This window comes from Treponema bryantii (assembly GCF_900113965.1).
Classification (GTDB): domain Bacteria; phylum Spirochaetota; class Spirochaetia; order Treponematales; family Treponemataceae; genus Treponema_D; species Treponema_D bryantii_A.
Map to the genome: position 1 here is coordinate 57672 of NZ_FORI01000011.1, position 48598 is coordinate 106269.

Sequence of the window (48598 nt, forward strand, 5' to 3'; positions counted from 1 at the left end):
AAAAACTTTTATGGAAAATTTGAAACAAAATCTGGAAAGGGCAGTGCTTCTGTAACTCCTTCCGGATTAGTGCTTTCTATAAATTTTTAATAAAAAACATCTGTAAAATGCCCGTTAAACTGTTGACAAGATTTTAAAAAATCTTTATATTATTAAAACATTCGCAAGAATGGATGGGCTACTAGCTCAGTAGGTAGAGCAACGCCCTTTTAAGGCGTGGGTCACTGGTTCGAATCCAGTGTAGCTCAGTAAAAGGATTCTGGTTGTTCCAGAGTCCTTTTTTTTTGCCTATCCATCTCGCGAAATAAACATTTGTAATCGAGAGGTACCTTATGGCAGATGTTAAAGATACTTGCCGTGCAATTATTGCAGCGGCTTTGAATGAGTTTATCAAAGAAAAAGATCCTGCGGCTGAAGCAATCAGCGCGGATAAAATTGTAGTTCAGAACGCTCCGAATCCGGAAATGGGAGACCTTGGTGCACCTATGTTTGTTTTTGCAAAGGCACTTCGTATGGCTCCACCTCAGATTGCTTCCGGCGTTGTTGCAAAAATCACGGACAAATCTCTTGGAGAGTTCCTTGCTGTTGGTCCTTATGTAAACGTAAAGCTGGATAAGAGCGGTGCTGCTGCTCCTATTCTCAAGGCTGTAAAAGAGCAGGGCGATAATTACGGTTCTTTCAACAGCGATGGAAAAAAGCCTCTCGAAGGCCGCCGCGTAATGATTGAGTTTTCTTCTCCAAATACAAATAAACCTCTTCACCTTGGTCACGTTCGTAACGACGCTCTTGGTGAATCAGTTAGCCGCATTCTTAAGGCAGCCGGTGCAGAAGTATACAAGGTAGACCTTATCAATAACCGCGGTGTTCATATCTGTAAATCTATGCTCGCATATAAGCTCTTTCACGAGGCAAACGGTGATACACCGGAAAGCCTTGGCATGAAGGGCGACCACTTTGTTGGTCAGTGCTATGTTGAGTTTGACAAATACCTCAAGGGCGAAAAAGATAAGCCTGAAACTGCACATCCTGAAGCAAATCAGATGGCAGAAGATATGCTGATTAAGTGGGAAGCAGGCGATGCAGAAGTTCGTGCCCTCTGGGAAAAAATGAACGGCTGGACTTTCGACGGTGTAAAGGAAACCTATGAGCGCACTGGTATCAGCTTTGATAAATACTACTTTGAAAGCGAAACTTACCTTAAGGGAAAAGACGAAATTATGAAGGGCCTTGAAAAGGGCGTTTTCTTTAAGGCCGAAGACGGCTCTGTCCGCATTGACGTAACTGATGTAGTAGGTAAGGGTAAAGACGAAGATAATCACGAAAAGGTTCTTCTCCGAAAGGACGGAACTTCAGTTTATATTACTCAGGATATTGGAACTGCAATCAGCCGCCACAACGACTGGGCTTTTAATCAGCTGGTTTACGTTGTTGCAAGCGAGCAGAATTATCACTTTAAGATTCTTTTCCATATTCTAAAGAAGCTTGGTTTTGACTGGGCTGATAAGCTTTACCACCTCAGCTATGGTCTTGTAAATCTTCCTAGCGGTCGTATGAAGAGCCGCGAAGGTACTGTAGTTGATGCAGATGATCTTATAGACTCGCTTCATGCAGACGCCCTCGCTGCAATCAAGGAGCGAGGCCGCGACGGTGAAGTAGGAGATGCTGACGAGGTTGCAGAAAAGGTTGCTCTTGGTGCCCTTCATTATTACATGCTTCAGGCAACTCCAATTAAGGATATGCTTTTTAATCCTGCAGAGTCTTTGAGCTTCAACGGAAACACTGGTCCATACCTTCAGTATATGGGTGCACGTATCAACTCAATTCTTGCAAAGGCAGCTGAGGCTGGTGTTTCAGAAGATGGTTCAGAAGAAGCAGTTGCACTTCTTTCAAGCGAAGATGAATGGGCTTTGATTAAGCAGCTTGGAGATTATCCGAACGTAATTGCAAAGGCAGCAGAAAATCTTGACCCAAGTGAAGTTGCCGCTTATGTTTACGAGGCTGCAAAGCTGTTCAGCAAGTTCTATCAGAACTGTCCTATTGTAACTGCTGAGAACAAGCAGCTCGCTGGAGCACGTCTCTATCTTGCAAGCTGTACTTTGCAGGTAATCAAGAACGCAATGAAGCTCGTGCTTGTACCTTACCTCGAAAAGATGTAATCTGAAGTTATGAACTTCATTATTTTCAAAGGACTCTTAATTCCATTTTTAGGAACTGCTTTAGGTGCGTCTCTCGTTTTTTTTATGAAGCGAGAGTTGAATGTAAAGTTGCAGAATATGCTTTCGGGCTTTGCTGCAGGCGTTATGGTTGCGGCCTCTGTATGGAGTCTTTTGATTCCTTCTATGAACATGGTCAGTGACCGCGGAAAACTTGCTTTTGTTCCTGCGGCTGTTGGCTTTTGTGTCGGAATGATTTTCCTTCTGCTTCTGGATAAGGTTGTTCCGCACATGCATCTTGATGAAAGTCAGGAAGGGCCAAAAAGTAATCTCCAGAAAACGACAATGATGGTGCTTGCCGTCACTCTTCATAATATTCCTGAAGGAATGGCTGTTGGTATTTTGTACGCGGGATGGGCATCCGGCTCTGCTCAGATTACTGAGGCTGGCGCTCTTACTCTTGCACTCGGAATTGCAATTCAAAACTTTCCGGAGGGCGCAATCATTTCTATGCCACTTCACTCAAAAGGACTTTCTAAAGCAAAGGCCTGCTGGTATGGAATTCTTTCTGGAATAGTTGAACCTGTTGCGGGCTTCCTTACAATCCTGCTTGCAAGCCATGTAATGTCTATTCTTCCATATTTCTTAAGCTTTGCCGCCGGTGCAATGATTTTTGTTGTTGTGGAAGAACTTGTCCCAGAAATGGCAGAAGGCGAACATTCGAATCTCGGAACCATCATGTTTATGCTTGGTTTTGTTTTGATGATGATCCTTGATGTAGCGCTGGGTTAAAACTCCAAATTGCAATTTATACTCCATTCTGCAATTCCTATTGATGTTAGAGGTGTATAACAATATAATGACTCTTGAATTATAGTTAGTAAAAACTAACATAAAAGGGAGTTATTAATGTCTCAAAACAAATCAAAAGTTCGTAAGCCTGCGAAGAAAAGTCTTGTTGCATGGATCTTTGAATTTGCAGGTGAGAAAAAAGGGCAGTATATCACAAGTGTGTTCTTTGCCCTTCTTAGTGTGGCGTGCTGTATTGCGCCTTATTTTATGATTGCACGAATTGTTCAGCAGCTTCTAGCGGGCGTTCGTGACTGGTCTTTGTTCCTGCGTGAGTCTGGAATTGTTGCGCTCTTCTGGCTTGGAAATGTTATCTTCCATATGATTTCAACTTCCATGAGCCATATTGCAACTTTTAATCTTCTTGGAAACATCAGAAAAAAGATGTGTGACAAGCTGACTCGTCTTCCACTTGGAACTGTTCTTGATATGCCTTCGGGCTCTCTTAAAAATATTATGATTGAGCGAATCGACAGTATGGAAACAACTCTCGCTCATATCGTTCCTGAATATACTTCGAACATTATTCTGTCGGCTGTGCTGGTTGTTTATCTTTTTGTGATTGACTGGCGGCTTGCTCTTGCCTGTATGGCTGTGTTACCGATCGGCCTTATTGCGATGTGCTTTATGCTGAAGGATGGGCCGGCACGTTTTCAGTATGCTTTGGATAAGACTAAGGCTTTAAACGATACTGCGGTTGAATATATTAATGGTATTGAAGTTATTAAGGCTTTCGGAAAATCTAAATCTTCATATGAGCGATTTGTTGTTGCGGCTCAGGAAGGTTCTGCCTGCTACGTTGAGTGGATGCGAGACTGTATCTGGCCGCATGCGGTGGCTACTGTTGTAACTCCGTCGTTGTTGTTTTCACTGCTTCCGATTGGCGGTTACATGTTCTATAAGGGAACTGTGGATGCGTCAACATTTATTACAATGATTATTCTTGCTGTAAGTGCGATTCAGCCTTTTTTGATTGCCTTTACTTATCATGATGATATTGCCAAAGCCGGTGCTATTTTTGGTGAGGTTGGTTCGATTATGACTCTTGAGGAGTTGGATCGCCCTTCAGTTGATAAGCGGGTGCCGGATGACAATTCAATTGCTTTGAAGGATGTTCACTTCAGTTATCACAAAAATATTGAAGGTGAAGAGAAGAAAGAAATCCTGCACGGTATATCAATGAATTTACCTCAGGGCTCATATACCGCCTTTGTAGGACCAAGCGGCAGCGGTAAATCTACCATTGCCCGTCTCATCGCATCTTTGTGGGATGTCGATTCCGGTTCTGTTGAAATTGGTGGTGTGAATATCAAAGACTTGTCGCTCGAAGAATACAATCGTCGTGTTGCATACGTAAGTCAGGATAACTTTCTGTTCGATTTGAGCGTTCGAGAAAACATTCGTCTTGGACGCGAGGGCGCTACTGATGCTGAAGTAGAAGAGGTTGCCCGCAAGTCCGGCTGTTATGATTTTATCATGTCGCTTGAAAACGGCTTTGACACAATTGTTGGTGGAAGCGGTGCGCACTTGAGTGGAGGTGAACGTCAGAGAATTGCAATTGCCCGTGCCATGATGAAGGATGCTCCTATTGTAATTCTTGATGAAGCAACGGCTTATACCGATCCGGAAAACGAAGCAATCATTCAGCAGAGTGTTGCAAAGCTCGTTGCAGGAAAAACTCTGATTGTTATTGCGCATCGTCTTTCAACTGTAAAGGATGCAGACAAACTTTATGTAATCAAAGATGGTTTGATTGATTCGTGTGGAACTCATGAAGAACTGCTCGCTCAGGGCGGTTTGTACAAGAGTATGTGGGAAGCTCATATTGATTCACGCGATGAGTAACCGGAGGTAAGAAAAATGTTTGAAACGTTATTAAAATTCTTTAAGTTTTGCGATGTCGAGAACCGCAGAAAATTTACCGGTTCAATTATAGTTGGAATCTTCAATTCACTTTTTATGGCGCTCAGAATTGGTGCAGTGGCCGTAATGCTTCGTGGCGTAATTACCACAGCAATTGAAGGTGCTGCCTTTGAAATGAAAACAGTCTGGATTTCGTTTGCAATTATGTGCGTAAGTATCATCGGTGGAATCATTACCCGCAAAGTTACTGCAATGTGGCAGTGTGAGGGTGGTTACCGTACCTGCGCTAAGAAACGTATCGAGATTGCTGAGCATCTTCGCTACCTGCCAATGGGTTATTTCAACGAAAACAGTCTCGGCGAAATCACTTCTGTTACAACAAATACAATGGAGTCGGTTGGTGATGTTGCCACCCGTGCTGTAATGATGGTCTTCCAGGGGCTGCTAGATACTTCGCTTATTATTGTAATGCTCTTCTTTTTTGACTGGAGAATTGCGCTTGTTGCACTTGCAGGCTTCGGACTCTTTGAATTTGTAAATCTTTTTATGCGTGTAGCAGTACGAGATGTTTCTGCAGAAAAGATTAAGGCTGATGCTGCCGAAATTGGAAAGGTTCTTGAATATATTCAGGGTATTTCTGAAGTAAAGGCTTACAATCTGGTTGGTAAGCGTCGCCGTGAACTTAATTCAGTTATCGAAAAACGACTTAAGATTCTTATCAAAATGGAAATGCGCTGTATTCCTGTTTCAAACTTACAGTCGTTAGTTGCAAAGCTTAGTGGTGTTGCCATGATGCTTGCGTCATTACATTTTTATCTGGCCGGAACAATGGACCTTGCAAACTGCAGCACAATGCTTGTGTGTTCATTCATGTTGTTTAATGCTCTTGAAGCCGGTGGGAACTATTCAGCACTTTTGAGAGTTATTGATATTGGTGTAACTAAGGCAAGTAAGATTCTCGCGCTTCCGACTATGAATATTGAGGGTAAACAAAATACGGTGGTTGGAGCAGAAAGTACGGTGGTTGAGCCTGTCGAAACCACCGCAGATATCGAAGCACAGAACATCGACTTTGCATATGATAAGAGGAAGATTATCGACAATATCTCCCTTAAAATTCCAGCCAACACCACAACCGCTATCGTTGGGCCAAGTGGTGGTGGTAAGACAACCTTCTGTCATTTGCTTGCGCGTTTCTGGGATGTAGACAAGGGAAGAGTAACTCTTGGAGATAAAGATGTCCGCGATTATAACATGGACGACCTGATGAAAAACTACAGCTTTGTTTTCCAGCATGTATATTTGTTCCACGATACAATTGCAAACAACATCCGCTTTGGAGAACCTGATGCTCCAATGGAAAAGGTTATTGCGGCAGCTAAAAAAGCCTGCTGTCATGAGTTTATATCAGCTTTACCAAACGGCTACGACACAGTAATCGGCGAGGGTGGTGCAAGTCTTTCGGGTGGTGAAAAGCAGCGTATTTCAATAGCACGCGCAATCATGAAGGATGCGCCAATAATCATTCTTGATGAAGCCACAGCAAATGTAGACCCTGAAAATGAACGTGAGCTTATGAATGCAGTTGCAGAACTTACAAAAGAGAAAACTGTAATCATGATTGCTCATCGCTTAAAGACAGTTCGTAATGCAGACCAGATTATCGTAATCGACAAGGGTCGCATTGCAGAACAGGGAAAACACGAAGAGCTTATCGCTAAAGGCGGAATCTACGCAAGATTTATTGATTCACGAAAGCAGGCTGTGAGTTGGAAAATTTAATTTAAATAGAGCAGCTCTCGTTTTCTTTATGAAGCGAGAGTTGAATCTCAGACTTCAGAATCTGCTTTCTGGATGTTGCACTGGGTTAAAATCTGACAGAATATAAACTTCAATCTTTTTAATGCCATCAAGAATCGCTTGTTTCTTTTGTGGAGTATAGAATCTGATTTTTGGTTCTATTTCCAGAAGCAGAGGAACAAGCGATTTTAGTTTTTCAATATTAATTGAGTTTGCCGGATAGATTGCAAGTATTCCGGAAGTTTTTTCTGTGTAGGTAATTTCTGCCTGCGGACAGATTTTTTTGAGTACAGCGATTGCGGCATTGCGGATTTCTTCATCGCGTAGAACGTGATCACGAAAACGTAAACGGCCGGGAAAGTAGCGGTATTCCATTAGTCTTCTCCAAGCAGAGGCTGCATTGACTTTACGCTGAAGGCAATTGTTGAAGCATTATGAAGCAGAGCCGCAAGAGAAGGGGATATAAATCCGAAAAGTCCTAAGAACATAAGACTTGTATTTACTGCAACAATCTTTCTGTTGTTTGAATCGATTTTATCCATAAGAAGTGAACCGAGTACACGTGTTTTATAAAGTCCTAAAAGGCCGTCTTCTGCAGAAAGCACAATATCAGCAGTTTCGCCTGTAATATCTGCACAGTCTCCCATTGCAATTCCTGTATCAGCGGCGGCAAGAGCAGGGGCATCGTTTATTCCGTCTCCAATCATAATTACTTTGTGACCAAGCTTTTTCTGTTCTTCTATATAACGAACTTTGTCTTCTGGCAGGGCACGTGAAATGTAATGCTCAACTTTTGTGAGGCGGGCGGCATTTTTGGCTGCGCCTTCATCATCACCGGTAATCATTACACAGTTTTTAATTCCTGAATCATGAAGGGCCTTTATAACCTTTACCGCATTTTTGCGTACAGGGTCGTTAATGGCGAATATTCCAATCAGTTTTTTTTCTTCTGCAAGATATAAAAGAGACATTCCATTTTCGAGTGCTTCTTTCTGTACCTGTTTCAGATCTGACGGCTGTTCGCAATTTTCATCTTCAAAAATAAAATGACGGCTGCCGATTAGCAGTTTCTTGTCATGAAGTTCTGTTGCTATTCCATGTGCTACTATATATTCAACCTTGGCGTGTTCTTCCGGATGCAGAATACCTCGTTCCGTTGCAGCCTTTACAATTGCTGTGGCAATAGGATGGGCGAAGTGTTCTTCAAGGCAGGCTGCAATTGCAAGAACTTCATCTTCAGTTCGGCCACAGTAGGTATGAATCTCAGCAAGCTTAGGACTTGCATGTGTAAGTGTTCCTGTCTTATCAAAAACGACAGTGTCGGCAACGGATGCATTTTCAAGGAACTTTCCTCCTTTCACTATTATTCCGTGTCCTGCGGCTTCCTTCATCGCACTCAAAACAGCAATAGGAGCAGCCAGCTTCATTGCGCATGAATAGTCTACCATCAAGGTTGCCATCACCTTTGTCATATTTCCTGTAATAAGGAAGGTCGCAAGCGAAAGCAGAAAGTTATATTTTACAAGTTGATTTGCAAGATTCTCAGAACGAACCTGGGAAGAAACTTTTAAGCTTTGAGAATTATCAATCATCTGAAGGATATTCTGAACTTTTGTCTGATTGCCTGTTTCGCGGGCTTCAACAAAAATCTCTCCTTCCTGAACAATTGTTCCTGCAAAAACAGAGCTTCCTTTGCGCTTTTCTACGGCAAGAGGCTCTCCTGTGATTGTTGCCTGGTTTACCAGGGCTTCTCCGTTCAAAATCTCACCGTCTACAGGAATTATACTTCCTGTTCTTACAGCTACAATGTCTCCTTTTTTAATCATGCTGAGAGGAACGGCCTTTTCAGTCTGTTCGCCGTTTGAACCACGGCCGATAAGTTGTACCTGATCATTCTGAGAAATCAGTCTGTCTGCAAGGTCGCTGTAGGATTTTTTCTTTGTAAACTCTTCTATCGTGTCTCCGATGTTCAGCAGAAAGTTTATGTTTGAAGCTGTTTTTGTATCTCCGGTAAGAAGCGCCATGGAAATCGCTGTTGCATCCAGAACTTCAGAATGGAAAACCTCACCATTTGCAAGGTGTTCGATTCCGTTCAGAATACGCGGTCCCAGCGACCATACTCGAAGAATCATCCGAACTGGCAGCGGCAGAATCATCTTGAAGTAGTGCATGGCCGTCATCAACGCAAGGTCGAAAAGCAGGCTCTCCTGTTCTTGTGGTTCTTCTACAGCCTCCAGCATTTCCTGGTTGTTCAGATACTTGTCGGAAAGAGCCATAAAATAGGCTTTGATATGTTTTTCTGATAATTGTTTTGTGTCGTAATAAATCAGGAATGAACCGGTGGTGTAATTTACAGACACGTCGGTCATTCCATCTTGTACAGAAAGCAGACTGTAGGCAAGGGCAGCCTGTCGCTTAGATATTTTTTTCTTGTTATAGCAGATTCGAATCCGCCCAGGTAGAGAATGCTTTACTGTAAAATCCATTGTTGGCCTCGTTAAGCGTTCTTTGCGTCGTTTTCAGCTTTTACGTCTTCTGCGTCTTCTTTGATTGTTTCAAAGTATTCTTTTGCATCATCCTTAAGCTGAAGTCCGCCTGCGACTACTTTTGCGGCACCTTTTTTGAATGTATCAGTTTTAATAAATGCGGCTGCTGCAAGACCTGCAACTACGCCCCACAGAAATTTTTTAGATCCATCTGTCAATTTTGTATCCTCCTATTAGTAATAACTAACATGATTATTATATCGCGTTTAGTCTAGACTAACAAGTAGTTAGGGTGGTATAACAAGATATAAGGAAATCAAAATGAGTAAATCAATCTGGGACAGGTTTGCACCAATCTATTCACTTGCGATGAAGTCGCAGAAAAATATTTATGATTATATGTATTCGCATATCCGTGATAAAGTTCAGGGAAAAGATGTTCTTGAACTTGCAACGGGCCCTGGGCTTATTGCAAAAAATGTTGCAGAGGTAACTCACCGCATGGTTGCAACAGATTTTTCCCCGGATATGATTAAGCAGGCAGAGAAGGGGAACAATCCTGTAAATCTTACTTTTGAAATTGCAGATGCTTCAAACCTTCAGTATGAAGATCATTTTTTTGATGTCGTGATTATTGCAAACTGTCTGCACATTGTTCCGAATCCGGAAAAGGTTTTAAGTGAGATAGAGCGTGTTATGAAAAAAGGCGGGCTTCTTATAGCACCAAATTTCATTGAACGCAAAATTGCCAGCCCTAATCTTTGGCAGAAGCTTCTTTATAAACTTGGCGTAAAATTCGAACACCAGTGGACTTCAGAACAATATAAAAACTTCATTGAATCTAACGGCTGGAAAATCACTGCATCTGAAGTAGTTCCTGGCCGTATAGATTTGATGTATGTGGAGTGTGTAAAAAAATAGGACATTAGAGAAGGAGTTTTTTATGGCAGATTTAAATACAAAATTTCATATAGAAAAAAACACTGTGCAGGAAACACTTATTATTCCGTTGTTTGCACGCAAGGTCTGCACGGAGCATTTTCCGAATCTCTTTAATGATAATCAGGCAGAACGAATATGTAGTATGGTTGATTATGATTTTTCTGCTAAATCAAAAAAAATGGAAAGCACGATGGGGTTATTCGGTGCTCTTGAAGTCGCACAAAGACAATATGATCTTGCGTATGAGGTAAAGGAATATCTTAAAACACATCCCAAAGCCGCCGTTGTTAATCTTGGTTGTGGACTTGATGACACGTTTAGAAAATGTGACAACGGTAAATGTCTGGGTTTTAATATTGATATGGAAGATGTCATTAAAATCAGAAATGAAATTCTTCCTGTCGGCGATCGCGAGAAAAACCTTGCGTATAATCTCAATAATGAAAAATGTTTTGACGAAATCCCTGCTGAAAATGGAGCCATCTTTTTTGCTTCCGGCGTTTTTTATTATTTTACGCGTGAAGAAGTAAAAAGCCTTCTTTCTAAAATAGCAGCAAGATTTCCTGGTTCAATAATAGTCTTTGATGCCTGCAACAAACGTGGTGCAAAAATGATGACAAAAACTTGGCTCAAGGAAGCTGGAATTTCAGATGTAAAAGCATATTTTTCACTTGAAGATGAAAATGAACTTTGTAATTGGAGCAATAATTTTTCGAAAGTTTCATCAAAAAGTTATATGCGCGGCTATAGGGATATTTATAAAGAGCTTGGTTTTATTCATAAGCTGATGATCCAATTCTGCGAGAAGCTTGTAAAAATGAAAATTATTAAAATTGCATGTTGAGCGAATCTATCCTAGATAGATTCCAGAAGGAGATAAATAATTATGAATAAATTATATTTTATCTTTTCATGTTTAGGACTTGCTGGTGGCTTGCTTTGCTGTACCGGTGACATTCTTTTTGACTTGAAGGGACCTGGAAACAAAAAGCTCGGTACATCAAAAAATATAGACAGCAACTGGATCAAAATGTCAGACTGGAGGTTTGGCTTGTCTATTGCACTGGCCTTGCTTGGCGATGCCCTTGTGTGTCTTGGCTTTTATTCGCTTAGTATGCAGATTGCTGCAACGCACCCAATCCTTGGTTATCTTACTCTTGGCTTCGGATATTTTGGCTGCTTTGCCGGAATTCTGATACACAGTCTCTGCTGTCTTCAGGCTTTGATTTACAAGGGGGCGATGAAGCGAGGAAGTCTTGAAATTGCAGATGACATTTTAGAAAAGATTTACAAACAGGTAATGATTCCTTTTTTTGCAGGATATATAAGTCTTCTTGCTCCAACAGTTACTGTGATTATTGCAATTTGTAACGGGGCTCTTGATGTTCCAAAAATTTGTGTACTTTTGAATCCGCTAATATTTTTGATTTTCGGTTTGACTTGCCGTAAGATAAATCCCGTGAAGTTCCAGGATCTGCCTGGAATCATAATGCCAAGCCTTGGACTTGGAATGTTCGGACTAATTGGCATGTTGAACTTGATGTAGAAGGAACGAAAAAATGAAAGATGCAGATGAAATACTAAATGGAAAAAAGTTCATAAGAAATGAAATTGAAAAACGTTTCGATGCAGAAACAAGCCTTGAAGTGTGGCTGCTGGCTAAGAAAAAACTAGAAGATATGCTGAATAAATATAATGGCCTTCCGGAGGGAGTACAGGCTCATACCCATGGTTTTATTTTTCCCGCAGCAGCAATTTATCTTTCATTAAAAGATAAAGCTCCTAAACAGGCTTTCGACATCATGCAGTACACAATGAAAGAAAAATCATCGAAGACAGGACGAGTTATTGCAAGAATGACTTATATTCCGGGTTTTAAAAAGTACTTTCTGGGTATGTGGGATTCTTTGAGCCACAAAATGTTTGGAGAAACAGCAGGCTTTCAGAATATCTTTTATGAATGTCCTAAAGGCGAGTTCCGTATGGATATTACACAGTGTCCTTACAATAAATACCTTACAGAAGTTGGTTGCCCGGAACTTACAAAGCTCTTCTGCGAAAACGACATTTACAGCTACGGTAATCTTCCCGGCCTTAAGTTTACCAGAACAAAAACAATCGGAACCGGTGGCGACTGCTGCGATTTTAAGATGGAGCTGATCCGTAAATAAAAAGAGTACCCGCCGTTAAAAGGTATTAATTTTTGAGACTTTCATAAATTCCTTCTGTGGAATATGAGTTTATTCACGCCAGTTTTTCGGAAGAATGCCTTCGTTGCGTTTGAAGACTTCGGAAAATTTGCTGGCGTTTGTGTAGCCGCAGCGGCCTGCAATTTCTGTGATTGAAAGGTCTGTTGATGCAAGAAGATTTTTTGCAAGCTGTATACGGGATTTTGTGCGGTACTCGTTTATTGTGAGTCCGTACATTTCTTTAAAGATTTTTTGAAGGGTAGTGCGGTTCAGATTTACTTTTTCGGAAAGTTCTTCGATAGAGATTTCCTGTTCAAGATTTGAGTTTATTATTCGGCGGACATTCTGTACCTTACGACCGGTAGTTCCGCTGAAATATAAATCAGTTGAATCGCGTTTGTCTTTTCTCTGCATTAAAATCAAAATTGTCTGAACTACGGCAAGCTTAAGATTGTATGCAGAAAATTCCCCGGGTAATTTCATCATTTCAAGAAAGAGCTTCTCCAGCAAGTCGCTGCCAGGATACGACACTGCCGAAGTGCTCTTTCGAATTTCACTAAAGAAATTGGAATCATTAAAATCACTAGTGTCAAAAAACTCATTCAAAAAAGCAATTGTATCTTCGCAAAAAATGATAAGGCTTATGCAGTTCATACCGCTTTTGCCAAGACTACATTTTCTGACTGCAGTTTTACTGTTGAAAATCATGACATCACCTTTGTCGCCGCTTACAAACTGTCTGTTCTGCAGTTCAAATTCGCCGTGACCGTCTGCAATGTACATAATCTCAAGTCCGTCAACCCCGCTTTTTTCATCCTGATAATTCGGATTATAGGATTCCAGCTCCGAATAAACGAGTTCAATTCCTTTGGCAATATGAGTATGTTTCATAATACCTTCGCCTACCGGTCCAATCAGGCGGTAAACTTCTTCACCCTCGCATTTACTGATGAGATTCATGTAGGTTTTGAAAAGAACTTCGTTATTCATAATTTCTCCGTCATCCTGAACTTGTTTCAGCGCGAAATAACTGAAGAAGAACCGACACCAATCAGGGTTGCAATACCGTTAACTAACATTTCGCGGGTGTCCTGCTTATCACTCATACTAACCTCCATTAATAAATAATCATGTTAGTAAGTACTAACAAGATTATAATATAAATCGCATAAAAAAATCACTACTCCAAATAACAAAAAATACTCCATTCTGCAATTTTGTTTTCCTGTGTAATCTTGACCTGATATGCACGCTTGTGTCATAATCTAAAAACAATTTCAAATCTCTTCCATGGGGGAGTAGCTGGCGTTTCTGTCCTTTCAGATGCGTTACAAGTCAACATACTGGAATCTGAATTACCGACGGGCACTTCGATCCTGGCTTGCCTTAAATAGCGAGACTCATGATTAAGGACTCTTACTATGGAATGGAATCTTATCTTTTTTGTAAACAGCGTTCTGCTTGGCGTTGGACTTGCCATGGACGCATTTTCAGTTTCAATTGCAAATGCCCTTAGTGAATCTCAGATGAAAAAAAGCCGCATGTGTTTTATTGCGGGAGTTTATGCTTTTTTCCAGTTTGCAATGCCAATGATTGGCTGGATTTGTGTTCACACGATTGTTGAATATTTTTCTAAGTTTGAAGTTTTGATTCCCTGGATTGCCCTGGCCCTGTTGCTATGGATTGGTGGCAAGATGATTTGGGAAGCGGTGCATGGGGGAGAAGAATGTGATGAGGTTGGGGAACTTGAAATCTCAGCGGCTAGACTTACATTCGCAACCTTGATGATTCAGGGAGTTGCAACCTCGATTGATGCACTTTCTGTTGGCTTTACAATTGCAGATTATGGATTGCTGATGGCCCTGGTTGCCTCGCTTATTATCGCCGGCGTGACTTTCGCAATCTGCATGACTGGACTTTTGATTGGCAAAAAGGCAGGAGATAAACTCGGTGCAAAAGCAACCCTGGCGGGTGGTCTAATCCTCGTAGGAATCGGAATTGAGATTTTTGTAAAAGGGATATTCTTTTAATTTGCTGTTTTTTTTGTAAACCAGCCCATCAGCTTTTGGGCAATAAAAATATTTACAAAAACAAGGATTGCCCCGAGTGCCATAAATGCTCCTGTAAAGATTGCAGAATCTTCAATACACAAAAGACACTTGCAGATAATCAGAGTGTTTACAGGAAGGCAGATCAAACTTGTGATGCAGGCCGGAATGTAGCGGCGGTAAATGCTTACCTGAATCAAATGAATAAAAAAGTGAAGGTCACAGCCCAGAAAGGCTCCCAGCCAGATGTACCAGAGAAAATTGCTGTCTATAAAATATGCGATGGTCGAAATTGCAATGCACAAAATAAGTTCTTCGTAAACGGCAAGTGCAAAACCTTCTGTGGAAAAATCTTTGTAACGGCGGAGGATAAAAGGAAATCGCTGCTGGAGTTCAACGGTATTCTGTCGTAAAAAGAATTTGAAGCCGATAATTTCTTCCATGTCATGAAACATAAAAATAATTGGAAAAAGCCAGACGTATTCTTTCATAGAACCTCCATAAAAAAACCTCGTCATTGCGAGCGCAGCGAAGCAATCTATTGTAATATGGATTGCCACGTCGCTACGCTCCTCGCAATGACGTAGTAGATTTAATTTTGTCAATATTATATACTTTTTGCAAAAGTTAGTCAAAACTAACCAAATTAATTAAGAGGTACTACAATGTTAAACAAAGTTGCAATTGCAGATGTAATTGGCCGCGAAATAATTGATTCCCGCGGAAATCCTACTGTTGAAGTAGATGTAATTCTTGAAAACGGAGTACTTGGTCGTGCCGCAGTTCCAAGCGGAGCCAGTACAGGTGAAAACGAAGCTCTTGAACTTCGCGATGGTGATAAGGACCGCTACGGTGGAAAAGGTGTTCTCAAGGCTGTAGAAAATGTAAACAAGATTATCGCTCCAGCCCTCAAAGGATACAACGTTTTTGAACAGCGCAAAATCGATATGAAGATGCTCAAGCTCGACGGCACTCCTACAAAGAGCAAGCTTGGTGCAAACGCTATTCTCGGCGTTTCTCTTGCAACAGCTCAGGCTGCAGCAAAGGCTCTCAACATCCCACTCTACCGCTACATTGGCGGTGCAAATGCACATGTTCTTCCTGTTCCAATGATGAACATTATCAACGGTGGTGCTCACTCTGATGCTCCAATCGCCTTCCAGGAATTTATGATTCGTCCGGTTGGTGCTAAAACTGAAAAGGAAGCAATCCGTATGGGAGCAGAAGTTTTCCACGCCCTTGCAAAGCTTTTGAAGAAGCGCGGACTTTCAACTGCCGTAGGTGACGAAGGTGGTTTTGCTCCTAAGTTTGATGGAATTGATGACGCACTTGATTCTATCGTTAAGGCAATTAAAGATGCCGGCTACAAGCCTGGTAAGGATGTTAAGATTGCCATGGACTGTGCCTCAAGCGAGTTCAGCGTTGAGCGCGACGGTAAGTTCTTCTACAACTACAAGCAGCTTTCAAACGGAACTCCAAAAGATCCAAACGGAAAGGAACTTTCAGACGACGAGCAGATTGCATACCTTGAAGAGCTTATCACAAAATATCCAATCGATTCGATCGAAGACGGTCTTGATGAAAATGACTGGGAAGGCTGGAAAAAGCTTACAGCCCGAATTGGTGACCGCTGTCAGCTTGTAGGCGATGACCTCTTTGTAACTAACGTTAAGTTCCTTGAAAAAGGAATTAAGATGGGAGCAGGTAACTCTATTCTTATCAAGGTAAATCAGATTGGTTCTCTTACAGAAACTCTCGAAGCAATTGAGATGGCACACCGCCACGGCTACACAACAGTAACAAGTCACCGCTCTGGCGAAACTGAGGACACAACAATTGCAGATATCGCAGTTGCAACAAACTCAGGTCAGATTAAGACTGGATCTATGAGCCGTACAGACCGTATGGCTAAATATAATCAGCTGATTCGCATTGAAGAAGAGCTGGGGGAGGCTGCTACCTACGGGTATAAAAAGTTAAGATAATACAGTCTAAAGATTTTTAAGTCCTATTATAATGTACGCCCGGGCTCCTTGAGTTCGGGCGTTTTTTTTAGGCTACAGTTTTTAAGATTTGATATTTTGTAATAATCTGATTAATTGAATAGCCTTCGTCGTACCACTTTTTGCACAGCCTGCTGCATTCAGTAAATCTGCAGTGACAGTCTCTGGCCTTGTCTACATCAGAATAAGATTTCCAGCAGCCACAGTATTTACAATCGTGCCCCTGGTGATTTTCAAACTCAATTACATCTTCCACAGGATATCCAAGGATTACCCCTACCTCATGAGGAAAGCCTTCATTTTCAATCATACGAGAAAACAGTTCTTCTACAAAATCAAAGACACTGCTTGTATGATATCCCTTTTCTGATAAATAAGCCTGAACAAATACATCCGCTAAAATCTTTCTGGTCCAGCAGACATTCAGGACAAGAATTGCTGTCGAAGTTTCTGATATCTGATTTGAAAAAGTCATGAGGCCATAACTAAAGAAAGTTTCTTTCCATGCATTAAAATCTTTTTTAGAAAAAAAATCGTTTTTGACAAAGAACATATTTCCGGGTTTTATATTACAAAAGGTTGGCGAACTTGAACGTATAATTATCTGATCAAAACTCATTTTTAAATCCTCAAAAAAAAAGCCGCCTGGCCATGACATAAAACCAGGCGGCTAAAAATATATTTATTTTATAAGAGCCTATTTTATTGCAGCTGCAGCCCAAGCCTTGCACTGTTCTACATCTGCTTCTTCCGGAGTAAGGTGAACCATAAGAGCTTCTCCTGCACTTACTGCACCAGCGTTTGTCAGGCGATCATTCCAGTCGCGGAGCCACTGACCATCACCCCAGTCATAAGAACCAAAGATTCCAACTTTCTTTCCGTTGAGAGAGCCTTCGATTCCTGTATAAAAATCTTCCATTGTGTCTTCAAGAACTTCATCGCCCATTGCAGGACTTCCAAGAAGAATTACATCACAAGCTGTAACAGCTGCCTTATCTGCACTGTCTGCTGTTCCAAAAATTACTTCTGCACCCGATGCCTTACAAGCTTCATTTATTGCATTTGCCATTGCTTCTGTATTACCAGTTGTGCTGGCATATATAACTGCTACTTTCATAAACTTACCTCATTTGTTTTTTTAATGTTAGTATTGACTAACTGATTGAGAATATATATTGTATTTACAAGTTAGTCAATACTAACTAATAAAATTTTAAAATTTTTTTTCGAGGCATTAAATGACAAAATTAGTATTAGTCCGTCACGGCGAAAGTGAATGGAACAAGCTTAATCTTTTTACAGGCTGGACAGATGTTGAGTTATCAGACAAGGGTAGGGAAGAAGCAACGACTGCTGGCAAGCTTTTGAAGGCTGAAGGGTATGATTTTGATATCTGCTACACCTCATATCTTAAGCGTGCAATCCACACCCTTAATGGAATCCTGTGTGAAATGGACAGAGAATGGCTTCCTGTAATCAAAACCTGGAAGCTGAATGAACGCCACTACGGTGACCTTCAGGGTAAGAACAAGGCAGAAGCTGCAGAAAAGTTTGGCGAGGATCAGGTAAAAATCTGGCGCCGCTCTTTTGATGTAAAGCCACCGGTACTTGCAGACAACGACCCTCGCTCAGCTAAGAATCAGGCAATGTACCGAGATGTAGATCCAAGCTTCCTTCCGCAGAACGAAAGCCTTGAAACAACAATTGCCCGCGTAGTTCCTTACTTCCTCGAAGAAATCAAACCACAGATGAAGGCCGGAAAACGCGTAATTATCGCAGCCCACGGCAACAGCCTCCGCGCTCTTGTAAAGTATCTGGACAACCTCACTCCGGAAGAAATCCTCGAAGTAAATATCCCTACTGGAACTCCACTTGTTTACGAGTTCGATGACAACTTCAAGGTAATCAAACACTACTACCTTGGTGACCAGGAAGCAATTGCTGCAAAAATGAACGCAGTTGCAAATCAGGGAAAGAAAAAATAAGGTTCCGGAATGAACAATCAGATTATCGTTCCAAACGTTTATAATTCTTCTCCAGATGAATTCTTTGATGGCAGCGCCAAGATCTAGAGTTCATGAGAGCTCTAGATCTTGTTTCATTTATTTCTTTACTTTACCAGTTTTCCACTAACATACAGTTTGTAGCCGTTTGTGTTGATTTGTGATAAATTACCATCCAGGGCTGTTATGTAAGTGTTGCTGGTAAGAGTCCAGCTACTGCTGCTGTCGATTTTTACAGTTACGTTTCCAACATCTGATGAAACAGTTTTGCCCTTTGCGTTTGTGATTTCGCCGCTTACACTTCCAATGAAGTTTGAATTATTAGTAAGGTTCAGGGTAAGAGTGGAATCACTTCCAACAAGCAGTGTGCCTTCCAGCTTTTGATTATTTGCATTAAGGGTAGCAATATTTGAAGCGCCCTTCCATCCATCAGCACAAACTGAAAGTAAAATGTTTGCACTATCTTCATTCTTCAAGGTAACGCCATTAAGATTGATAATTGCATTTGTATTTGTAACGTGGAAGATGTGTCCGTTCTTGCTGGTAAGACTTCCGCCGTTCATAGTGAAGCTTGAAGTTCCGCTGTCTGCATCACCCGACATTGACTGATAAATCATAATCGTATCGAGGAAGGTTGCATTGCCGTTGCATTTTGTGTTGTTTGCTGTGAGGTCTGAATTATTCAAAGTAATGGAATTCTTTCCTTCGATGCAAACGCCTTCTGAAAGATTTCATGTAAGGGTTGCATTTGAGACTGTGATGTCTGCAGTAGAATAAATTGCAGGAGAACCAAGCCCGTTTGAAGTATATGTTCCGCCGTCTACGGTTACTACGCCACCACCACGGTCTGTTCTGATTGCAGCTGATGATCTTCCGCTGGTAGTAATGTCGAGATTAGAAGCTTTTGTAATTCCACCTCCTGCTGTCATAATTCCGCCAGAACCATCACCAGTAGTCGTGATTTTTGTATTGCTGATTATTACAGTTGTTCCGTCTCCAGTTGCACCGTTTTTACCGCCATTTCCACCATAGCTGAATACACCATTTGCTCCGCTTGCGCTTGAAGAAATTGTTCCGCCTGTGATAGTTGTGGTGCTTCCATCTTTTACAAGAACGGCAGCGTTGAGTCCGTAGAAATTGCAGTTATCTCCACCGTTTGAATCGCCGCTTTTAGAAACTGTCGGATTTACAATCTCTACCTTATCGTTTGTAGAAATAAGAAGGGCACTTTGATCTACTGTAGAAGTTGAATAAGTTGCATCCTTTTCTGATTTTTTAGAAGAGATTTCTACAGCACCAGAATAATCGATATCTGCACTGGCATGACCGCCGCCGAAGCCTCCGCCAAATCCGCCTTCCGGAGGTGTCCCATTTGGTTTTTCTGGGGGAGTTCCTCCTGGGAAGTTTCCGTCAGGTGGTGTACCCTCTGGTGGAGTTCCTTCCGGAGGATTAGAGACTTCCTGTGTTTGATTTGAAGTTGTTGAATTTTTGTCTGAACTTTTACATGAAATTGTTGCAGCTGAAATAAAAGTGATTGCAACAAGTGAAATTAAAATCTTCTTTGCAATTTTCATAGATATCTCCTGTGAAAACGGGCTCTTCAGTGCCCGCAGTGATTTAAGTTTACAAGCATACTTTAATGCCAATTTATCAAATCATCATGAATCTACAATGAGAGTTTTATGAGAAAATGCTTAGAACTTAAAGGAGGAAATGCACTGCTCAACAAGAAGGCATTTTGTTATTTTGTTGTCATTATTTTCTCAGCAACTTCTTTAATCGAAAGATTACTTGTATCGAGCGTATTGTTCAGCTTATCAAAATAGGGGAGTGAATCTGTGCTGAGTTTAAGCCAGTCATCTGTTCGCCATGGGCATACTTTGTCATTCTGCCAGCGGTCGGTTAGGGTAGCCTTATTGCAGGTTAGAGTAACAGATTTTATTTCCAGTCCCAGCTTTTTGATTCCTTCAATAACTGAGTCATATACCCAGGCCTGATCCATCAGCCAGACAAGAACAATCATTTTGCATTCGGAACACTTTTTGTAATTTCCAATCATATGAAGAATATTGTCCACGGCCATGGTTTTTGTTTCGTGATTCCCGATAAAAGGATGAAGGTCAAGGCACCAGTCGCCATCAATAAAGGCTGTTCCCGGAGTAGCTTCTGCAATATATTTTCCAACGGCAGTTTTTCCAACTCCCATCGGCCCGTTTAAGATAATTACTTTCATATAGTTTATTGTTCAAAGTCAGAATTATATGCGTCTCAAAGTTCCGTATATTATGATAGCACGGGTCTTGCATTTTTTCTATTAACTTTATCTTCATAATTTTAATGTTGTGTATTAAAATAATTGTGGAGGCCATAATGAAATACGGTGAATCAACTTTTGACATTATTTATCTTCTGTTTGCAATAATTTCTGGAATTGTGATTTTAGCAAACCGCCGGGACAGTATTGGTAAGCTGATGGGAAGCGCTGCTTTGATTCTTGGGTGTGGCGATGCTTTTCATCTGGTACCGCGGGTTTTCAACTATTTTATCGAAAGTGATTTTACAGCCTGGCTGGGATTTGGCAAACTTGTAACATCAATCACAATGACCTTCTTTTATATGCTGATTTTTTTCCTGCATACAAAGCTTTTTAATTGGGAAGAAGGCAAGAAAAAATCAATGGCCATTTGTCTCTGGCTGCTGACTGCCTGCCGAATTTTTATCTGTTTCTTACCGGGAAATCACTGGCTCACAGGCGAGGGCTCCGTTCTTTGGGGCTGTCTCAGAAATATCCCATTCATTGCAATTGGAATTCTGATTGTGATTATCTACTTCAAGACTCGCAGGGAAAATCCGCTTTTCAAAAGAATGTGGTTGTATGTTAGTCTGTCTTTTCTTTTCTACATCCCTGTAGCAGTTTTTGCATCTCTTCTTCCTCTGCTTGGAATGCTCATGCTGCCTAAGACTGTGTGCTATATGCTGATACTTGGAATATTTTTGAAAGCGAAAAAATTATAATAATATAAAAAAGTAACTAAAAGGAGAAAACAAAATGGGAGTCTTTTCTAAAATTCACAGATATCGTAATGCCGGAGAAAATGCAAATGTAAATAATGTTGAAAGATTTGGAGCTCCGGCTTCATCGCTTTTTACAAGTACAAAGGTTTTTACCCTTCATCATCATATTGATGTTATGGATGCTTCAGAAAAGATTCTTTATAAAGCAGATACCAAGATTCTTACTCTTCATGATACAACTGATATTTATACTGCAGATGGTGAACATGTAGCAAACATAAGACGCAAACTTTTCAGTCTGCATGAAAGACGGTTTGTTGTTATGGACGACGGAAAGGAATTCCAGCTTTCTAATGAGATTTTTCACATTATAAAAGATATTACAAATATTGAAGGTCTTGGCTGGCAGCTCAGAGGAAATCTTCTTGGATTAAACTTTGAGATTTATGACAGTTCGGATGAAGTTATAGCAGTAATTGCACAAAAGATGTTTTCAATCCACGACAAGTGGTGCGTTGATATTTACAAAAAAGAGCACGAAAAAATTATCGTTGCAATTCTTGTAGCTTTGCAGCATATGATTCGCGACAGACAAAGCAGCAGTGGAGGTGGCAGTTCTTCAGGTGGCTCGTCATCAGGAAATTAATAAAAGTTTATGAAAAATTAATGCAAGGTATGTATTATGGAATGCTTTAATATTGATAACTATCTGGAAAAACTGATTTTGCGATGCAAAGAAGCTTTTGGTGGCAGGCTTGTGTATGCGGGCCTGCAGGGAAGCTGGCTTCGTGGTGAAGCAACGGAAAACAGCGATATTGATGTGATGATTGTGCTGGATGGATTTTCAGTTGAAGATATGAAAACTTACCGTGGAATCCTCAAAGAAATCGGCTGGTACGAAAAATCATGTGGTTTTATTTGTGGTAAGGAAGATTTAGCAAACTGGAATCCTCTTGAAGCGGTACAGCTGAAATATACGACAAAAGATTTATTCGGCAAACTTGAAAATCTTCTTCCTCCTGCGATAAGACAAGATGAAGTCAATTATGTAAAAATCAGCCTTGGGAATTTTTATCACGAAATCTGTCACCGCTACATTCATGGTGGCCAAGAAAAAAGCCGCAACAAACTTCGCGCAAGCTGCAAGCAGTTGTACTTTGTAATTCAGAATCTTCATTATTTAGAAAGTGGAAATTTTCTTTTGAAGAAGAGCGACTTGAAGGCAACCGTATCGGCACAGGACCGTGAAATGCTTTGTATTCCGGAACTGCCTGATGATTATGATTTTGAAAAAACTTATGAGTCTGTTGTCGCATGGTGCCAGAAGGCATTTGCAAGGATAGAGTAGGAATGCAAATTAAAACTGAACGCCTTACAATAACAAGATTCTCCCCAGATATGGCCCAGAGCATTTATGAAAATTCCCAGGACGAAGACACCAGACGTTTTTTGCCGGATGAAGTTTATGATTCTGTTGAAGAAGCCCACGAGGCAATTGAGTTTTTGATGTCACGATATGACAGCGCAGACGACCCATTTGTATATCCTGTAATCACAAATTACGAAGGAAAAAATATCGGCTATGTTCAGCTTTGCAAACTCGACGAAGGAACTTGGGAAATCGGCTATCACATTGCAAAAGACTTTACCGGCAAGGGCTACGCCACAGAAGCTGTAAAAGCCTTTCTTCCTGCCATGGCCAAAAAACTCAATATCAAAGAAGTTTACGGAATCTGCCTTGCAGAAAATCTTGCCTCTGTGCGTGTCCTTGAAAAATGCGGATTCACCCAAATCTATCAGGGCCCTGGAAATTATCAGGGGAAAGAAGCGCAAATCATCAAAGTCCTCTGGAATAATTAAATTTGACAGTACGTACAAAGAATATTATTATATACGTATAAGAGTGCTGTCATGGACACAAAACTAACTCTAAAATTAAAAGACGATTCAATCTCTCGTGCAAAGAAGTATGTTTCTTCTATAGGAACTTCGCTTTCGGCTATTGTTGAAGATTTTTTTGACGGGCTTACACTCCAGCAGCAGGAGGGGGAGTTCAAATACAGTCCTCTTGTAAACGAACTTTCGGGGATTATTCAGCTGGACGAAAATTACGATTACAAAGCTGATTATGCTTCATACCTGGACCAAAAATATGAATAAGGTTTTTGTAGATACAGACGTAATTCTTGACCTGCTTGCAAGGCGCTTGCCGCACTTCCACTTTTCTGCAGTTCTTTTCACTTTTGCCGAAATGAAAAAACTTGAGCTTTATACAAGTCCGCTGATTTTTGCCAATACCTTTTACATTCTGCGAAAACAGCTGGGAAATGAAGAAGCAAAAAAAGCTCTGCGAAAATTAAGAGTTCTTGTTCATATAATAGATTCATCAGAAGCAGTTGTAGACAAAGCCCTCAATTCAGACTTTGCAGATTTTGAAGATGCCATTCAATATTATACTTCACAGGAAAATGGCATCAATATCCTTTTGACCCGCAACCTTCGTGATTACAAAAATGCATCACAAATAGTACAAACGCCGGAAACTTTTCTTGTTTCTAACGGGTTGATTTGATTAAAGATTGTGATGAAAAAATCCTAGCCTGTAAGCGTTATTTCATGAAAAAAAATTGACATTTATAATAATATGCAATATATTGCATATATGCAGATAATAAATGAACAGATTCTTAATATGATGCCGCCTCAGTTTGGATTGTTCGGGCTTCTCTTTGCTTTTATGAACAGACTGCAGGCAGCAGGGGATTCTTTTTATGAAGAGATAACCTGTAAGCAGTGGTTTCTCCTCGCTTGTATGAATCTCTATTCAAAAGAGGCACCGACTGCCAATGACCTTGCCGAAACAATGGGCTGTTCCAGACAGAACGTAAAAGAGATTCTCAATGCTCTTGTAAAAAAAGAAATTCTTGTTCTGAAGCAGGATTATAATGATAAACGCAAGCAGCGGATTTATCTGACATCAAAGCAAAAAAGACTTGCAAAAAAATATCAGAATAAAGAGATGGATTTTTTGAAGCTTTTATATGAGGGTATTTCTGATGATGAAATCAAAAATGTATTTCAAATAATTTCCAGAATGGAAAAAAATCTAACAGGAGCGACTGGCGGGGTGACCGGTGTCGCAGGCATTCAAGCTTAGGAGGATCAAAATGAAAACAATCGTAATTTACACAAGTCAGACTGGCTTTACAAAAAGGTACGCAGAATGGATCAGCGAGGCGAGTGGGGCAGAATGCGTAGATTTTAAGCAGACTAAAAAAATCAAACTTTCTGATTATGATGCAATTATTTTCGGCGGCTGGTGCATGGCTGGGGGAGTTACGAAACTTAAGTGGTTTAAAAATCAGATTACAGCACTTTCTTCTGAAAGTAAAAAAATTATGGTTTATATGGTTGGTGCAAGCCCTGCAGAAAGTCCTGATATACCTCTTGCAATGGAAAGAAATTTTTCGGCTGAAGAATGGAAAGGTGTTAAGACCTTTTATTGTCCGGGCGGCCTGAATTATGACAAAATGAATTTTCTTTCCCGTTTTGCAATGAAGATGCTGGCAAAATCCCTTACTTTAAAAAAAGATGCTACAGAGAAAGATAAAGACATGGCCCAGATGATTTCTCATTCCTACGACATTTCTGACAAAAAGTACATCGAACCAATTCTTGCGGAGTTGAAGTAATGAAAAAGATGCAGTCAGCGGAGCAACAGTTTCCAGCGGAATAATAAAGAATGCTGTGAATAAGGCTTTGCGCTAATTATCTGCTCAATCCGAATTTCTTCAATTCTAAAAATGGTGAACACTGGTAAACTGCAAGCTCTTCTATAGCAGCTTCTAGTGGCAGCGAGATTTTTTTTGCGATTTCTTCTGCTGCGGAAAACTGGCTCTGATTCAATCTTGTTGCAAGGGTTGTGTGTGGAAACCAGATATCCGGCAGATAGTAGCCGTTTTCTGCTTTTTCAAATTCCGGAAGCAGAAGAGTATGAAGTTTCTTGTTAATTTCGGAAAGAAAGTTATTCTTTTCTGGCTGCAAAAAAAGTACTTTGCCATTGAAATTGCCAACCTCACTGAATTGTACAGAGCCAGCCTTCTGCTCTTGCGCAAAGTCTTCTACAAGCTGCAGCAGTTTTGCTTCTTCTTCCCTGGCAGCATGAAAGGCCCCGATTGTAATATGCGGCGGAATTTTATTTTCAATCATAAAACGGTTTCCGGTTTCATCCGCAATGGCTTGTAAGGTTGAGATAACAATATCATTTACTTTTTGCGAAAAGTGAAGAGACACGGCATAGGTAATCAGAGAAGAATCAAACATATTTACTATTCTATAACGATAGCAGCGACAATTTCAATCTAGCCTCATCGGAATTTATAAGATTAATGACTTAAAGCCTTTGCTCTGCAATTTTTTACCGGGAGCTTTTGCGAAACAATCAAATGGTGGATTAATTCCGACATGAAAATGCCCCCGAAAGAAGTTGTAGAAAATTATCAGAAGATGATTAAGTTCCGCTAGTTATGGGACATACAGAAGAGATGAAGTTTATTGCTGCATGTATTTGATAGTTTTGATGATAAGGCTCTGATTCAGGAACTTCTGGAAGGTATGTATGCTGAACTTCCGGAAAAGAAAACCAAGAAAGCCTAAATCTCTTTTTATTGCAAAAGCCCTTTCACCGTATCTCCGTGACGTTTTTCGTCATTTTTTACGCTTTCAACTTCCGGGAACTTTTCGGCTACCGGAGCATAAGTTTTTACGGCAGCATATTCACCCTGTGCGATTGCAGGATATAAAATCCATCTTGGGAAGATGCGGTAGAGTAGGTGAAGGAGAATTTCTTTTGTGTGCTTTGGAGTAAGTTCTGTTTGAGTCAGCTTATGAAAAACTGATGCATGGTGGCCTTCTTCCTTTGCAAGCTGACGGAAGGTGTCCTTGTCCTTCTGGTGTTTTGCAACTTCGGCCAGAGCGTTGTACATGAGAACAGCATCCAGTTCTCCCTGCTGGGCTTTGAGTAGGATTTTCATATCTTTTTTGTTGATTTCCATAAAAGTTCCTTACGCGGCATTTTATCATAAATCGGGGATTTATTCATTAAAAGAAGAGTAAAGGAGATAAATAAAAGCTAAATACTTGACAGAGTCAAGTAAAATAATTATAAATAGTTGACACAGTCAAGTATAATTGACAGGAGAATAACTATGAACAGATTAAAGAAAATCTTCATCACTTTTTGTATCTTTTTTAATTTTGTTTTTACACTTTCGGCTTCTGCCTCAAAACAAATTAAAGCTTTGAATAAAAACGGAATATTTGAAAAACAGGCTTCAGTAGGAAATGTCATTTTTAATTATGCAGAAGGTCCTGATAACGGCCCTGTTCTTCTCATGCTTCATGCTCAACTTTTGGATTGGTATACCTATCATCTTGTTCTGCCTGAATTAAGTAAGAATTTTCATGTTTTTGCAGTAGATTACCCCGGGCATGGTAAAACAGTTCTTCCTACAGATTATGAAATGACAGCAAATCAGATTGGTTCAGACCTTGCATTGTTTATTGAAGAGGTTTGCGTTGGAAAAGAACAAAAGATTTTTGTAACCGGAAATTCTTCTGGAGGGCTACTGGCAATATGGCTGTGTTCTCATCGACCGGATTTAATTGCAGGTGCGGTTCTTGAAGATCCTCCTTTGTTTTCTTCAGAATATCCGGTGGTGCAGAAAACTGTTGCAAATAAAGCTTTTACCATGAGTTATAATGCGGTTGAAAATAATCAGACAGAGGATTTTCTTATGTATTGGGTTGATAACGGTAAGCAGTTTTTTGAAACTTATGCTGGAAAGAACGGTCAGAAAAAGGTAAAAAGTTACGTAAAGCTGTACAGATTTTTTCATCCAAATAAACCTGTGGATTTCAGTGGAAAGGGCCCTTCTGTTCAGGAAATGCTTCGCGGACTTGATATGTATAACCCCGCTTTTGGAAGGGCTTTTTATACGGGGGACTGGAACAAGGATTTTAGTCATGAAGAATATTTACAGAAAATCCAATGTCCGGTTCTTTTAATTCAGGCAGATTTTGATTATCTTGAAGATGGAACTTTGAATGGGGCAATGTCAAAGGAAATGGCAGAAAAAGCCTGTCAGCTGATTCCAGACTGCCAGTATATAAAATTTGACTGCGGTCATGTAACAAATCTTGAAGCTCCGGAACTTTTTTCAAAGACAGTGATAGATTTTTTTGGAGGCATAAAATGATATTTAAAAGCTCTAATCTGACCAACTTTGGAATTATATACCGTGAATATGTTCAGTTTATAAATGAGCTTCTAAAAGAAAGTCAGCTGACTTTTGCAGACAGCATTTTTTTATGTAATATTGCTGTAAATTCAGGTTGCAGTCAGGAAGATATTTCTCTGAATTTGCATATAGACAGGGCTGCAGTGGCAAGGTCAATAAGAAAAATGGAAGAATGCGGCTTCGTGCTAGTTAGCAGAGATAAAAACGATTCTCGAAAAAAAATTCTGGAACTTTCAGATAATGGAAAAAAACTATATGGAATGGTCAATTCTGCAAATGAAGAAAGACTTTCTGCACTTTTAAAAGGGTGTTCCCAGAAAAACGCAGAAATCTTTTTTTCTGTTCTTGAGACTTGTGCAAAGAATTCTGTAGATGCAGTGCTTTGAGTGAAGAAACGGAAATAGGAAAATTAAAATGACAAGATATATCGCCTTACTTCGTGGAATAAATATCAGTGGGAAAAATAAAATCTCCATGCCTGAACTGAAAACTGCCCTTGGCGAAAAAGGTTTTGCAGATGTAAAAACATATCTGAACAGCGGTAATGTGCTTTTTTCTGATGATGAGCCGGATGCTGTAAAACTTGCAGAAAGAATTAGTACAATCATCTTAGAAACTTTTCATCTTGAGATTCCAGTTTTTGTAATTTCTCAGGATGAATTGAAATGTCTTCTTTCAAAAGCACCGTCCTGGTGGGGAAGTGACAGCAAAGATATTTATGACAATCTGATTTTTGCAATTGCTCCACATAGTATTGAAACAGTGGCCGATAAAATCGGGGAGCCGTCTGCAGAACTAGAAAAAGTCCAAATTTGCGGAAATGCGGCATTCTGGTCTTTTGACCGAAAACTATATGCAAAGGCCAACTGGTGGAAAAAGACTGCGACTCCTGGCATCGGGGAAATGATTACAATTAGGACTGCAAACACGCTTCGAAAGATTGCGGAGTTGTAAAATCTGGCTTTTTCTTCTATTCTTCCCAGCCCTTACAGACATCACACCAGCCGGTGGCGCCTGATACTTCTTCCAGTTCAGAGGGAGTTAGTTTTACCGAAGTAAATGAGTTTCCGCCTGCTGGATGAACGTATTCAAATCTTTTCATTGAAACATCGAGCCATACGGGAATTTCTTTTGGAACATTGAAAGGGCAGACTCCGCCGGGAGCAAAACCTGTGATTGCTTCAACCTGGTCTCGCTGAATCATGCTTGGTTTTGTATGAAAGAGAGCTTTGAACTTTGACGAGTTTACACGGCCATCACCAGCCATTACTACGATAACAGGTTTTTCATCCACAATAAATGAAAGCGTCTTTGCAATCTCCGCCTCAGAACAGCCAATCTTGTACTGCTTTTTTAGCGGCACTTCTGTTGGTCTGGGCTACCTTTCCCTGAACGGCAAGGCCTTTTTCTACAGTGGCGCCTTTACAGGTTGAACGAATCTTGCTTCCTGTTCCGGCCAGTCCGCTTCCTTCGTGGGTACAGAATGGAATGATTGTTTTTCCGCTCCAGTTGTGGGCTTCGAGAAATGTGTAAACTGGCATTGGCATGTCTCCCCACCAGTTCGGGTATCCGATGTAGATTGTGTCGTATGCGGTGATGTCGATATCAGCTTTGAGGGCAGGGCGGGCTTTTTTGTTCTGCTCGTCTTTTGCAATCTGAGTCAGGCGGCTGTAGCTGTCGGTCGGATAAGGCTTTTGAGTTTCAAGTTCAAAAAGCTCTGAGCCTGTTTCTTCTGCAATGAACTTTGCGATGATTGAAGTGTTTCCTTCTTTTATAATTCCAACGTTATACTGATCGCCTGCAAGCGAAAAATAAACTACCAGTGATTTTCCCATTTTAGTCTCCTTTGAGTTTGAAGTTTTGTTTTGTGCGAATAGCGAACCTGCAAGGCAGACTGCTGCCATCAGGATTGTAAAAACTGATCTTAGTTTCATCAGTACTTCCTCCTTCTTACATCTTAATTATAAGCGACACATGTCTTTTTATTAAGAACAGGTTATGGTATAATGTCGTTTAAACGACAGATGTTGCAAATATGCCTATTAAACAGGCTTTTCCGGAGGAAAGATGGCTGAAGAGAAACTCGACCCGCGCATTATCCGCACAAAGGAAGCAATTCAGACGGTTTTTAAGCAGATGGTCTGTGAACTGCCTTATGAAAAAATCACAGTAAAGGCGATTACTGAGGCGGCTAGAATAAACCGCAATACATTTTATCTTCATTATAATTGTGTGGATGATGTGCTTGCGGAGATCCAGGCTAAGCATTCCAGCGAATACAGCGCGATTGTTTCGGGAATTGATCAGCTCAAGGAAACCGGAAAACTTGTGCGGGCCTTTTTTGAATACATGGAAGCTCAGGATGATTTTTTCAAGCGTGTGACCTGCGACAGCCGTTTTGACTATATCCGCGAAAGAATGCAGAATCGTGTTACAAAGCAGGCGGCGGAATCTCGTCCGCTGAAAGGAATAGAGCAGAGCGTGCGAAACATTCTTTTGACTTTTAATAACTGCGTAGTTCTACTTTACCGCCAGTGGGTCGCCGATGGCCGCAAGATTCCTATGGAAGAAATGATTGAGCTTGCGACGACACTTCTGGAAAAAGGGATGAAGGGATACGCTAAATAAGGAAAAGGCATTATGGGTTTTACAAATTTTTCAGGTGTTTTTGGTGTATACGAAGGAACTAAGCTTATCGAAAGCGATGCTTATGGTTTTGCAAACAAAAACTTCCGCATACAGAACAGCACAGATTTTTGCTATGGCACGGCTTCTGGCACAAAAGGTTTTACGGCTGTTTCAATTCTGATTCTTGCCGCAGAAAATAAGCTCAATCTTGATGACAGCGTGAAAAAACTTTTGACCGCAAAGACTGAAAAATACGGTCTGCTCGAGTGGCTTTCTGAAAAAGTGACGGTGCGCAGTCTTTTGAATCACACTTCAGGTGTGCCGGATTATTTTGATGAAGATTTTGTAGATGATTTTGAAGAAGCCCTGTGTGGAAATGCAAACTATCACTACGAAAAACCGGAAGATTTTTTCCCTCTGATTGAAAATATGTGGAAAAAACAACAGGCTCCTTATTCTTCTGCCGGGGATTTCAAGTATTCCAATGGCGGCTTTGTGATTCTTGCTGCTGTTGTTGAGGCTGTCTCTGGCATGAGTTTTCCGTCATTTGTAAGGCAGCATGTTTTTACAAAGCTTGGCATGGAAAGCACAGGCTTTTTTAGGCTTGATGAAACACCCCCTGACGGAATTGTATGCGCAACCGGCTATCAGCAAAACGGCCGCAGTAACATTTACGGAATTCCCGTAACTGGTGGCGGAGACGGCGGCGCGTTTACTACAATTACAGACATGGCGCAATTCTGGCATAATCTTGATCCTGAGCTGAATCCGGAAAGCACCCTTTCTCCTTTTATTGAAGATGCCTGGTCCCCTTGTATTGAAGGTGATGACGGACTATATGGGCTTGGCTTCTGGCTGCGCAAAGAAAATCCGCACATAGTTTTTCTTGAGGGCTTTGATCCAGGCGTACAGTTTTTCAGCTTTTACAATCGCGATACAAAGCGCTCGCTTACAATCTGCCTTAACGACGAACAGAAAAAGTGCAGCGAAGTCTTTGAAAAGTATTTTAGGCTGGTTCAGGAATAAATAGTAACCCTTCCAGTACGCTGCTGCTTGCCCAGGGCATTAAGGCAAACCAGGTTGAAGAAGGATTTCCGTCTTTATATTTTTCGACAACGAGGCCCTGACTGTAACAAAAGCGTTCCGACATCCAGCCTTTTTTACCGTAATCAAATTCTCCGTCAAAATGATTATAAGTCTGGCAGCCCCATAAAATTGTATCCTGCATGCGATTTTTGATGTATTCAATTGTGCGGGAATCTTTTTTTGCATGCTCAATAAAGTAAGCCATCTCACCAACAATTGATGAAGACATAGGATGAATATGAGGATTACAGACTGAAGTAATGCTGCCACCACAGGAACTCCATTTAAGTTTACTTAGAGGTGGAACCTCGATACGCCCATTATAGCAGAACTTGTAAGAGAACTCCTGATACAATGCTGTTTCCATATAATCAAGATAAAGTTGATTATTTGTAAGCTGATGTAAAAGTTTTGTTGCCCTTATAAAAGCAAGTACACCTTCGTTATCCGGAGCCTTGTCTGTATCAAGCGGACTTCCATAGCATTCAAGCTTGGCAATAAAAGTCTCGTAGTAATGGGTCAGAGATTTTTCAAAGAGAGGAAGATTCTTTGTTTCATTTGTAATCAAGGCAAAGAGAATACTTGCGGCCAGTGCCCATGAGCTTCCAAGAGAATCATATTCAATACCAGTTCCATCAGTCTCGGAGTAAACAAAAGGATATTCACCCACACGGTTAATCTCTCGTTCAAGAGCATGAACTACAGTTTTAGAGAAGGAGAGCCAGTCATCGTGAATCCTTCCATTTTCTTTTTCAAATTGGTAAGCCTTCAAAAGATAATAAGTAAACTGACCGTCGAGATAAGCCGAATGTCCACCGCTGTGCATTCCGCCATACCACCAGCCGTGACAGGTCCAGTTTTGTCCGTCGAAAGTTTCATACGTAAGCGATGATGCTTTGTTCAGGGAGTTATCAACAATATTTTGAATACATTCAAGAGCTTGTTCCCTCATTTTCTTATTATTTAGACAAGCAGAGGCAACAAGCTGCGGGTAGGCAACAACAATTCCATTGGTCCAGGAAATAGAAGGAATTACATTATAAGAAAAACTTTCCTTGCCCTTCTGATCAAATCCTGCTTCTCTTACAAAACCCGAATAACATTTTTGAGAGGGAAGCCAAGCATAATCGCAGACCGCCAGTGATAAATCTTTTATTGCTTCTTCCAGAGATGCCGATTGGCGTGGTGCTTCGTGATATTCCTCATAAACATTTCTGATAACCTTGTGAATATCTGTTACCGCAGCTGCATCAAAATCATAAACATAAAAAATTTGTGTGATTTTTTGATTTGCCTGCAAAGTAAAATAGTTTTTTGAAGTTTGTCTTGGAAGAATTGTATGTGACTGAATAAAAAGCCAGGGTGCATTTTCATAACCGAAGGTATAGCCGACAGTTTGTCTTTTGGAATTACAGGTAAAGCCACCATACTGTACAAAATCTTTTTCGCAATAATACGGAGAAGTGTGAAAGCCACGAATCTTTGGAGAGTTTCCATTTATGTACATCAAGGCACATGGGTGAGAAAGTCTGTCTCCCCTTACCATATAAAATGAAGAAAGCGGACAATCAGAATCTGAAGGATTTGTGAAAGCAGAATTAAGCCGGGGAAATTTACAGTCTACTTTCCAGGGCTTGTCTCCTCTGTTTGAACCGTACATAAAACCCGGAAGATAAAAATCAGCTTTACCGTCTGCCTCAATTTCAAGGCGCATAATTCCTTCGAAAACTTTTCCACTGGTATTTTGAATGCTTACTTCAATTTTATAAGGAGAAGCTGATGAGCCGTTTCCTCCGAGAATCTTTTCCTGATAGTTCAAACCGTAGACTTCAGGGGAATCATAAATATCAGATTTTTCTTCAACTAATTCGAGATGTCGTTTTTTTGAAACGGCAGATAATTTAAAATAATCAACCATGATATAATGATAATATTAAAACAGCTGGAAAAAAAGAATAAATCTATACAAATATTTCCATTTGTTATGAAAGACGATTCATCTCAAGCCAACCTTTATAAATTCAATAACAGCATCAGTTTCTGATAAAAGCTTTATCCTGCTCAGGAATTTTATCATCAGAAACAAAGCGTTCGATGGTCATGTGCAGGTCGTACTTTTCGCGAAGCTCAGCAATTGTTTTCATCATTGGAGTTGCGTGGTGCAAATCAATTGCTTCCTGATTTTCCCAGGAGTCAATTAAGAGAATGGTTTCGCTGCTGTCATCGACGGCTTTTTTTTCCTCAAAAGGTAGATAATATTCATAGCGAAGATTTCCTTTTTCAGCTCTGATTTTCTCAACTGTTCCGCTTGAAATCATTTCACGGGCAAAGGCCTGTGCCGCACCCTTTTTTCCTGTGTAACGAAGATTTACTGTAATTGCCATTCTTCTTCTCCTGATATTTTTATTCTTTGCAGATAATTTGCGTTTTTGATTTGTCGCAGATTTCTTCTTCCAGAATTATCTGTCCGATAAAGTCTGCTGTGATTTTTCCTGCAAGAGGATTTTTTATGCTGTCGATTTTTCCGCTTACTTCTACTTCAACGGTGCTGCGCTCAAAGGCAAGGTCGCAATCTTCCATAGTGCAGTTTTTGAGCACGAGATTTTTGCAGTAGCAGAAAGGCTGAGTTCCAATAATGCGGCAGTTTATGAGAGTGAGATTCTCTGAATACCAGCCGAGATATTCGCCTTTTACAAGAGAGTTTTTTACCGTCACGTTTTTTGTGTGCCAGAAGGCATCTTTTGTGTTCAGCTCTGAATCTGAAATTTCGATGTTTTCATCATACTGAAAAGAATATTTTCCCTTCATTTTGAGGCCTGAGATTTTTGCATCACGGATTTCAAAAAAGGGATATTCAGATTCTTCGATTGTGACATTTTCAATTGTCAGCTTTTGACTTTTCCAGGCAAACTCTGGAGAATTAACGCTGCAGTTTTTCAGGCTGATATTTTTACATTCACGAAGCGCTTTAATTCCGCCGAGTCTGCTGTTTTCAATCAAAATATCTTTATCATACCAGAGTGCAGCCCGACAGTTTTCTGTAAAGCTTGTATCGGTGATTTTTGCTTTTTCTACATGCCAGAAAGGATAACGGAGATTCATAAAGCAGCCAGTCACGTCGATGTTGCGGCATTCCTTAAAAGCGGATTCACCGTCAGCAGGACCATCAAAGCGGCAGTTTTTTACAGTAAGATCTTTAAGACCGTATAAAGCTCTCTCTTCATCAAAAGTCTGATTTTCGATAATCACAAAAATACCTCTGAATTATAGTTTACCCTTTTTTAAACTCTTTGCCAAAAGGTGCGAGAGTGTGGCAAACAAAATGATAATGGAAATATAATCAATAGCAAAAAGAATGTAGCCGCGGTCCAGATCAAAGAAGAAAAACTGCTGGCGAAGAATCAGATACTTCCAGACTCCGCGGGCAATGAAGGCGTAAATGCCGTAAGCGCAGACCAGGGCAAGAATAATACGCGGAATGATTTTTGCCGTAATATCCTGAAAGAGGCGTCCAACATGCAGTCCGATATGCAGCGACATAAAAAGATAATACCAGTGGCTGGCAAGCAGATGCGCAATGCGGGCAAAGCCAAGCCCACCCTGAATGTTCAAAAATGTGAAGATATGATTTGAAAGAATGATTCCGCTTATCATCAAAAAGATTGTGCAAATCAAAATGCAGCAATTGATAACTGTCTGCATTACGCGATAGGGGTTATATTTTCCTTTGAAGATAGCTCCGTACCAGCGACGGTTCAAAATAATGTGAAGAGCCCATAAGACAAAAAGCCCTACGCCTAAGATTTCGTGCACGATGTCTGCCGGAAACAAATAGTTTCCGCCCATGAGGATGATGGAGAGGATTGTCATTGTAATGTCGATAGTCATTCTTAAGCGCTGGGTTTTTGTCATTATTTTACTCCTGGTATTTTTTTATTTCAACAAACCTTCAATATACTTCTTAACGTCTGCGCCAGAGCCACGGGTAAAATCTTTTCCGCCTTTGAAGTCTACGCCCTTTGCAAACTTAGACAAATCTGTTCCGCTGCGACCAAGGCCGCTGCCACCACTGGTACAAAGAGTAATCATTTTTTTGCCGGCCCAGTTCTGGCTTTCTACAAAGGTGTAAACAATTTTTGGGGCATAAGCCCACCAGATAGGGTAACAAACCACAACTGTGTCGTAGCCAGAGATGTCAAACGCGGTGGTTGAGCTTGTCGAAACCACGGCCTTAATTGAAGGACGGCTTTTTGGGTCGTTGCATTCAATCGAAGAAAGTGATTTTTTGTTGTGCCAGTCTAAGTCGGCGTCGGTGTATTTGTGAACTGGCTGAATCTCGAAGATGTCTGCACCCATTTCTTTAGCGGTATTTTTTGCCATGCGTTCTGTTGTTCCTGTGGCGCTGAAGTAAACGAATGCTGTCTTTGCTGAAAGTCCTGTCATGATAAGGCCTCCGAGTAAAAGTGTAAGAATAAGTTTTTTCAAAAGCATTTCCTTCTATTCCATTACAGAAAAGACCGCTGTCACATCACCTTTGCCCAGAATCTTTTTGAGCTCGGCCTGTGTAATAGTGGTGGTTGAGCTTGTCGAAACCACTTTTCCAAGGCGGGTAAAGTTCCAGCTGTTAGTGTCATAGTAAATTGTAATCTGATTTCCCTGATACAAAATGATGTCGCCGGCTTGTGTGGTAATCTGGGTGTCGTTGCGTGGAAGCTTTGTTCCAAGCGGGCCAACTTTTTCAAAGTTTCCGTAGTCGGTCATTTTGATTGTGACATGGCCTTTTTCTAGCAACTCGTAAAACGCTATGGCAGAAGAATTGTCGGCCAGTGTGGCGGCGAGCGTGTGGCTGCCACTGTCGCTTGTAATTTGAATCGAGATTTTCATATCAGAAAGTTCTCCTTTGTCAGATGATTTTATCCCCCTGCTGCCATTAGCGCAGGCTGTAGAAGCAAGAAGAAAAATTGACATTAAAACTATAAATATTTTTTTCATCAGCAACCCTCTACTTCAAATACTTTGCAAAAAAATCCGCAAGCTTATCAAAAGGAATTGCATTGTTTTTTCCGCCGTCATACAAATCGGTGTGACTTGCGCCAGGAATAATTACCAGCTCCTTGTTGCTGCCTGTGAGACGCTTAAATGCATCTTCACCAAAATAACGGGAGTGGGCTTTTTCGCCATGAAGAACCATAACGGCACTCTGGATTTCTTCGGCATAGGCAAGAAGCTTTGTGTTCAAAAGGGAAGTGGAAGCAGTTACATTCCAGCCCCCATTTGAATTGAGACTTCGCTCGTGATAACCGCGTGGAGTTTTGTAGTAATCATAATAATCCTTTACAAAATATGGAGCGTCTTCGGGAAGAGGATCTACAACTCCGCCTCCAAGCTTATAAGTACCGCCAGCCTGGACTGCCTTAAAATCTTCGATGCGCTGTGCCATAAGCGCCTTGCGGGCTTCGTGTCTTGCTTCTGAATTATTTGCGCTGTCAAAATATCCGTTGGCAGTAACACGGCTCATATCGTACATTGTGCTTGCAACTGTTGCTTTAATTCGTGTGTCGATTGCCGCTGTATTAATTGCCATTCCTCCCCAGCCACAGATTCCTATGATGCCGATTTTTTCTGGGTCGATGTTTTCGCGGGTTGAAAGAAAATCTACTGCTGCCATAAAATCTTCGGTGTTGATGTCGGGACTGTTCATATAGCGTGGTTCACCGCCGGATTCTCCTGTAAAGCTTGGGTCAAAGGCCAGGGCGATGTAACCACGAGCAGCCATCTGATTTGCATAAAATCCGGAAGACTGTTCCTTTACTGCTCCAAAAGGTCCGGAGATTGCCAGGGCCGCATTTCCTGCAGTTGCTGCATTCTCTGGGCTGTACAGGTCTCCTGTCAGTTCAATTCCAAAATGATTGCGGAAGGTTACGGTTGTTCGTTTTACTCCCTGGGCCAATTCAAAAGTGTAATGTTCATTTGTTCTGTCTATTTTTGCAAGATTTGGATTCATAATATTCTCCTTATGTTTTAGTAACGCTGTGTCACTTATCTAAAGTGTATGGCATAATCGGTGACTTGTCAACACTAAAATGCGATTTTAGTGACAAAAAGTTGCTTATTGCAAAAAATCTTTTACTGTGTTATTCTCTAGGTATGGCAGATTATATCCGTGCAAGAAGCGACGAACATAAAGAAGAAAGACTTTCTCAAATAAAAGAGGCAACTGCAGAACTTTTTGCAAGCTGCCCTTATTCAGAAATTACCCTTACCACGATTGCAGAAAAATTAGGCTGGTCACGTGCAAACCTTTATAAATACGTTACGACCAAAGAAGAAATCTTTCTGGAAATTTCTTCAGAAAAAATGGCTACCTATTACAATGCATTGCTTTCGGCTTTTCCAGATGGCAACAATTTTACGTCTGACGTGATTACTGAAGTATGGGCTGGAATTGTAAATGCAAATCAGGATTACATGCGTTATGTTTCCTATCTTAATCCGGTGATTGAAACAAATGTAACGGTAGAACGCCTTGCAGTTTTCAAAAAGAAATATTATGACCTGGCCTATGCCTTCCGCGACAGACTTGCACAAATGCTGGGCACCTCTCAGGATGCTGCTTACAAAATCCAGCTGGACGTGCTTTTTTATGCTTCCTCAAATGCAGTCTGCTGTTATAAAAATCCTCTGGTTCAGGAAGCTCTTAAACAAATCAATATAACTCCGCCGCCACTGGATTTTTATAAGGACATGAAGGACTTTATTAAAATGCGCCTGGCGTGGAAAGACTAAAATCGAAAGAGGGAAGTTGATTTGTCAGTAACCCTTACTGATGATGTTCCCCGTGATGGACACACTTAGCCTCAAAGTTTGGCTTGAGCTGGCCTTTTGCAAAAAGCTCTGCGGCTTCGTCGGCACTTCCTGTGATTCCTGGCATTTCTTTTAATCCGCTGGCAGCAATGGCTTCGATGGCACCCTGTCCGCGGTTTCCTAAAATCAAAGTTTCAACTCCAAGGCTCTTTAAGTATGGTGGAATGGCGTGATGACCATTTCCGCCGTTATCAATCACTTCTGAGGAAAGAATCTTTCCATCTTCAATCTGATAAATCTTAAAATACTGAGTCTTTCCAAAATGCTGGAAAACGTTTCCTGTTTCTTTTTCATAAGTTACTGCTACTTTCATTTTGTCCTCCATTTCTCTATTTTGTGCTTTGTTTTTTACATATATAAAGCAAATGACTGTTACTGCCTAAAAGCTCACGTTTTTCTGCAAATGCTAAATGCCATTTTTTGAAAGATTCAAAATCTTTGTCGGAAAATGCAAAATCTGAACGGAGCTGAACAGGTTCCAGATAACCGTCCGTGCCGGCTGTTGTAATCTTCTTTACAGGTTTTGTATTAAAAAGAGATTCAAACTCTGTAATGTCATAACCTGTAAAAAGCTGCTGTTCAAAATGTCTTGGCTGAAAGTCTTTCGTAAAATTTTCTTCTTCGCCTGCTGCCCAGTTGCTATACAGATAGTTTGAATACATAATTGCATACACAGAAAGAAATGCAAACATAATCACACCATCTTCTTTTGTAACACGAATAGCTTCATCAATTGCCTTGTTCACGTCTTGCATTTCGTAAAGATGATACATTGGACCAAGGACAAGTGTTACATCAAAGCTTGCGTTCTCAAATGCAGAAAGATTTGTGGCATCTCCCTGACAAGATGTAAGAGTTTTTATTCCATCCCCATTTTTTCGTAAAACTTCAAGATTGCTTTCTACAAGCTCAACTGCAGTTACGTTCATACCTTCTTTTGCAAGGGCAATGGAATATTTACCGGTCCCTGCTCCTACTTCTAAAACATTTGAATCCTCTTTTGCATAGCGGTGAATATACTGCATGGTAGTAAAAAACTCCAGTTCTCCGCGACGGTTACCTGTAAGTCTTGAATCTTCATCAATACTACCATAAAAACTGCTAATCATGTTTACTCTTGTACTCAATTTGCTTTCTCCAAAAACAGTCATTGTCAAATTTTATGCCTGATATTGCACTTATGACTCATTTACAAGTTTGCCTGTCATGTGTTCAATTTCCAGCTCAAGGCACTGAACACGGGGCAGGGCGTTTTTGAGTTCTTTTTCAAGATAGGCCTGATCGTCTGTAAACTTCTGAACCAGCTTTGTGCAGATCTCGCGGGCCAGTTCCGGATCTGTCACAAGGCGGATTTTTCCGAAGACGATTACACTGTTAATGTTCAGTGCCCATTCGCCTTCCTTTCGGTAGCCTGAATCATAAACGCAGAAACTTGCCTTGTCATAATTTTTGATGGCATCAATTTTGTGGCCTTCCTTTGCGCCATGAAAATAAATCTTGTTGTCTTCTTCGCTATAGAAGTGGGAGAGTGGAAGTCCATAAGGATATCCGTCATCACCGAGGAGTGAAAGAACTCCGCGTTTTTCGTTTTTCAAAATCTCTTTGCATTCAGCGTCTGTAATCTGCTGCTTGAATCTTCTCATTGGTCTAAACATATAATCACCTTTTACTTTCTATTAATAAAATACAATCCCACAAGGCATATTGCAACACCCAGGACTTTACTCCAGCTGATTACTTCATGATAGCCGATAAGTCCAACAAAAATCAAAATGACTGCCAGCGCCGAAAAGAGCGTTGCCACAGTCATAAGTTGATTATAGCGGAAAATGTCTGAAAAGTGTCAAAAAAAGCTTAAAGGTAAAGACCTTATTTTTGCACCTCTAATTGAAGAAGTTGATCTGGATGTAGCAAAATCCTATATCACGAAACTTACTAATTTCTATAATGATGGTATTTTATATTGTTAGCTATTGCTAATAATATAAAAAAATGTTATTTTATCATAACAAGTTAGGTATTACTAACTTGTAAGGATGGAATAACCCTTATGGGAACTATATTCACAACGGTATTTCTTCTTGTAATTATTATATTTGCAGTAAAAAGTGTAATTCATAGAATTCGTCATGGCTCAGCTTGTTGTGGTGAGCGCGATGCTCCTGAAAAGAAAATCCAACCAGCAGACAAAAATAAATCACATTATCCATATAAATATATTCTCACAGTAGATGGTATGCATTGTTCAAACTGTACTCGTCGTGTAGAAAATACTCTGAATTCAATTGAAGGTCTTTGGGCAACTGCCAGTCTCGAAAAGAAGTCTGTTACGGTTCTTTCAAAAACTGAACTCGAGGCAGCTGATTTAGAAAACGAAGTACGAGAAGCCGGCTACACAGTTCTGGCTGTTACATCAAATTAGTTATTTATTGAATTAGGAGAAATAAATGAAAAAACTCAATGAGTTAAAGAAGGAACAGAGTGCTGTTGTCGCTTCGATAAACGGTGATACACGTTTTGTAAGTAGAATTACATCCATCGGAATTACTCCGGGCTGTAAAATTGCAATCATAAAAAACGAAAAGCATCGTCCACTGCTTGTTTATTCACGTGACACAATGATTGCTTTAAACCGCAGTGAATGTGAAAACATTTTCGTGCAGGAAGCCGGAGGTGCAGCATGACAAATAAAAACGAAACAGTAATCGCATTGCTTGGTCAGCCGAACTCAGGTAAGTCAACTTTGTTTAATGCTCTTACCGGTCTCAAACAGCACGTAGGAAACTGGCCTGGAAAAACAGTAGAGAAGAAAGAAGGAAACTTTGAATACAAGGGAGAGAAATATCTGGTAGCCGACCTTCCAGGAACCTATAGTCTTTCAGCAAACTCAGATGAGGAAATTATTACTCGTGATTATATTGCCGGCGGTAAGGCAGATGTTGTATGTATTCTTGCCGACAGCTCTCAGCTTCAGCGAAGTCTTTACATGCTCGCAGATTATGCCGGAATCAAGGTTCCAACCTTCCTGCTTTTGAATATGAGTGATGTTGCGGCTGAACAGGGCAAGCAGATTGACATTAATGCAATTTCGAAAAAACTTGGTATCCCGGTGGTTCTTTTCTCCGCTCAGGATAAAAAGAATTATGATGGATTTTATACAGCCCTTGAAACTGCAATCAGCAAAAAAACAATCCTTGAATCATCAGCTATTGAAGCAAAATACGAAAATATTGAGGCTTATAAAAACATAAAGCCTCTGGTTCCGGAAAATGTAATTCCTGGATACTCCTCAGTCTGGCTGGCTGCCAAGGTTGTAGAAGGAGACTTGCCGGTCACAGCGAAAATTAAAATGGCATTGGAGGGAAATAAACGTAAGGAGTTTGATGAAGCGGTAGCTAAAAATCTTCTTGCGTCAAAAGAGACAAACAAAGGTGTACTTCTTACAGGAGAAGCAAAGTTTGCCTGGATAGACGAGCTTCTCGAGGGGGCGATGGCATCAAAAACACAGACTCGAAAACTTGGAAAATTTGACCGCATGATTACTCACCGCGTCTGGGGAAAGCCGGTTGTTATTCTCACAGTTTTGTTCGGACTTATTGCTTCCTTTATTCCAGCCCTTCCATTTATGGGAATAGGTTCTGCAATAGGTGCGTTAATTAATCCGGTTTCGAATGCCCTTAATTCAATAAATTGTCCAGGCTTTATAATCGCAATAATTTGTGATGTTGTAATCAATTCTCTCAGCTTTATTTTAAAAATGCTCGGCTTTGTGTTCGGGGTTACTCTTGTATTCGGTCTGCTTGAAGAAGTTGGTGTTATGGCACGTATCTCATACGTTTTCGACAACACAATGGCTAAGCTCGGTCTTCAGGGAAAATCAGTTATGCCTTTCCTTGTAAGCTTTGGTTGTACAATGGGTGGTGCGGCAGGTGCCCGTGTAATCGATAACTGGGGACAGAAGGTTCTTACAATCGCGCTTGCGTGGGCTGTTCCTTGTGGTGCTGCCTGGGCTGTTGTTCCAATGCTTTCAACTGTATGGTTTGGTGGAGCCGCTCCTTTAATCATCGTTGCAATACTCGCCGTGATGATTCTCCATATGTGGATTACTTCAAAAATTTTTGGTCGTAAGCTTGTCAAAAAAGAAGATCGCTGCGGAATGATTATGGAGCTTCCTCCATACCATAAACCAAAGTGGGGCGCACTTTTCCGTTACGTACTTGGCCGTACAAAGGATACATTCTTCCGTGTTCTTAAAGTCATTCTTCTTGTATCTTTTGTATTCTGGCTGCTCACCTTTACAAATTCCGGTTCTATGGATAACTCAATTCTTTACAAAATTGGTCAGTTTATTGAACCTGTTACAAAGATTTTTGGACTTGGCTGGAAAACCTTTATGGCCTTCATTGTTTCTTCTCTCGGTAAGGAAGGTGCAATTGGTGTTCTCAGTTCAATCTTTACAGATCATAATATGCTTACCGTAGGCTCTGTAGTCGGCGGAGCACGTGCCGCAAATATCAATGAGCTCCTTGTTGCTAACGTTGCAAAGCCTGAGGCACTTGCATTCATCTTTGCAATTACCTTTAACATGCCTTGTATCGTTGCTCTTGCTGCAACTTACCAGGAAACTCACTCTGCTAAGTGGACTGCAATTATTGCCTTGTACTATACAGTTGGTGCTCTTCTGATTGCGTGTGTTGCTTATCATATCGGATTGCTGATCTGGTAACAGGAACATGGAAGAACTATTAAATCTGCTCCGCGACGGACATTCCCGTTCAATCGAAATGCTCGCCGCAGAGCTTAATACAAGTACCGACGATATCAATCGCAAAATCGAGTTTCTCGAGCGTGCCGGTCTGATTCGTCGTGTATTAAATATCAAAAATGACTGCTCACATGGCTGCAACGGGGGTCACTGCCCGGGTTGCAAGGCACATAGTGGTAAGTCCGGCTCTTTCACCTGCAAAGGCTGTCTCCCCGAAGGAGGCTTCAAAAACATGGGAGAAATGTGGGAAGTAATTTAAACCATGGTCATAGGGGTTTTGAAGTCCTCTTCAGAAATTGCCCGTGTACGATTAAGAATTAGTCATGCTTGCAAGGAATACCCATCATGTGCATCATTCCGTAGCGGGTAAACTCTTCGATATTTTCGATGTATTGAAAAGCTGCCTTCTTTGTCATTTTGTGGGTTATGATTTCTACAAAGGCATTTATGATTGTTGATGCAATAAAGTGAACTGTCATCTTGTCGATTTTTTTTGTAGAAATCTGATTCTTATACATCCAGTTGAAGGTCTGCTCGCAGTTTTTTGTATAGAGCTCGCAGATTTCTTCCTGAAAATGTTCATGTGTACTTCCAGATGCTTTTGTAAGAAGCAGGGTAAAGGTGTCAAAATTATCAAAAATATAGTTCAAAAGTGCATTTGTCTCTTCTGCTTCTTTTTCAAAATGTTCCTGAGAAACAAGATTATCTACATCCATGTGATGGGAAGAATCAGCCATCATCACAGTATTAGTTGTAAATGTAATAGCCTCGTCTACAAGCGCGCAGAAAAGAGCATCCTTATCTTTAAAATGACGGTACATTGCGCCAGTGGTAAGACCAGCGTTTGATGCAATTGTGCGCAGTGAGGCGTTCATAAAACCTTTTTCCAGGAATTCTGCCATTGCGCTTTCGAGGATTTTCTTTTTTGTTTCAATTGCGGATTCGCTCACAATGACCCAATTTTAGAATGAAATAATGAGATTTGTCAAGAAAAAGATAACGATGTTATCAAAAATGCTTGACATGGTAACACTGTTATCATTATTATCTGTTAACGATAACGGTGTTATCAAAATAGTTAGTATTTACTAACGAGATAGAGGAGATTTTATGCAGGTTAAGAAAATAAACGACTGGTTTGAAAAGTTCGGTCGTTTTGAAGTAAAGCACAGATGGGGCTTCCTTATTGGTTTATTGATTTTAACAATAGTTTGCAGTCTTGGACTTCCACGTCTTAAGCTCGATAACGGCGAAGAAGACTGGTTTGATGACTGGGAAACAACTAAAGTAAACCAGGATCACTTTGAAAGTATTTTTGGTTCAACAGACAGTCTTCTGGCTCACATCAAGGCAAAAGACGTTTTTGATCCTGAAGTTTTGCAGATGATAGACGAGCTTGGTGACGAGCTTTTGAATAATGTTCCTTATGCGGGAAGTATTACTTCTTTGATGGAACTATCTCTTCCAATTGGAACAGAAGATGGCTTTGAAGTAACAAGCCCTTTTGAAGACGGCGTTCCTTCTAACCCAGCAGAGCTTGCAGAAAAGAAAGCTTTTATTATGAGCCGTGAATCAATCGTCAACAACCTTGTCAGCGATGACTGTACAGAAACCTGGCTTATCGTAAATCTTGAACAGTATTCAGAAAATCTTGACCAGGCAATGGCAAAAATTGCTCCTCCTGCCATGGCAATTTTTAATGACCCTAAATATAAGTCAGATAAATGGGAAATCCGCCCGGCTGGACTTTCTTATACTGAATACGAAGAAGAAAAAGCAATTGTCTGGCAGTGTATAAGCCGAATTGCTTTAGGCTTTATCGTAATGCTTATCTTCCTGATTGTTTTTATCTGCTCTTTGCGTGGTGTTGTGGTTCCTTCAATCGCAACTCTCGGAGCCCTTTGTACAACTCTCGGCGCTTCTGCCTGGCTTAATATCAAAGGAAATAACACAATGATTCTTGTAACTGTATTGCTTTCTATGGCACTTGCAGTTGGTTATGCAGTTCACTACATCAACAGCTTTAAGATGTACTTTAGAAAAACCGGTAAGCGAAAAGAATCAATTGTTATGGGTATCAGAGATTCCGGCTGGGCTCTCTTCTTTACAGTAATCACAACAATGGCAGGTATGCTTTCCTTCCTTTCTGCAAACATCAGACCTATGCGCTGGGTTGGAGGAATTACTGCCGCAGCCGTTTTTGCAGTTTTCGTTTTTGAAATAATTCTTCTTCCATGTCTTTACAGCTTTGGAAAAGACCAGGAGCCTGACCCGGACTTTGTAAAGAACGAAGGCTCAACAAGTTCTGACCTCCGCGTAGAAGCAATGGGAAAATCAATCCTCAATAAAAAGTGGATTACAGTTGTTGTTGGGGTGGCTGTGATTGTGGCCGTTCTTCCAGGCATTTTCAAAATCAAAGTTAATATGAATTATGCAGATATGATGGGCGAGCGAACACCTTACATTCACCGCCTTATGGAAATTACCCGAAGTCAGCTTGGAAGTCAGTACAGCTATGAAGTTCTTGTTGAATATCAGGAAGAAGATGCCCTTAAAAATCCACAGGTTCTTAAGAATATGGATGAAATGGCAGCGCGCATTGGAACTCTAAGTTCTACAAAAGTTTCAAACGGAAAGCCTCGTGTTTCTTCTGTAACAAAAGTTGTAAAGGAGATGAACCGAACTCTCAACGGTGATGATCCTGCCGCTTATGTTATTCCTGATGATCAGGATCTTGTAAGTCAGGAAATGTTCCTATACGAAATCTCTGGTGGAAATGATCTTTACAATTATGTCAGCGAAGATTTTAAGGCCGGCTACCTTCATATTGAACTTTCTGGTTACGATGGAGAAGAAATTGTTCGCAATCTTGAAGATGTAAAAAAATGGTGTGCAGAGCTTTTCCCTGATGCATCAAATGCAGGTGTAGTAGGTGAGGTTGTTCAGTATGCACAGATGAATGGCAAACTTGTTCGTGGTTCAATCCGTTCGATTGGAACTTCGCTGCTGGTAATTCTGCTTCTTTTGATTCTGGCCTTTACATCTTTCCGCACAGGCTTTATCGCAATGATTCCAAACGTTGCTCCAATTGCAATTATCGGTGGAATTATGGGCTATGCCAGTGTAAACCTTGATATGATTACTGCAATGATTATGCCTATGATTCTTGGTATTGCGGTTGATGACACAATCCATTTTACAAATCATATTAAATATCACTTTGAGCTTACAGGAAACTACCGTTCGGCAGTATTGAACTCATACCGTGAAATTGGAAAAACAATGATTATGACAACAATCATTCTCTGTGCAATGTTTGGAATCTTCCTTACAAGCACAATGACTGTTCTCGTAAATATTGGCTGGCTTTCAATTGTAGGTCTTGGCAGTGCCCTCATTGCCGACTACACATTGACACCAGTGCTGTTGTTTATTACTAAGCCTTTTGGCAAGGAGACAAAATAAATGAAAAAACTTATCACTACACTTTCAGTACTTTTAATCGCCGGAGCTCTCTTCGCAGAAACCGGCTACGACATCATGAAAAAGGCGGACGAAGTTCCATCGCCAACAACATCTGCATCCACAGCAACTCTAACAATTCACTCAAAAAAAGGAAGCGATAGAATCCGCGAAGTGATTATGAAGAGCAAGGATTACGGAGATGTAGAAAAGAGCGTTATCGTTTTTACAACACCAAAAGATGTTGCCGGAACAGGCTATCTCACTTTTGATTACGAGGAAGAAGACAAGGATTCCGATAACTGGCTCTATATGCCAGCAATGAAAAAGACCCGTCGCATCGCATCTTCAGGCTCAGAAAGCGAAGGCAGCTTTATGGGAACAGACTTCACCTATCAGGATATGGGAGACCGTAGTCTGAATAAATATGATTACAAATTGCTTGGAGAAGAAGCTGTCGATGGTACACCTTGTTACAAGGTTGAATGCATCAGCAAGGCTCATACAGAAAAAGACCCACGCTATATCAGCTACATCGGTAAGGCAGATTACATCCTCCGCAAGTGTGAGTTTTACGACCGTCAGGATACTCTCCACCGCGTTCTTACCTGCTCAGATTTTATAACAATTAAAGGCTATACAACCGCTCAGAAAATGAAGATGGAAAATGTTCAGTCTGGAACATGGTCTCTCATTGAAAGCAAAAATATTATTTATGATGAAGAAGATATTGATGACTCATTATTTACAGTCGCTGCGCTCGAGAAGGGGAGAATTAGATAATCATGAAAAAAACTTTACTACTCATCTTATTATTAATGATTGTTTTGCCGTTATCAGCTGAAGGTGGAGTAGATTTTTCTGGAGAGATTCAAACTATCTGGGGAGCAAGTGTTTCGGGAACAGATAATAATACATCTGCTGGACGCTTTCTTTTAGGAGAAACTTCCTTTACCGGCACTTTAGATGCTTACTATGATAAAAGTTCAGCCTTTGCTGAAGCAGCTGTGTCATATGATGCAACCTCAAATCAACTGGACTGGAGAGTGAATGAGTTATGGCTTGATTATACTGCAAGTTTCTGGGGGATTCGTATTGGTCGTCAGAAAACTGCATGGGGAAAAGCTGATGGAATAGACATAACAAATGTTATATGTCCAAAAGATATGTCCAGTTTTTCTTCAATGACAAGTGATAATTCAAAGCTTGCAATAGATGCACTGCGTCTTTCTTTTACTGGAAATCAATTTACACTTGATGCTTATTGGATTCCATTTTTTACTCCAAGTAAGCTTCCTCTTGATGAAGGAAATCAGTTGCGGAAATTTATAATACCAGAAAACTCACCATATCCAATGAGTCTTGGAACCATAGAAAAACCAGAAATTGATATATGGAATGGAGAGTATGGTTTAAAAGTTTCCGGATATTTTCCTCTGATGGATGTTTCACTTTACGGTTTTTATGGCTGGGATGATACTCCGGTATTAGATTACAATATTACTGCCCAGGGAATTCAGATAAATGGAAAATACAAACGCCTGTCTATGATTGGAATAGATATGGCAATACCTGTAAAGGAAATTGTAATACGCACGGAAGCTGCTTTCTTTCCTCAAAAATATTTTAGTGTAATTGAACAGCGCAATGAAATATCTGCTCTTGCAGGGGTGGATTGGATGCCATCTAGCTGGACACTTACCGCTCAGTATTTTTGTGATTATGTGTTTGGAAGTTTAGTTCAGCTTGAACGAAGTAAAGCATATACTCATGGAATGACAATAAATGTCTCAAAAACTTTTATAAATGAAACTCTTGAATTAAGTTTAAGCGGACTTTTGAACTTTAATGATTTAGACAGCTTTATCAGTCCTGCAGCAGAATATAGTCTTTCTGATCAGATTAAACTTTCTTGTGGTGCATATATTTTTATACCTGGTTCTGAAAATGACGGAGAATATGGAAAATATAAAGATTTAAGCTCTGCATATATAAAAGCAAAATTTAATTTCTAATAAATAAATATTCAGATGAATACCGGCTCCAACTGAAGTGCACCCCAATTATTGGACACTTTAACTAGGCTGATTTTAAGGACTGATTCCTGAATTGTAAAGGGGTCAGTCCTTTTAATTTAACCTTA

Annotated in this window: 60 protein-coding genes, 1 tRNA gene and 1 pseudogene (1 of these 62 running past the window's edge); 36 read left to right on the top strand and 26 right to left on the bottom strand. The window is 40.5% G+C overall.

All coding sequences use genetic code 11. The features are described 5' to 3' along the window. The 6 genes from BM161_RS12715 to BM161_RS12740 form a co-directional block, all read left to right on the top strand. Nucleotides 1–90: the final stretch of a phosphatase PAP2 family protein gene (locus BM161_RS12715; protein WP_074933288.1), read on the top strand. 741 nt of this gene lie to the left of the window's left edge; only the last 90 of its 831 coding nucleotides appear in the window; its start codon lies beyond the left edge, outside the window; it ends in the stop codon at nt 88–90. A gap of 85 nt (nt 91–175) precedes the next feature. Further along, nucleotides 176–248: transfer RNA gene (locus tag BM161_RS12720), tRNA-Lys, on the top strand. A gap of 84 nt (nt 249–332) precedes the next feature. Further along, complete coding sequence (argS, locus tag BM161_RS12725; protein WP_074933290.1) at nt 333–2156, top strand: arginine--tRNA ligase; 1824 nt, start codon at nt 333–335, stop codon at nt 2154–2156. A gap of 9 nt (nt 2157–2165) precedes the next feature. Next, on the top strand, nt 2166–2945 hold the full coding sequence (locus tag BM161_RS12730) for a ZIP family metal transporter (RefSeq protein WP_074933292.1): 780 nt from the start codon (nt 2166–2168) through the stop codon (nt 2943–2945). Nucleotides 2946–3062: 117 nt separating this feature from the next. After that, nucleotides 3063–4847: an ABC transporter ATP-binding protein gene (locus tag BM161_RS12735; RefSeq protein WP_074933294.1), complete on the top strand. Its 1785-nt coding sequence runs from the start codon at nt 3063–3065 to the stop codon at nt 4845–4847. A gap of 15 nt (nt 4848–4862) precedes the next feature. Next, nucleotides 4863–6647: an ABC transporter ATP-binding protein gene (locus tag BM161_RS12740; RefSeq protein ID WP_074933296.1), complete on the top strand. Its 1785-nt coding sequence runs from the start codon at nt 4863–4865 to the stop codon at nt 6645–6647. 54 nt (nt 6648–6701) lie between these two features. Here the strand turns inward: BM161_RS12740 and BM161_RS12745 are convergent, their stop codons facing one another. The 3 genes from BM161_RS12745 to BM161_RS12755 are packed head-to-tail and all read right to left on the bottom strand — an operon-like array spanning nt 6702 to nt 9369. Beyond that, the gene (locus BM161_RS12745; protein ID WP_074933298.1) at nt 6702–7040 is read right to left on the bottom strand and encodes a hypothetical protein; all 339 of its coding nucleotides are present in this window, start codon (nt 7038–7040) and stop codon (nt 6702–6704) included. Next, nucleotides 7040–9151: a heavy metal translocating P-type ATPase gene (locus tag BM161_RS12750; RefSeq protein WP_074933300.1), complete on the bottom strand. Its 2112-nt coding sequence runs from the start codon at nt 9149–9151 to the stop codon at nt 7040–7042. Before BM161_RS12750 ends, BM161_RS12745 begins: the two co-directional genes overlap by 1 nt. An 11-nt stretch (nt 9152–9162) precedes the next feature. Continuing rightward, nucleotides 9163–9369, bottom strand: coding sequence for a hypothetical protein (locus BM161_RS12755; protein ID WP_074933301.1), 207 nt, complete (start codon nt 9367–9369; stop codon nt 9163–9165). Nucleotides 9370–9472: 103 nt separating this feature from the next. On the opposite strand from BM161_RS12755, the gene BM161_RS12760 reads away from it, so the two are divergent. From BM161_RS12760 to BM161_RS12775, 4 genes are read left to right on the top strand one after another with little or no spacing between them, the layout of a single operon-like run. Continuing rightward, nucleotides 9473–10072, top strand: coding sequence for a class I SAM-dependent methyltransferase (locus tag BM161_RS12760; RefSeq protein ID WP_074933303.1), 600 nt, complete (start codon nt 9473–9475; stop codon nt 10070–10072). 22 nt (nt 10073–10094) lie between these two features. Continuing rightward, the gene (locus BM161_RS12765) at nt 10095–10937 is read left to right on the top strand and encodes a class I SAM-dependent methyltransferase (protein ID WP_074933304.1); all 843 of its coding nucleotides are present in this window, start codon (nt 10095–10097) and stop codon (nt 10935–10937) included. 42 nt (nt 10938–10979) lie between these two features. After that, on the top strand, nt 10980–11639 hold the full coding sequence (locus BM161_RS12770) for a DUF6796 family protein (RefSeq protein ID WP_074933306.1): 660 nt from the start codon (nt 10980–10982) through the stop codon (nt 11637–11639). Between the two features lie 13 nt (nt 11640–11652). Next, nucleotides 11653–12264: an L-2-amino-thiazoline-4-carboxylic acid hydrolase gene (locus BM161_RS12775; protein ID WP_074933308.1), complete on the top strand. Its 612-nt coding sequence runs from the start codon at nt 11653–11655 to the stop codon at nt 12262–12264. 69 nt (nt 12265–12333) lie between these two features. Here the strand turns inward: BM161_RS12775 and BM161_RS12780 are convergent, their stop codons facing one another. Beyond that, a complete protein-coding gene (locus tag BM161_RS12780) occupies nt 12334–13272 on the bottom strand; it encodes a helix-turn-helix domain-containing protein (protein ID WP_074933309.1) in 939 nt (312 codons plus the stop codon). A gap of 431 nt (nt 13273–13703) precedes the next feature. Between BM161_RS12780 and BM161_RS12785 the strand changes: the two genes are divergently transcribed. Beyond that, a complete protein-coding gene (locus BM161_RS12785) occupies nt 13704–14312 on the top strand; it encodes a manganese efflux pump MntP (protein ID WP_074933311.1) in 609 nt (202 codons plus the stop codon). Here the strand turns inward: BM161_RS12785 and BM161_RS12790 are convergent. Continuing rightward, on the bottom strand, nt 14309–14821 hold the full coding sequence (locus BM161_RS12790; RefSeq protein WP_074933312.1) for an HXXEE domain-containing protein: 513 nt from the start codon (nt 14819–14821) through the stop codon (nt 14309–14311). The two genes, BM161_RS12785 and BM161_RS12790, sit on opposite strands and share 4 nt — an antisense overlap. A gap of 174 nt (nt 14822–14995) precedes the next feature. On the opposite strand from BM161_RS12790, the gene eno reads away from it, so the two are divergent. Next, nucleotides 14996–16315, top strand: coding sequence for a phosphopyruvate hydratase (gene eno, locus BM161_RS12795; RefSeq protein WP_074933314.1), 1320 nt, complete (start codon nt 14996–14998; stop codon nt 16313–16315). Nucleotides 16316–16382: 67 nt separating this feature from the next. Here the strand turns inward: eno and BM161_RS12800 are convergent, their stop codons facing one another. Then, nucleotides 16383–16991 carry a DUF3793 family protein gene (locus BM161_RS12800; protein WP_083425801.1) on the bottom strand — a complete coding sequence of 203 codons (609 nt, stop codon included), beginning with the start codon at nt 16989–16991 and terminating at the stop codon, nt 16383–16385. 39 nt (nt 16992–17030) lie between these two features. Continuing rightward, the gene (locus tag BM161_RS12805) at nt 17031–17450 is read right to left on the bottom strand and encodes a flavodoxin (protein WP_074933318.1); all 420 of its coding nucleotides are present in this window, start codon (nt 17448–17450) and stop codon (nt 17031–17033) included. Between the two features lie 121 nt (nt 17451–17571). Between BM161_RS12805 and gpmA the strand changes: the two genes are divergently transcribed. Beyond that, nucleotides 17572–18318: a 2,3-diphosphoglycerate-dependent phosphoglycerate mutase gene (gene gpmA / locus BM161_RS12810; protein ID WP_074933319.1), complete on the top strand. Its 747-nt coding sequence runs from the start codon at nt 17572–17574 to the stop codon at nt 18316–18318. Between the two features lie 125 nt (nt 18319–18443). Here the strand turns inward: gpmA and BM161_RS14485 are convergent, their stop codons facing one another. The 3 genes from BM161_RS14485 to BM161_RS12820 form a co-directional block, all read right to left on the bottom strand. Next, nucleotides 18444–19022: a hypothetical protein gene (locus BM161_RS14485; protein ID WP_218150257.1), complete on the bottom strand. Its 579-nt coding sequence runs from the start codon at nt 19020–19022 to the stop codon at nt 18444–18446. A gap of 45 nt (nt 19023–19067) precedes the next feature. Continuing rightward, nucleotides 19068–19910, bottom strand: a complete 843-nt coding sequence (locus BM161_RS14490) for a proline-rich domain-containing protein (RefSeq protein ID WP_218150258.1) — start codon at nt 19908–19910, stop codon at nt 19068–19070. A 167-nt stretch (nt 19911–20077) separates the two neighbouring features. Beyond that, nucleotides 20078–20569 (bottom strand): AAA family ATPase, encoded by a 492-nt coding sequence (locus tag BM161_RS12820; protein ID WP_074933321.1) that lies wholly within the window; start codon nt 20567–20569, stop codon nt 20078–20080. Between the two features lie 137 nt (nt 20570–20706). On the opposite strand from BM161_RS12820, the gene BM161_RS12825 reads away from it, so the two are divergent. The 9 genes and pseudogenes from BM161_RS12825 to BM161_RS14560 form a co-directional block, all read left to right on the top strand. Then, the gene (locus BM161_RS12825; RefSeq protein ID WP_074933323.1) at nt 20707–21351 is read left to right on the top strand and encodes a hypothetical protein; all 645 of its coding nucleotides are present in this window, start codon (nt 20707–20709) and stop codon (nt 21349–21351) included. Nucleotides 21352–21385: 34 nt separating this feature from the next. After that, entirely contained in the window at nt 21386–21997 is a 612-nt protein-coding gene (locus tag BM161_RS12830) for an LURP-one-related/scramblase family protein (protein ID WP_074933325.1), read from the top strand. A gap of 36 nt (nt 21998–22033) precedes the next feature. Beyond that, a complete protein-coding gene (locus tag BM161_RS12835; RefSeq protein ID WP_074933327.1) occupies nt 22034–22699 on the top strand; it encodes a nucleotidyltransferase domain-containing protein in 666 nt (221 codons plus the stop codon). A gap of 2 nt (nt 22700–22701) precedes the next feature. After that, the gene (locus tag BM161_RS12840; protein WP_074933329.1) at nt 22702–23211 is read left to right on the top strand and encodes a GNAT family N-acetyltransferase; all 510 of its coding nucleotides are present in this window, start codon (nt 22702–22704) and stop codon (nt 23209–23211) included. Between the two features lie 51 nt (nt 23212–23262). Beyond that, nucleotides 23263–23511, top strand: a complete 249-nt coding sequence (locus BM161_RS12845) for a DUF6364 family protein (RefSeq protein WP_074933331.1) — start codon at nt 23263–23265, stop codon at nt 23509–23511. Further along, nucleotides 23504–23923: a type II toxin-antitoxin system VapC family toxin gene (locus BM161_RS12850; protein WP_074933333.1), complete on the top strand. Its 420-nt coding sequence runs from the start codon at nt 23504–23506 to the stop codon at nt 23921–23923. Before BM161_RS12845 ends, BM161_RS12850 begins: the two co-directional genes overlap by 8 nt. Nucleotides 23924–24013: 90 nt before the next feature. Next, nucleotides 24014–24508: a MarR family winged helix-turn-helix transcriptional regulator gene (locus BM161_RS12855; RefSeq protein WP_074933378.1), complete on the top strand. Its 495-nt coding sequence runs from the start codon at nt 24014–24016 to the stop codon at nt 24506–24508. 10 nt (nt 24509–24518) lie between these two features. Further along, the gene (locus BM161_RS12860; protein ID WP_074933335.1) at nt 24519–25043 is read left to right on the top strand and encodes a flavodoxin domain-containing protein; all 525 of its coding nucleotides are present in this window, start codon (nt 24519–24521) and stop codon (nt 25041–25043) included. 7 nt (nt 25044–25050) lie between these two features. Then, nucleotides 25051–25119, top strand: a pseudogene (locus BM161_RS14560) (FMN-binding protein); the annotation flags it as partial. Here the strand turns inward: BM161_RS14560 and BM161_RS12870 are convergent. Continuing rightward, nucleotides 25120–25674, bottom strand: coding sequence for a 2'-5' RNA ligase family protein (locus BM161_RS12870; RefSeq protein ID WP_074933337.1), 555 nt, complete (start codon nt 25672–25674; stop codon nt 25120–25122). Nucleotides 25675–25758: 84 nt separating this feature from the next. Here BM161_RS12870 and BM161_RS14565 point away from each other — a divergent pair, with 84 nt between their 5' ends. After that, nucleotides 25759–25875: a TetR-like C-terminal domain-containing protein gene (locus BM161_RS14565; protein WP_177206248.1), complete on the top strand. Its 117-nt coding sequence runs from the start codon at nt 25759–25761 to the stop codon at nt 25873–25875. A gap of 140 nt (nt 25876–26015) precedes the next feature. Here the strand turns inward: BM161_RS14565 and BM161_RS12880 are convergent, their stop codons facing one another. After that, nucleotides 26016–26405 carry a ferritin family protein gene (locus tag BM161_RS12880; RefSeq protein WP_074933338.1) on the bottom strand — a complete coding sequence of 130 codons (390 nt, stop codon included), beginning with the start codon at nt 26403–26405 and terminating at the stop codon, nt 26016–26018. 153 nt (nt 26406–26558) lie between these two features. Between BM161_RS12880 and BM161_RS12885 the strand changes: the two genes are divergently transcribed. From BM161_RS12885 to BM161_RS12895, 3 genes are read left to right on the top strand one after another with little or no spacing between them, the layout of a single operon-like run. Further along, complete coding sequence (locus BM161_RS12885; protein WP_074933339.1) at nt 26559–27608, top strand: alpha/beta fold hydrolase; 1050 nt, start codon at nt 26559–26561, stop codon at nt 27606–27608. Further along, nucleotides 27605–28036, top strand: coding sequence for a MarR family winged helix-turn-helix transcriptional regulator (locus BM161_RS12890; protein ID WP_074933340.1), 432 nt, complete (start codon nt 27605–27607; stop codon nt 28034–28036). Before BM161_RS12885 ends, BM161_RS12890 begins: the two co-directional genes overlap by 4 nt. Nucleotides 28037–28064: 28 nt before the next feature. Next, nucleotides 28065–28604, top strand: coding sequence for a DUF1697 domain-containing protein (locus BM161_RS12895; protein ID WP_074933342.1), 540 nt, complete (start codon nt 28065–28067; stop codon nt 28602–28604). Nucleotides 28605–28620: 16 nt separating this feature from the next. On the opposite strand, the gene BM161_RS12900 is transcribed toward BM161_RS12895, so the two are convergent. Beyond that, the gene (locus BM161_RS12900) at nt 28621–29013 is read right to left on the bottom strand and encodes a YbaK/EbsC family protein (RefSeq protein WP_083425802.1); all 393 of its coding nucleotides are present in this window, start codon (nt 29011–29013) and stop codon (nt 28621–28623) included. Beyond that, a complete protein-coding gene (locus tag BM161_RS12905; protein WP_074933343.1) occupies nt 28976–29584 on the bottom strand; it encodes a flavodoxin in 609 nt (202 codons plus the stop codon). Before BM161_RS12905 ends, BM161_RS12900 begins: the two co-directional genes overlap by 38 nt. A gap of 133 nt (nt 29585–29717) precedes the next feature. Between BM161_RS12905 and BM161_RS12910 the strand changes: the two genes are divergently transcribed. Both BM161_RS12910 and BM161_RS12915 read left to right on the top strand, forming a co-directional pair. Further along, the gene (locus BM161_RS12910) at nt 29718–30278 is read left to right on the top strand and encodes a TetR/AcrR family transcriptional regulator (protein ID WP_074933345.1); all 561 of its coding nucleotides are present in this window, start codon (nt 29718–29720) and stop codon (nt 30276–30278) included. Between the two features lie 12 nt (nt 30279–30290). Next, the gene (locus BM161_RS12915; protein WP_074933347.1) at nt 30291–31304 is read left to right on the top strand and encodes a serine hydrolase domain-containing protein; all 1014 of its coding nucleotides are present in this window, start codon (nt 30291–30293) and stop codon (nt 31302–31304) included. Here BM161_RS12915 and BM161_RS12920 read toward each other — a convergent pair. From BM161_RS12920 to BM161_RS12950, 7 genes are all read right to left on the bottom strand, one after another. After that, nucleotides 31285–33282, bottom strand: a complete 1998-nt coding sequence (locus BM161_RS12920) for a hypothetical protein (protein ID WP_083425803.1) — start codon at nt 33280–33282, stop codon at nt 31285–31287. The two genes, BM161_RS12915 and BM161_RS12920, sit on opposite strands and share 20 nt — an antisense overlap. A 115-nt stretch (nt 33283–33397) precedes the next feature. Continuing rightward, a complete protein-coding gene (locus tag BM161_RS12925; RefSeq protein ID WP_074933348.1) occupies nt 33398–33748 on the bottom strand; it encodes a putative quinol monooxygenase in 351 nt (116 codons plus the stop codon). A gap of 19 nt (nt 33749–33767) precedes the next feature. Next, nucleotides 33768–34613 (bottom strand): DUF3737 family protein, encoded by an 846-nt coding sequence (locus tag BM161_RS14280; RefSeq protein ID WP_074933350.1) that lies wholly within the window; start codon nt 34611–34613, stop codon nt 33768–33770. A gap of 15 nt (nt 34614–34628) precedes the next feature. Further along, a complete protein-coding gene (locus BM161_RS14285; RefSeq protein WP_074933352.1) occupies nt 34629–35276 on the bottom strand; it encodes a DUF4405 domain-containing protein in 648 nt (215 codons plus the stop codon). Nucleotides 35277–35297: 21 nt separating this feature from the next. Continuing rightward, nucleotides 35298–35849 carry a flavodoxin gene (locus BM161_RS12940; protein WP_074933382.1) on the bottom strand — a complete coding sequence of 184 codons (552 nt, stop codon included), beginning with the start codon at nt 35847–35849 and terminating at the stop codon, nt 35298–35300. A 12-nt stretch (nt 35850–35861) separates the two neighbouring features. Continuing rightward, on the bottom strand, nt 35862–36356 hold the full coding sequence (locus BM161_RS12945) for a cyclophilin-like fold protein (protein ID WP_244882850.1): 495 nt from the start codon (nt 36354–36356) through the stop codon (nt 35862–35864). A 10-nt stretch (nt 36357–36366) separates the two neighbouring features. Continuing rightward, nucleotides 36367–37368 carry an alpha/beta hydrolase gene (locus tag BM161_RS12950; protein WP_074933354.1) on the bottom strand — a complete coding sequence of 334 codons (1002 nt, stop codon included), beginning with the start codon at nt 37366–37368 and terminating at the stop codon, nt 36367–36369. 143 nt (nt 37369–37511) lie between these two features. On the opposite strand from BM161_RS12950, the gene BM161_RS12955 reads away from it, so the two are divergent. Beyond that, on the top strand, nt 37512–38150 hold the full coding sequence (locus BM161_RS12955) for a TetR/AcrR family transcriptional regulator (protein ID WP_074933356.1): 639 nt from the start codon (nt 37512–37514) through the stop codon (nt 38148–38150). A gap of 34 nt (nt 38151–38184) precedes the next feature. On the opposite strand, the gene BM161_RS12960 is transcribed toward BM161_RS12955, so the two are convergent. From BM161_RS12960 to BM161_RS14435, 4 genes are read right to left on the bottom strand one after another with little or no spacing between them, the layout of a single operon-like run. Further along, entirely contained in the window at nt 38185–38541 is a 357-nt protein-coding gene (locus tag BM161_RS12960) for a NifB/NifX family molybdenum-iron cluster-binding protein (RefSeq protein ID WP_074933357.1), read from the bottom strand. A gap of 16 nt (nt 38542–38557) precedes the next feature. Continuing rightward, nucleotides 38558–39379 carry a class I SAM-dependent methyltransferase gene (locus BM161_RS12965; RefSeq protein ID WP_244882852.1) on the bottom strand — a complete coding sequence of 274 codons (822 nt, stop codon included), beginning with the start codon at nt 39377–39379 and terminating at the stop codon, nt 38558–38560. A 27-nt stretch (nt 39380–39406) separates the two neighbouring features. After that, entirely contained in the window at nt 39407–39883 is a 477-nt protein-coding gene (locus tag BM161_RS12970) for a pyridoxamine 5'-phosphate oxidase family protein (RefSeq protein ID WP_074933359.1), read from the bottom strand. Nucleotides 39884–39894: 11 nt separating this feature from the next. Continuing rightward, the gene (locus BM161_RS14435) at nt 39895–40038 is read right to left on the bottom strand and encodes a hypothetical protein (RefSeq protein ID WP_177206247.1); all 144 of its coding nucleotides are present in this window, start codon (nt 40036–40038) and stop codon (nt 39895–39897) included. Nucleotides 40039–40278: 240 nt separating this feature from the next. Here BM161_RS14435 and BM161_RS12975 point away from each other — a divergent pair, with 240 nt between their 5' ends. The 4 genes from BM161_RS12975 to BM161_RS12990 are packed head-to-tail and all read left to right on the top strand — an operon-like array spanning nt 40279 to nt 43252. Further along, the gene (locus BM161_RS12975) at nt 40279–40650 is read left to right on the top strand and encodes a heavy-metal-associated domain-containing protein (protein ID WP_074933361.1); all 372 of its coding nucleotides are present in this window, start codon (nt 40279–40281) and stop codon (nt 40648–40650) included. Nucleotides 40651–40675: 25 nt separating this feature from the next. Next, nucleotides 40676–40912: a FeoA family protein gene (locus BM161_RS12980; RefSeq protein WP_074933362.1), complete on the top strand. Its 237-nt coding sequence runs from the start codon at nt 40676–40678 to the stop codon at nt 40910–40912. Beyond that, nucleotides 40909–42954 (top strand): ferrous iron transport protein B, encoded by a 2046-nt coding sequence (feoB, locus tag BM161_RS12985; protein ID WP_074933364.1) that lies wholly within the window; start codon nt 40909–40911, stop codon nt 42952–42954. Before BM161_RS12980 ends, feoB begins: the two co-directional genes overlap by 4 nt. 7 nt (nt 42955–42961) lie before the next feature. Continuing rightward, nucleotides 42962–43252 carry an Lrp/AsnC family transcriptional regulator gene (locus BM161_RS12990; RefSeq protein ID WP_074933366.1) on the top strand — a complete coding sequence of 97 codons (291 nt, stop codon included), beginning with the start codon at nt 42962–42964 and terminating at the stop codon, nt 43250–43252. A 58-nt stretch (nt 43253–43310) separates the two neighbouring features. On the opposite strand, the gene BM161_RS12995 is transcribed toward BM161_RS12990, so the two are convergent. After that, on the bottom strand, nt 43311–43943 hold the full coding sequence (locus BM161_RS12995) for a TetR/AcrR family transcriptional regulator (RefSeq protein ID WP_074933368.1): 633 nt from the start codon (nt 43941–43943) through the stop codon (nt 43311–43313). Between the two features lie 160 nt (nt 43944–44103). Between BM161_RS12995 and BM161_RS13000 the strand changes: the two genes are divergently transcribed. Genes BM161_RS13000 through BM161_RS13010 form a run of 3 tightly spaced genes read left to right on the top strand, consistent with a single transcriptional unit; the run spans nt 44104 to nt 48470 of the window. Then, entirely contained in the window at nt 44104–46458 is a 2355-nt protein-coding gene (locus tag BM161_RS13000) for an efflux RND transporter permease subunit (protein WP_074933369.1), read from the top strand. Further along, nucleotides 46459–47238: an outer membrane lipoprotein-sorting protein gene (locus tag BM161_RS13005; RefSeq protein ID WP_074933371.1), complete on the top strand. Its 780-nt coding sequence runs from the start codon at nt 46459–46461 to the stop codon at nt 47236–47238. Nucleotides 47239–47240: 2 nt separating this feature from the next. Continuing rightward, nucleotides 47241–48470, top strand: coding sequence for a DUF1302 family protein (locus BM161_RS13010; RefSeq protein WP_143090573.1), 1230 nt, complete (start codon nt 47241–47243; stop codon nt 48468–48470). The last annotated feature ends 128 nt before the right edge of the window (nt 48471–48598 follow it).

Coding starts and splice junctions, on each gene's coding strand:
- feoB (WP_074933364.1), top strand. CDS start 40,909: ATGACAAATAAAAACGAAACAGTAATCGCATTGCTTGGTCAGCCGAAC.
- BM161_RS12805 (WP_074933318.1), bottom strand. CDS start 17,450: ATGAAAGTAGCAGTTATATATGCCAGCACAACTGGTAATACAGAAGCA.
- BM161_RS12750 (WP_074933300.1), bottom strand. CDS start 9,151: ATGGATTTTACAGTAAAGCATTCTCTACCTGGGCGGATTCGAATCTGC.
- BM161_RS12835 (WP_074933327.1), top strand. CDS start 22,034: ATGGAATGCTTTAATATTGATAACTATCTGGAAAAACTGATTTTGCGA.
- BM161_RS12880 (WP_074933338.1), bottom strand. CDS start 26,405: ATGGAAATCAACAAAAAAGATATGAAAATCCTACTCAAAGCCCAGCAG.
- BM161_RS13000 (WP_074933369.1), top strand. CDS start 44,104: ATGCAGGTTAAGAAAATAAACGACTGGTTTGAAAAGTTCGGTCGTTTT.
- BM161_RS12920 (WP_083425803.1), bottom strand. CDS start 33,282: ATGGTTGATTATTTTAAATTATCTGCCGTTTCAAAAAAACGACATCTC.
- BM161_RS12960 (WP_074933357.1), bottom strand. CDS start 38,541: ATGAAAGTAGCAGTAACTTATGAAAAAGAAACAGGAAACGTTTTCCAG.
- BM161_RS12770 (WP_074933306.1), top strand. CDS start 10,980: ATGAATAAATTATATTTTATCTTTTCATGTTTAGGACTTGCTGGTGGC.
- gpmA (WP_074933319.1), top strand. CDS start 17,572: ATGACAAAATTAGTATTAGTCCGTCACGGCGAAAGTGAATGGAACAAG.
- BM161_RS14490 (WP_218150258.1), bottom strand. CDS start 19,910: ATGAAAATTGCAAAGAAGATTTTAATTTCACTTGTTGCAATCACTTTT.
- BM161_RS12950 (WP_074933354.1), bottom strand. CDS start 37,368: ATGAATCCAAATCTTGCAAAAATAGACAGAACAAATGAACATTACACT.
- BM161_RS12790 (WP_074933312.1), bottom strand. CDS start 14,821: ATGAAAGAATACGTCTGGCTTTTTCCAATTATTTTTATGTTTCATGAC.
- BM161_RS12860 (WP_074933335.1), top strand. CDS start 24,519: ATGAAAACAATCGTAATTTACACAAGTCAGACTGGCTTTACAAAAAGG.
- BM161_RS12855 (WP_074933378.1), top strand. CDS start 24,014: ATGCAGATAATAAATGAACAGATTCTTAATATGATGCCGCCTCAGTTT.
- BM161_RS12990 (WP_074933366.1), top strand. CDS start 42,962: ATGGAAGAACTATTAAATCTGCTCCGCGACGGACATTCCCGTTCAATC.
- eno (WP_074933314.1), top strand. CDS start 14,996: ATGTTAAACAAAGTTGCAATTGCAGATGTAATTGGCCGCGAAATAATT.
- BM161_RS12925 (WP_074933348.1), bottom strand. CDS start 33,748: ATGGCAATTACAGTAAATCTTCGTTACACAGGAAAAAAGGGTGCGGCA.
- BM161_RS12850 (WP_074933333.1), top strand. CDS start 23,504: ATGAATAAGGTTTTTGTAGATACAGACGTAATTCTTGACCTGCTTGCA.
- BM161_RS13010 (WP_143090573.1), top strand. CDS start 47,241: ATGAAAAAAACTTTACTACTCATCTTATTATTAATGATTGTTTTGCCG.
- BM161_RS14435 (WP_177206247.1), bottom strand. CDS start 40,038: ATGACTGTGGCAACGCTCTTTTCGGCGCTGGCAGTCATTTTGATTTTT.
- BM161_RS12740 (WP_074933296.1), top strand. CDS start 4,863: ATGTTTGAAACGTTATTAAAATTCTTTAAGTTTTGCGATGTCGAGAAC.
- BM161_RS12830 (WP_074933325.1), top strand. CDS start 21,386: ATGGGAGTCTTTTCTAAAATTCACAGATATCGTAATGCCGGAGAAAAT.
- BM161_RS12760 (WP_074933303.1), top strand. CDS start 9,473: ATGAGTAAATCAATCTGGGACAGGTTTGCACCAATCTATTCACTTGCG.
- BM161_RS13005 (WP_074933371.1), top strand. CDS start 46,459: ATGAAAAAACTTATCACTACACTTTCAGTACTTTTAATCGCCGGAGCT.
- BM161_RS12845 (WP_074933331.1), top strand. CDS start 23,263: ATGGACACAAAACTAACTCTAAAATTAAAAGACGATTCAATCTCTCGT.
- BM161_RS12840 (WP_074933329.1), top strand. CDS start 22,702: ATGCAAATTAAAACTGAACGCCTTACAATAACAAGATTCTCCCCAGAT.
- BM161_RS12870 (WP_074933337.1), bottom strand. CDS start 25,674: ATGTTTGATTCTTCTCTGATTACCTATGCCGTGTCTCTTCACTTTTCG.
- BM161_RS12890 (WP_074933340.1), top strand. CDS start 27,605: ATGATATTTAAAAGCTCTAATCTGACCAACTTTGGAATTATATACCGT.
- BM161_RS12905 (WP_074933343.1), bottom strand. CDS start 29,584: ATGAAACTAAGATCAGTTTTTACAATCCTGATGGCAGCAGTCTGCCTT.
- BM161_RS14285 (WP_074933352.1), bottom strand. CDS start 35,276: ATGACAAAAACCCAGCGCTTAAGAATGACTATCGACATTACAATGACA.
- BM161_RS12765 (WP_074933304.1), top strand. CDS start 10,095: ATGGCAGATTTAAATACAAAATTTCATATAGAAAAAAACACTGTGCAG.
- BM161_RS12970 (WP_074933359.1), bottom strand. CDS start 39,883: ATGTTTAGACCAATGAGAAGATTCAAGCAGCAGATTACAGACGCTGAA.
- BM161_RS12895 (WP_074933342.1), top strand. CDS start 28,065: ATGACAAGATATATCGCCTTACTTCGTGGAATAAATATCAGTGGGAAA.
- BM161_RS12780 (WP_074933309.1), bottom strand. CDS start 13,272: ATGAATAACGAAGTTCTTTTCAAAACCTACATGAATCTCATCAGTAAA.
- BM161_RS12785 (WP_074933311.1), top strand. CDS start 13,704: ATGGAATGGAATCTTATCTTTTTTGTAAACAGCGTTCTGCTTGGCGTT.
- BM161_RS12915 (WP_074933347.1), top strand. CDS start 30,291: ATGGGTTTTACAAATTTTTCAGGTGTTTTTGGTGTATACGAAGGAACT.
- BM161_RS12825 (WP_074933323.1), top strand. CDS start 20,707: ATGAAATACGGTGAATCAACTTTTGACATTATTTATCTTCTGTTTGCA.
- BM161_RS12955 (WP_074933356.1), top strand. CDS start 37,512: ATGGCAGATTATATCCGTGCAAGAAGCGACGAACATAAAGAAGAAAGA.
- BM161_RS12730 (WP_074933292.1), top strand. CDS start 2,166: ATGAACTTCATTATTTTCAAAGGACTCTTAATTCCATTTTTAGGAACT.
- BM161_RS12800 (WP_083425801.1), bottom strand. CDS start 16,991: ATGTCATGGCCAGGCGGCTTTTTTTTTGAGGATTTAAAAATGAGTTTT.
- BM161_RS12980 (WP_074933362.1), top strand. CDS start 40,676: ATGAAAAAACTCAATGAGTTAAAGAAGGAACAGAGTGCTGTTGTCGCT.
- BM161_RS12945 (WP_244882850.1), bottom strand. CDS start 36,356: ATGAAAAAAATATTTATAGTTTTAATGTCAATTTTTCTTCTTGCTTCT.
- BM161_RS12965 (WP_244882852.1), bottom strand. CDS start 39,379: ATGACTGTTTTTGGAGAAAGCAAATTGAGTACAAGAGTAAACATGATT.
- BM161_RS12885 (WP_074933339.1), top strand. CDS start 26,559: ATGAACAGATTAAAGAAAATCTTCATCACTTTTTGTATCTTTTTTAAT.
- BM161_RS12820 (WP_074933321.1), bottom strand. CDS start 20,569: ATGAAAGTAATTATCTTAAACGGGCCGATGGGAGTTGGAAAAACTGCC.
- BM161_RS12735 (WP_074933294.1), top strand. CDS start 3,063: ATGTCTCAAAACAAATCAAAAGTTCGTAAGCCTGCGAAGAAAAGTCTT.
- BM161_RS12745 (WP_074933298.1), bottom strand. CDS start 7,040: ATGGAATACCGCTACTTTCCCGGCCGTTTACGTTTTCGTGATCACGTT.
- BM161_RS12775 (WP_074933308.1), top strand. CDS start 11,653: ATGAAAGATGCAGATGAAATACTAAATGGAAAAAAGTTCATAAGAAAT.
- BM161_RS12975 (WP_074933361.1), top strand. CDS start 40,279: ATGGGAACTATATTCACAACGGTATTTCTTCTTGTAATTATTATATTT.
- argS (WP_074933290.1), top strand. CDS start 333: ATGGCAGATGTTAAAGATACTTGCCGTGCAATTATTGCAGCGGCTTTG.
- BM161_RS12910 (WP_074933345.1), top strand. CDS start 29,718: ATGGCTGAAGAGAAACTCGACCCGCGCATTATCCGCACAAAGGAAGCA.